At 38.4% G+C, this 57,671-nt stretch carries 50 protein-coding genes (2 of these 50 cut by a window edge); 16 read left to right on the forward strand and 34 right to left on the reverse strand.

Annotation, left to right across the window (positions count from 1 at the left end):
- From IX38_RS07305 to recG, 4 genes are all read left to right on the forward strand, one after another.
- Positions 1–271, forward strand: partial view of a peptide MFS transporter gene (locus tag IX38_RS07305; protein WP_034703397.1) — the final stretch only. It extends 1,241 nt beyond the left edge of the window; the window shows 271 of its 1,512 coding nt (coding positions 1,242–1,512); its start codon lies off the left edge, out of view; its stop codon occupies positions 269–271.
- Between the two features lie 41 nt (positions 272–312).
- Complete coding sequence (locus IX38_RS07310) at positions 313–846, forward strand: thioredoxin family protein (protein ID WP_034703399.1); 534 nt, start codon at positions 313–315, stop codon at positions 844–846.
- 202 nt (positions 847–1,048) lie between these two features.
- Positions 1,049–1,666, forward strand: coding sequence for a hypothetical protein (locus IX38_RS07315; RefSeq protein ID WP_034703400.1), 618 nt, complete (start codon positions 1,049–1,051; stop codon positions 1,664–1,666).
- 115 nt (positions 1,667–1,781) lie between these two features.
- Entirely contained in the window at positions 1,782–3,866 is a 2,085-nt protein-coding gene (gene recG, locus IX38_RS07320) for an ATP-dependent DNA helicase RecG (protein ID WP_034703401.1), read from the forward strand.
- Between the two features lie 588 nt (positions 3,867–4,454).
- On the opposite strand, the gene IX38_RS07325 is transcribed toward recG, so the two are convergent.
- From IX38_RS07325 to dapA, 4 genes are all read right to left on the reverse strand, one after another.
- Complete coding sequence (locus tag IX38_RS07325) at positions 4,455–4,904, reverse strand: response regulator (protein ID WP_034703402.1); 450 nt, start codon at positions 4,902–4,904, stop codon at positions 4,455–4,457.
- On the reverse strand, positions 4,897–5,478 hold the full coding sequence (locus IX38_RS07330; RefSeq protein WP_034703403.1) for a helix-turn-helix domain-containing protein: 582 nt from the start codon (positions 5,476–5,478) through the stop codon (positions 4,897–4,899). The genes IX38_RS07325 and IX38_RS07330 overlap by 8 nt, the downstream gene beginning before the upstream one ends.
- Positions 5,479–5,770: 292 nt before the next feature.
- Entirely contained in the window at positions 5,771–6,274 is a 504-nt protein-coding gene (locus IX38_RS07335) for a GNAT family N-acetyltransferase (RefSeq protein WP_034703405.1), read from the reverse strand.
- 147 nt (positions 6,275–6,421) lie between these two features.
- Complete coding sequence (dapA, locus tag IX38_RS07340; protein WP_034703406.1) at positions 6,422–7,294, reverse strand: 4-hydroxy-tetrahydrodipicolinate synthase; 873 nt, start codon at positions 7,292–7,294, stop codon at positions 6,422–6,424.
- 192 nt (positions 7,295–7,486) lie between these two features.
- On the opposite strand from dapA, the gene IX38_RS07345 reads away from it, so the two are divergent.
- Genes IX38_RS07345 through recO form a run of 4 tightly spaced genes read left to right on the forward strand, consistent with a single transcriptional unit; the run spans position 7,487 to position 12,141 of the window.
- The gene (locus tag IX38_RS07345) at positions 7,487–8,245 is read left to right on the forward strand and encodes a 5'-nucleotidase C-terminal domain-containing protein (protein WP_034703408.1); all 759 of its coding nucleotides are present in this window, start codon (positions 7,487–7,489) and stop codon (positions 8,243–8,245) included.
- Positions 8,245–9,195, forward strand: coding sequence for a bifunctional metallophosphatase/5'-nucleotidase (locus tag IX38_RS07350; RefSeq protein ID WP_034703410.1), 951 nt, complete (start codon positions 8,245–8,247; stop codon positions 9,193–9,195). Before IX38_RS07345 ends, IX38_RS07350 begins: the two co-directional genes overlap by 1 nt.
- Position 9,196: 1 nt before the next feature.
- Positions 9,197–11,455, forward strand: coding sequence for a type IX secretion system anionic LPS delivery protein PorZ (porZ, locus tag IX38_RS07355; RefSeq protein ID WP_034703412.1), 2,259 nt, complete (start codon positions 9,197–9,199; stop codon positions 11,453–11,455).
- Positions 11,455–12,141, forward strand: coding sequence for a DNA repair protein RecO (gene recO, locus IX38_RS07360; RefSeq protein ID WP_034703414.1), 687 nt, complete (start codon positions 11,455–11,457; stop codon positions 12,139–12,141). The genes porZ and recO overlap by 1 nt, the downstream gene beginning before the upstream one ends.
- Positions 12,142–12,214: 73 nt before the next feature.
- On the opposite strand, the gene IX38_RS07365 is transcribed toward recO, so the two are convergent.
- From IX38_RS07365 to IX38_RS07380, 4 genes are all read right to left on the reverse strand, one after another.
- A complete protein-coding gene (locus IX38_RS07365) occupies positions 12,215–14,872 on the reverse strand; it encodes an MGH1-like glycoside hydrolase domain-containing protein (RefSeq protein ID WP_034703416.1) in 2,658 nt (885 codons plus the stop codon).
- Positions 14,873–15,320: 448 nt separating this feature from the next.
- Complete coding sequence (locus IX38_RS07370) at positions 15,321–16,130, reverse strand: glucose 1-dehydrogenase (protein ID WP_034703417.1); 810 nt, start codon at positions 16,128–16,130, stop codon at positions 15,321–15,323.
- A 74-nt stretch (positions 16,131–16,204) separates the two neighbouring features.
- Positions 16,205–16,678 carry a GNAT family N-acetyltransferase gene (locus IX38_RS07375; protein WP_034703420.1) on the reverse strand — a complete coding sequence of 158 codons (474 nt, stop codon included), beginning with the start codon at positions 16,676–16,678 and terminating at the stop codon, positions 16,205–16,207.
- Between the two features lie 4 nt (positions 16,679–16,682).
- On the reverse strand, positions 16,683–17,243 hold the full coding sequence (locus IX38_RS07380) for a DUF1684 domain-containing protein (protein WP_449384744.1): 561 nt from the start codon (positions 17,241–17,243) through the stop codon (positions 16,683–16,685).
- Between the two features lie 192 nt (positions 17,244–17,435).
- Between IX38_RS07380 and IX38_RS07385 the strand changes: the two genes are divergently transcribed.
- Positions 17,436–19,019, forward strand: a complete 1,584-nt coding sequence (locus tag IX38_RS07385; protein WP_034703424.1) for a GMC family oxidoreductase N-terminal domain-containing protein — start codon at positions 17,436–17,438, stop codon at positions 19,017–19,019.
- 9 nt (positions 19,020–19,028) lie between these two features.
- On the opposite strand, the gene IX38_RS07390 is transcribed toward IX38_RS07385, so the two are convergent.
- From IX38_RS07390 to IX38_RS07405, 4 genes are all read right to left on the reverse strand, one after another.
- Positions 19,029–19,895 (reverse strand): AadS family aminoglycoside 6-adenylyltransferase, encoded by an 867-nt coding sequence (locus IX38_RS07390; RefSeq protein WP_034703427.1) that lies wholly within the window; start codon positions 19,893–19,895, stop codon positions 19,029–19,031.
- 10 nt (positions 19,896–19,905) lie between these two features.
- Complete coding sequence (locus IX38_RS07395) at positions 19,906–20,307, reverse strand: hypothetical protein (RefSeq protein WP_034703429.1); 402 nt, start codon at positions 20,305–20,307, stop codon at positions 19,906–19,908.
- Between the two features lie 116 nt (positions 20,308–20,423).
- The gene (gene mqo / locus IX38_RS07400; protein ID WP_034703430.1) at positions 20,424–21,929 is read right to left on the reverse strand and encodes a malate dehydrogenase (quinone); all 1,506 of its coding nucleotides are present in this window, start codon (positions 21,927–21,929) and stop codon (positions 20,424–20,426) included.
- A 270-nt stretch (positions 21,930–22,199) separates the two neighbouring features.
- Entirely contained in the window at positions 22,200–23,240 is a 1,041-nt protein-coding gene (locus IX38_RS07405) for an NAD(P)H-dependent glycerol-3-phosphate dehydrogenase (RefSeq protein ID WP_051884551.1), read from the reverse strand.
- A gap of 226 nt (positions 23,241–23,466) precedes the next feature.
- On the opposite strand from IX38_RS07405, the gene IX38_RS07410 reads away from it, so the two are divergent.
- Positions 23,467–24,498: a M23 family metallopeptidase gene (locus tag IX38_RS07410; protein WP_034703432.1), complete on the forward strand. Its 1,032-nt coding sequence runs from the start codon at positions 23,467–23,469 to the stop codon at positions 24,496–24,498.
- Positions 24,499–24,922: 424 nt separating this feature from the next.
- On the opposite strand, the gene IX38_RS07415 is transcribed toward IX38_RS07410, so the two are convergent.
- The 5 genes from IX38_RS07415 to IX38_RS07435 all read right to left on the reverse strand — a co-directional run bounded on the left by IX38_RS07415 (position 24,923) and on the right by IX38_RS07435 (position 28,937).
- Positions 24,923–26,098 carry an MBL fold metallo-hydrolase gene (locus tag IX38_RS07415; RefSeq protein ID WP_034703434.1) on the reverse strand — a complete coding sequence of 392 codons (1,176 nt, stop codon included), beginning with the start codon at positions 26,096–26,098 and terminating at the stop codon, positions 24,923–24,925.
- A 9-nt stretch (positions 26,099–26,107) separates the two neighbouring features.
- On the reverse strand, positions 26,108–26,761 hold the full coding sequence (locus IX38_RS07420) for an NAD(P)-dependent oxidoreductase (RefSeq protein WP_034703436.1): 654 nt from the start codon (positions 26,759–26,761) through the stop codon (positions 26,108–26,110).
- Between the two features lie 58 nt (positions 26,762–26,819).
- On the reverse strand, positions 26,820–27,230 hold the full coding sequence (locus tag IX38_RS07425) for an Rrf2 family transcriptional regulator (protein WP_034703437.1): 411 nt from the start codon (positions 27,228–27,230) through the stop codon (positions 26,820–26,822).
- Positions 27,231–27,296: 66 nt separating this feature from the next.
- Complete coding sequence (locus tag IX38_RS07430) at positions 27,297–28,247, reverse strand: hypothetical protein (RefSeq protein ID WP_034703439.1); 951 nt, start codon at positions 28,245–28,247, stop codon at positions 27,297–27,299.
- Between the two features lie 255 nt (positions 28,248–28,502).
- On the reverse strand, positions 28,503–28,937 hold the full coding sequence (locus IX38_RS07435; RefSeq protein ID WP_084680226.1) for an FKBP-type peptidyl-prolyl cis-trans isomerase: 435 nt from the start codon (positions 28,935–28,937) through the stop codon (positions 28,503–28,505).
- Between the two features lie 371 nt (positions 28,938–29,308).
- Between IX38_RS07435 and IX38_RS07440 the strand changes: the two genes are divergently transcribed.
- The gene (locus IX38_RS07440) at positions 29,309–30,307 is read left to right on the forward strand and encodes a catalase family protein (RefSeq protein WP_034703441.1); all 999 of its coding nucleotides are present in this window, start codon (positions 29,309–29,311) and stop codon (positions 30,305–30,307) included.
- A 147-nt stretch (positions 30,308–30,454) separates the two neighbouring features.
- Here IX38_RS07440 and IX38_RS07445 read toward each other — a convergent pair whose 3' ends face one another.
- The 7 genes from IX38_RS07445 to IX38_RS07475 all read right to left on the reverse strand — a co-directional run bounded on the left by IX38_RS07445 (position 30,455) and on the right by IX38_RS07475 (position 36,518).
- On the reverse strand, positions 30,455–31,492 hold the full coding sequence (locus IX38_RS07445; RefSeq protein ID WP_034703443.1) for a TerC/Alx family metal homeostasis membrane protein: 1,038 nt from the start codon (positions 31,490–31,492) through the stop codon (positions 30,455–30,457).
- A gap of 174 nt (positions 31,493–31,666) precedes the next feature.
- Positions 31,667–32,275 (reverse strand): TerD family protein, encoded by a 609-nt coding sequence (locus IX38_RS07450; protein WP_034703446.1) that lies wholly within the window; start codon positions 32,273–32,275, stop codon positions 31,667–31,669.
- Between the two features lie 60 nt (positions 32,276–32,335).
- Positions 32,336–33,238 (reverse strand): hypothetical protein, encoded by a 903-nt coding sequence (locus IX38_RS07455; protein ID WP_131368645.1) that lies wholly within the window; start codon positions 33,236–33,238, stop codon positions 32,336–32,338.
- 61 nt (positions 33,239–33,299) lie between these two features.
- Entirely contained in the window at positions 33,300–34,469 is a 1,170-nt protein-coding gene (locus IX38_RS07460; protein WP_185097675.1) for a toxic anion resistance protein, read from the reverse strand.
- 2 nt (positions 34,470–34,471) lie between these two features.
- Positions 34,472–35,029, reverse strand: coding sequence for a TerD family protein (locus IX38_RS07465; protein ID WP_034703448.1), 558 nt, complete (start codon positions 35,027–35,029; stop codon positions 34,472–34,474).
- Positions 35,019–35,843 carry a phosphoribosyltransferase family protein gene (locus IX38_RS07470; RefSeq protein ID WP_034703450.1) on the reverse strand — a complete coding sequence of 275 codons (825 nt, stop codon included), beginning with the start codon at positions 35,841–35,843 and terminating at the stop codon, positions 35,019–35,021. Before IX38_RS07470 ends, IX38_RS07465 begins: the two co-directional genes overlap by 11 nt.
- Before the next feature lie 6 nt (positions 35,844–35,849).
- Positions 35,850–36,518 (reverse strand): HAD family hydrolase, encoded by a 669-nt coding sequence (locus tag IX38_RS07475; protein WP_034703452.1) that lies wholly within the window; start codon positions 36,516–36,518, stop codon positions 35,850–35,852.
- A 778-nt stretch (positions 36,519–37,296) separates the two neighbouring features.
- Between IX38_RS07475 and fusA the strand changes: the two genes are divergently transcribed.
- Positions 37,297–39,363: an elongation factor G gene (gene fusA, locus IX38_RS07480; protein WP_034703453.1), complete on the forward strand. Its 2,067-nt coding sequence runs from the start codon at positions 37,297–37,299 to the stop codon at positions 39,361–39,363.
- Between the two features lie 458 nt (positions 39,364–39,821).
- Here the strand turns inward: fusA and IX38_RS07485 are convergent, their stop codons facing one another.
- Complete coding sequence (locus tag IX38_RS07485) at positions 39,822–41,360, reverse strand: SulP family inorganic anion transporter (protein WP_034703455.1); 1,539 nt, start codon at positions 41,358–41,360, stop codon at positions 39,822–39,824.
- A gap of 597 nt (positions 41,361–41,957) precedes the next feature.
- A complete protein-coding gene (locus IX38_RS07490) occupies positions 41,958–42,155 on the reverse strand; it encodes a hypothetical protein (RefSeq protein WP_034703457.1) in 198 nt (65 codons plus the stop codon).
- A gap of 85 nt (positions 42,156–42,240) precedes the next feature.
- Here IX38_RS07490 and IX38_RS07495 point away from each other — a divergent pair, with 85 nt between their 5' ends.
- The 3 genes from IX38_RS07495 (at position 42,241) to IX38_RS22905 (ending at position 43,873) form a co-directional block, all read left to right on the forward strand.
- Entirely contained in the window at positions 42,241–42,672 is a 432-nt protein-coding gene (locus IX38_RS07495) for a transposase (RefSeq protein WP_034703460.1), read from the forward strand.
- A gap of 12 nt (positions 42,673–42,684) precedes the next feature.
- Complete coding sequence (locus IX38_RS07500; protein WP_034703462.1) at positions 42,685–43,035, forward strand: hypothetical protein; 351 nt, start codon at positions 42,685–42,687, stop codon at positions 43,033–43,035.
- 661 nt (positions 43,036–43,696) lie between these two features.
- Positions 43,697–43,873: a hypothetical protein gene (locus tag IX38_RS22905; protein WP_165570712.1), complete on the forward strand. Its 177-nt coding sequence runs from the start codon at positions 43,697–43,699 to the stop codon at positions 43,871–43,873.
- Between the two features lie 72 nt (positions 43,874–43,945).
- On the opposite strand, the gene IX38_RS07505 is transcribed toward IX38_RS22905, so the two are convergent.
- From IX38_RS07505 to IX38_RS07515, 3 genes are all read right to left on the reverse strand, one after another.
- On the reverse strand, positions 43,946–44,185 hold the full coding sequence (locus IX38_RS07505; protein ID WP_034703464.1) for a hypothetical protein: 240 nt from the start codon (positions 44,183–44,185) through the stop codon (positions 43,946–43,948).
- 327 nt (positions 44,186–44,512) lie between these two features.
- On the reverse strand, positions 44,513–44,968 hold the full coding sequence (locus tag IX38_RS07510; protein ID WP_131368646.1) for a uroporphyrinogen decarboxylase/cobalamine-independent methonine synthase family protein: 456 nt from the start codon (positions 44,966–44,968) through the stop codon (positions 44,513–44,515).
- A 450-nt stretch (positions 44,969–45,418) separates the two neighbouring features.
- Positions 45,419–46,936, reverse strand: a complete 1,518-nt coding sequence (locus IX38_RS07515; protein WP_034703468.1) for a TROVE domain-containing protein — start codon at positions 46,934–46,936, stop codon at positions 45,419–45,421.
- 498 nt (positions 46,937–47,434) lie between these two features.
- Between IX38_RS07515 and IX38_RS07520 the strand changes: the two genes are divergently transcribed.
- Complete coding sequence (locus tag IX38_RS07520) at positions 47,435–47,881, forward strand: VOC family protein (RefSeq protein ID WP_034703470.1); 447 nt, start codon at positions 47,435–47,437, stop codon at positions 47,879–47,881.
- 41 nt (positions 47,882–47,922) lie between these two features.
- Here the strand turns inward: IX38_RS07520 and IX38_RS07525 are convergent, their stop codons facing one another.
- The 5 genes from IX38_RS07525 to IX38_RS07545 form a co-directional block, all read right to left on the reverse strand.
- The gene (locus tag IX38_RS07525; RefSeq protein WP_034703472.1) at positions 47,923–49,266 is read right to left on the reverse strand and encodes an SWIM zinc finger family protein; all 1,344 of its coding nucleotides are present in this window, start codon (positions 49,264–49,266) and stop codon (positions 47,923–47,925) included.
- Positions 49,267–49,268: 2 nt separating this feature from the next.
- Positions 49,269–51,965, reverse strand: a complete 2,697-nt coding sequence (locus IX38_RS07530) for a DUF6493 family protein (RefSeq protein ID WP_034703474.1) — start codon at positions 51,963–51,965, stop codon at positions 49,269–49,271.
- Positions 51,946–54,492 (reverse strand): DUF6493 family protein, encoded by a 2,547-nt coding sequence (locus IX38_RS07535; protein ID WP_034703475.1) that lies wholly within the window; start codon positions 54,490–54,492, stop codon positions 51,946–51,948. The genes IX38_RS07530 and IX38_RS07535 overlap by 20 nt, the downstream gene beginning before the upstream one ends.
- Positions 54,493–54,577: 85 nt before the next feature.
- On the reverse strand, positions 54,578–56,836 hold the full coding sequence (locus tag IX38_RS07540) for a hypothetical protein (protein WP_034703477.1): 2,259 nt from the start codon (positions 56,834–56,836) through the stop codon (positions 54,578–54,580).
- A 167-nt stretch (positions 56,837–57,003) separates the two neighbouring features.
- A protein-coding gene (locus tag IX38_RS07545) for a slipin family protein (RefSeq protein WP_228377921.1) crosses the window boundary here: on the reverse strand, positions 57,004–57,671 show its 3' end. It continues 844 nt past the right edge of the window; 668 of the gene's 1,512 nt are visible here — the last part of the coding sequence; its start codon lies off the right edge, out of view; the stop codon is at positions 57,004–57,006.

A 57,671-nucleotide genomic window follows, 5' to 3' on the forward strand; every position in this document is an offset into this window, starting at 1 on the left:
TATCGGGTTATCCATCATGACGAAGCTTTCAACAAAGAATCTCCAGGGAATGATGATGGGAATGTGGTTTCTGGCTTCCGCTTATGGGCAGTACGTTGCAGGGATTATCGGTGCAGGGCTTGCCACTGCAAAAGAGGGTTCTACAAATTATGATGCTTTGATCACTTATACCGATGGATATAAACAATTGGGATTATACGCGGTAATTGCCGGTGTGGTATTAATTTTGATATCTCCGTTTGTGAAAAAACTAATGCAGGAGGTAAAATAAAGTAAGCAGGATTATGCTTATTTTTACATAAATATCAAATTATGAAAAAAATTATAAGCATCATACTTTTACTTTTAATAAACTTCAGCTTTGCCCAGATAAAATGGATGACCATTGAAGAGGCTTTAAAAGCCCAGAAAGAAAATCCAAAAAAAATCCTGATTGATTTTTATGCAGACTGGTGCGGCCCATGCAAAATCATGGATAAAAAAACATACGGACACGCGGTAATTGCGCAGATTTTAAATGAAAATTATTATCCCGTAAAATTTAATGCCGAAGAAAAAAAGCCTGTTGATGCTTTTGGAAGAACATTTTCCAATGAAAATACTGAACATAAAAAAGGAAGAAATTCTCTGCACGAGTTCACTCAGTATATGAATGTAGGTGCTGTTCCAAGTACCGTATTTCTTGATGAAAAAGGCGGCCCGATCACTATTCTTCAGGGAGAACTGTCTGCCAAAGAGCTGGAACCTTATTTAGAATTTATTTCAAAAGATCTATTCAAAAAGATACGTTCCAGGGAACAGTGGGAAGATTATCAGAAGAAATTCAAATCTAAAATCAAAGAGTAATACTTTAAATCTCATAGATTTTTTAAATAGCAAGGCTTTCAGGATCATCTGAAAGCCTTTTTTCTTTTCCTTCCAGATACAGTGTTTTCACCCTTCAAATTCAATGGAAATCCTGTAATTAATGGTTTGAGAAATCCTAACCTTTGTTAAGAGTTAAAAAATACTCCAAATAATATCCATTTAACTAAAAAACAAAGACATCATGAAAAACTCAAACATCCTGAAATTGATTCTATTTATTTTTCTGTATCAATTTTCTATCGCACAAAAAGTAGAAACAGTTTCTTTTGTTAGCAGCCCGAATGCTATGAAACTATCAAAAAAACAAATGACAGACGTTCCTATTGCAAAATATACGGGAGGGAGCATGACATTTTCAGTACCCAAAGAAACACTTCAAAATGCGGTACAGGAAGCTGTACACGGGTTCAATCCCAATATTACGGTAGAAAATATTAAGATTGTAAAATCCAATATTGACACATTCTATTTAGGGATCGTAGCACTTAACAATTCTATGGAAAAAGCCACCATATTCCTACCGTTAGGTAATACCGGAAATTCTCCTGATTATTATTTTGTCCCTGGTCCGGGGCATGTGGTTACCTGTGTTAATATCATAGGCTGCCCCAATGACTGCTCTATTGTAAAATACGGTTTCCAGAATCAATCTACAGGCTGTAATTGCGGAGGCTTTGATCCCGGCAATTTACCTGGAAACGGAAATAACTCTACGGTAGGGTGTAATTTCAAGGTCAACAGATATATTTCAGAAAAAGAATTATCTCTGGCTATAAAAATAAAAATAACAGCTTTTTAAAAATATTGTTCAGATTAAAAACCTCTTATTTTAACAAAAAAACCTCTTAAAAAAAATTTAGGAGGTTTTTATTTATACTAAGTTTTAACGATATTCGCATTTGTAAAATGATCATCTGGAACTTAGCACATCCATAGAATACGTGAAAGGAATTGGTCCTGAAAGAGCCAAGCTCATCAAGAGTGTGTTGGGCATTTCTACCGTGGATGATCTTCTGAACTTCTACCCTATCCGTTATCTGGATAAAAGTAAAGTGTTTAAAATTTCCCAGCTTGAGGAAAGCAGCATTGAGGTCCAGCTCAAAGGGAGAATCACACAGGTACAGGAGATCCAGAACGGAAAAATAAAAAGGCTTTCTGCAAAATTCAATGATGATACCGGGACGATGGATCTGGTTTGGTTCCAGTATTCAAAGTGGCTGAAAGAACAGATTCCGGTCAACCGTGAAGTTTATATTTTCGGAAAGATCAATGTTTTCAACCGTCAGTTCTCCATGCCGCATCCGGAAATTGAAGCGGAGGAAAATAAGGAAAGCGACACCCGCCTGAAGCCTATTTATCCCAGTTCTGAAAAGCTGACCAAAAGAGGCCTCAATCAACGGTTTTTCCAGGTTGTTTTAAGAAATATATGCAGAGAGATTCCCAACCTTATTGAAGAAAACTTTCCTGATTATATGATGAAAGCATTTAAGTTTTTATCAAGACAGCATACTTTTTTGAACATTCATTTTCCAAAGGACATGAAGCATTTTGAAAAGGCTGATAACAGGCTGAAGTTTGAAGAATCTTTCTTTTTCCAGCTGGGATACGCCCTGAAAAAGATTCACCATAAAACCCATTCTCCGGGAAATCCTTTTCCTGTTGTGGGAGATCATTTTAACGGCTTTTACAATCATCATATTCCGTTTGATCTTACCAATGCACAGAAGAGGGTTTTAAAAGAGATCCGCCTGGATATGAAGAGACCCGTTCAGATGAACAGGCTTCTTCAGGGAGATGTAGGATCGGGGAAAACTATGGTCGCATTGCTTACCATGCTGATTGCTATGGATAATGGGTTTCAGAGCTGCATGATGGCTCCTACAGAAATTCTGGCACAACAGCATTTCAATGGTATTAAGGAACTTTTAGAGGCTACTGATATCAATGTGCGTCTCCTGACGGGTTCTACCAAGACTTCGGAAAGAAAGATCATCCATGAAGAGCTGGAAAACGGAACGCTTTCTATATTGGTGGGGACACACGCAGTTCTGGAAGATAAGGTGAAATTTAAAAATCTTGGACTTGCTATCATTGATGAGCAGCATAGATTCGGGGTAGCACAGCGGGCAAAACTATGGGCTAAAAATAAAATTCCGCCACATATTTTGGTGATGACCGCAACTCCCATTCCGAGAACGCTTGCTATGAGTTTTTACTCTGATCTGGATGTTTCCGTGATTGACGAAATGCCGGTGGGAAGAAAACCTATCATTACTGCCCACAGGCGTGAGAAGGACAGAACGTATGTGTATAATTTCTGCAGGGACGAGATCAGAAAAGGAAGACAGGTCTATTTTGTGTATCCTTTGATCGAGGAATCGGAAACTTTGGATTATAAAAATTTAATGGAAGGGCTTGATCATGTGATGGATGCATTCCAGGATTACAATGTCACGATGCTTCACGGGAAAATGAAACCTGCTGAAAAAGATGCTGCGATGAATTATTTCGCCTCGGGAAAAGCAGAGATCATGGTAGCTACCACTGTGATAGAAGTAGGCGTGAATGTTCCGAATGCTTCCGTAATGGTAATTGAAAGTTCAGAAAGGTTCGGACTTTCCCAGCTTCACCAGCTGCGTGGGCGTGTAGGAAGGGGAGCGGAACAGAGCTACTGTATTCTGATGACTTCTGATAAATTATCAAAGGAAAGCAGAACCCGTATCAAAACTATGACGGAAACGAATGACGGATTCAAGATTTCTGAGGTGGATATGCAGCTCAGAGGTCCCGGAGATATTTTAGGAACGCAGCAGAGCGGTGTTGTTGATTTTAAAAGGCTTGATCTTGTGAATGATTCTGCAATCATTAAAACGACAAAAAATACGGTTGATAAAATTCTGGAAGCAGACCCACATCTGGCAAGACCGGACAACCTGATCATCAAAAACTATTATTTGAAATACTACAAGGGTAAGAATAAATGGAGTAAGATTTCATAAAAAAACCGCGAAAAGAAAATCTTTCCGCGGCCCCCTTATAAAACTGTTATTTAGAAGAAATTACTTTTGGTCTGTTTAAAAAATTTATTTTAATAGCAAGAACTAATATCCTGTGATTTGGTTTGAAAATATTTATATATTATTTGAATCATCAGCCCTGGCTATTAAAATAAAAAAAACAAAATGAATTATTTTTTCCAGCTTGTTTATTATAAAAACTAACTGTTCAAGTTAAAGGGATGGTAAATGAAACGAATAATTACCCCCAACTCTCTCAAGTTTTCATGATTGTACCGTTTTGTTTAAAGAACTTCTATGCTTTATAGCCGGAAATAAACATAATTCATTTTGTTAAAAACTAACATTGTGACTTATATCTTGATTCTAAAATAATCTGTTCTCTATCATCCATTGCTTTTATATATAGCTAATTTGTGTTGCAATGTTTGCATTTACAAAATTGATGATATTACACGGATTCCTTCTTATATTATTTTAATTATTAATTATACAATTTTCACTTTTATGTGAATAGTATGTATTAAATATTAATTTTTGATTAAAAATCTGAACATAAAAAATCTTTATTCATCCTATTTTCATAATAAAATTATCTTTGTTCAATCCGGAGGAATGATACTGCCAGTTTATGGTAATAATTTCTGTAAGCGACTTTTTCAGGCCGTCATAAGTCTCCGGCTTTCTCATAAAAATATTGGCTCCGTTAACGAAGATTTCTTCTATTTCGTTTTCGGAAATCTGCTGGGCGTAAACCGCAAGTACAATGTTGCTGAATCTGGGATTTATTTTAATTTCTCTCAGGCATTTCATGCAGCTTTTACCTGGAATATCATATTTAATGAAGATTACTTCCGGAATAATTACGTCACTGCTGCTCAAATATTTCATAAGATCATCTCCGTTGGAGAAACACTGGGACTTTACCCCTACCTTTAAATCTCTGAAAATATTTTTAAAGAATATAATGTTACCCTCGTCATCATCTGCTGCTATTACATTAAGGTATTCTCTATTCATACAACACTTTTGAATTTATGATAATGTTTTGGTGTTTTCTTCTTTTTGTAATGATCTTATAAAACTGGGAAGGCGTAATGCCGGTTGTATTTTTGAACTGAGTACTCAAATGGGCTACACTGGAATAATTCAGCTTATGGGCAATCTCTGTAAGACTCTGTTTATTATTCAGAATCAGTTCTTTGGCATACTCAATTTTCTGAAGGATAATGAAATTTTCTATGGACGTAAGTGCCACCTCCGAAAAAAGATTGGAAAGATATCCATAACTGTGGTTCAGTTTTTCAGCAATGTAAATAGAGGCTTTTACCGGAACTGCATTTTCAGAGAAAACAAGCTCTACAATGGTATCCTTTATTTTCTGTACCAAAGCCGTCTTCTGGCTTTCAATAATCTCTATGCCGTAATCTTTAAGATTTTTCTTAAAAAGATTGTGCTGCTCCTGGTTAATGGGTTCATAGAATTCCACTTCACCGAGATTCAGCAGGCGGTATTTCAGCCCGTGCTCCTTTAGCTTTTCATCCAAAACTTTCTTACAGAGAGTATTGAAATCAAATTTTACATACATTTTCATCCTGGTATAAGTGTATCAGATTTCGAAGTAAATATAATAATTATTTCATTAAAAAGTGAAATAGGCATGAATTTTTTAACTTTATACATGAAAGGAAAAATTCCTGCATTATTGAATACAGGAATTTAAACACTAAGGATGAAAAAAATATACTGATAAAAAGCTGCAAAGCTCAAAACCAAGCATATGAAATGTATTATTGAAAGTGATTTGGTTCTGATACAAAGATGAGGTAAAAAGAAACATCACTTGTTATAGAATTAAAATCAAATGTTACAAAATTTTAAGTCAATTATTTGTGAATTAAAAATTCCATGAGATAATCGTCCATTACATAGCCTTGCCCAATATCAAACACACCTTCATCATAAACCCTGTATCCCTGGGATTCATAGAATTTTCGGGCATCGTTATGTTTATTGACATTCAGGATAATTCTCTGGTCTCCGCTTTCATATACTTTCCCATTCAGAAATTGAAGCGCTTCTTTCCCAAAACCTTTCCCCTTGCTTTCAGGAACAAGATAAATGCGGTGCAGCTTTGTTGTCCCTTCTTCATAATGATGCTGGTATCCGATAAAACCTTCGTAAGAGCCACTACTTTCATCCTGAATCATATAATAATGATAATCCGGATTCTGCAAATGACTGCTGATTTCAGCTTCGGAATACATCTCCGAAAGCATATACTCCATCTGCTCACCAGAAAGTATGTCTGAATAAGCGTTTTCCCAGGATCTTCTCGCCAGGTCCCGGATCAGGGGAATATTTTTTTCTGTTGCTTCTGTTAATTTCATAGTTTTTCTGATTAAAAAAAGTGAAAAGCCGGAACTTTTCACCTTTGGTATTGTACTGTGAATGATCAGTTTTGCTTCACAAGTGAATGGTTAATGTCCGGGTGTGTATTTAAAAAAAATCACAAATCACAATTCACAATTCACTTATTAAATTTTCGCCATTTCAGCTTTAATTTTCGCGTAAAGTCCTTCTGAAGCAGGAACTAAAGGAAGTCTTAAATGGTTTTTAATGATCCCTTTTTCTGCCAGAATCACCTTAATTCCGCAAGGATTTCCTTCTGCAAAAATAAGTCTTGTGATCTCCACCAGTTTATTGTGTATTTCATAAGCTTCTTTCACCTTTCCTTCAAAAGCCAGCTGAACCATCGTGGAAAATTCTTTAGGATACCCCTGCCCTATTACAGAGATCACCCCGTTTCCACCGGCTAAAGTTACAGGAAGTGTATATTCATCATCTCCTGAAACCAATGAAAATCCTTCAGGCTTCTTTCTCAAAATATCAAAATACTGAAGAATATTCGGTGCCGCTTCTTTGATCATGAATAAATTCGGGAATTCTTTTGCAAGACGGATCGTAGTATCAGCTTCAACATTCTGGCCTGTTCTGGAAGGAACGTTGTAAATAATGATATTTTTACCGGTAGCAGCCAACATTTTATAATGCTGATAAAGCCCTTCCTGATTAGGTTTATTGTAATATGGAGACACGGAAAGTACTGCATCAAAGGCAGAAAGATCCGCTTCTTCTATCTGTTTCTTTACTTCAAGAGTATTATTACCGCCGATTCCTAACACCAATGGAAGACGTTTATTATTAACCTTAATGATGTGTTCAATCACCTGTTTCTTCTCCTCACCAGAAAGCGTTGCCGCTTCTGCTGTAGTTCCCAAAACAACTAAATAATTGGTTCCGTTTTCGATATTATAGTCAACAAGTTTTGTTAAGCTGTCGAAGTCAACGGATAAATCTTCATTAAAGGGTGTCACCAACGCAACACCTACTCCTTTTAAAATGCTCATCTGTTAGAATTATTTTTTTCAAATTTAATAATTTACCATAAGAATTTGTAATAAATAATAATGTTTTATTATACATATAATTATATTTGCATATACTAAAAGATATTATGGCATCGCTATGACCGAAGTTATTTACAAAAACACTATAAGTACCGGCGATTACATATGACCTTAAAAAATAATTTGCAACCTATGAAAAATAAATTCTTGTTACTAGGAATTGCTCTGGCTACACTTACTGCCTGTAAAACTGCTTCTACACTGCAGTTGGCGGAAGTTCAGCCTCAGAAAAACATTTCTATTAATAATGAGCTGAAGAATGAGGAGGAGTTTGTAAAAGTTATTGAACCTTATAAGCAGAAACTGGACAAGGAAATGAGCCAAAAGATTTCCCACACCAGTGTAGATCTTACTAAGGAGGGTGATAACAGCAATCTGGGCAATCTTTTGGCCGATTATACCTTAGAAGGCGCTGATGCATGGACGAAAAAGAATCTTAACAAAAACGTAGATGCTGCTCTGATCAATATCGGAGGAATACGCACTACCATTGGAAAAGGGGATATTCTCCTGAAAAGTGTTTTTGAAGTAATGCCTTTCGAAAACGAAGTGATTATTGTAAAAATGAAAGGATCTGATCTTCAGGGACTTTTTGATTATTATGCAAAAACTCAGGTCAACAATCCTGTTTCTCATTTATATATTGAAACCAATAAAGGACAGCTTGTCAAGTCACTGATCAATGGCAAGCCTGTAAATCCTGCTCAGGATTATTATATCGCTACTTCAGATTATCTGGCCCTGGGCGGAGACAATATGAAATTCTTTTCCAAAGGGGAATCAATTTCTACAGGTATCAAATTGAGAGATCTTTTCATTGAATATTTCAGGAAAACTTCCAACGTGGTCCCCAATACAGATATTCGTTTAAATTTTACCGGTAAGAAATAATGGATAGAAAAAGTTTTTTAAAAGTAATAGGTAGCGGATCTTTAGCAGCAGCTTTAGCTCCCAATATGATGATGGCGGAAGAATTGAAATTCAATCCTTTTAAATCCGCAAACAAACTGACCATTCTTCATACCAATGACCAGCACAGCAGAATAGAGCCTTTTGATGCAAGCTATACCAAGAATCCCAATCAGGGAGGATTTGCAAGAAGGGCAAGCCTGATACAGGAGATCAGAAGCCAGGAAAGCAATGTTCTTCTTCTGGATTCCGGTGATATTTTTCAGGGAACTCCGTATTTTAATTTCTTCGGAGGTGAACTGGAATTTAAGCTGATGTCTATGATGAAGTATGATGCCTCTACCATGGGAAACCATGATTTTGACAACAGCCTGGCCGGTTTTCTGAAGGTTCTTCCCAATGCGAAATTTCCATTCATCTGTTCAAACTATGATTTTAAAAATACTGTTCTGGATGGAAAGACTTCACAATATAAGATCTTTGATAAAAACGGGATAAAAGTCGGGATTTTCGGAGTAGGTATCCAGCTGGATGGCCTTGTGGGCAAAAAGCAGTATGGTGAAACCGTATACTCAGATCCTGTAGAGGTAGCCCAGCATTATTCCAACTTCCTGAAAAACGAACAAAAATGTGATCTTGTAATCTGCCTTTCCCATGTCGGCTATGATTACAAAGATGAACCCAATAAAATAAGCGACAAAATTCTGGCTGCCCAAACAGAAAATATTGATATCATCTTAGGCGGACATACCCATACTTTTTTACCCGAACCGCAGAATTTTACCAACAGACAGGGTAAAAACGTTCTGGTGAATCAGGTAGGATGGGCCGGTCTTCTTCTCGGCAGAATAGATTTTTACTTTGACGCAAATAAAAACGTAAAGCATATTTCCTGGAACAACCAGGCAATAGACAGCAGCATAACCGTATAATATGAAAAAACTCTCTTTAATCTCTCTTGGTATTTTAACCTCCCTGCAATGTATGAATGCGCAGGTAATTTCATCAAAAAAATGGACTGATCTTTTTTCCTACAATAATGTCTTAGCCATGAAGGAGGACAACGGAAAGATAATTGCCGCTACTGAAAACGGGATATTCTACTATACCATTTCAACCGGAGAGATTACAAAGCTGTCAAAAGCCAACGGTCTCCATGATGTTAATATATCGGCCTTCGACTATAACCCACAGACCAAAATAGGCGTAATAGGGTATGCAAACGGTTCCATGGACGTTATTACTCCACAGGAGATTAAATATATTGTGGATATTCCTATCGCAACAGGATATAACGGAAGCAAAAAGATCAATCATATTTCGATTACAGGGGATCAGGCTGTAGTGTCTGTAGGTTATGGAGTTTCTATATTTAACATCAACAAAAAAGAATTCGGAGATTCGGCATTCTTTGTAAGCGGTGGTGTATATGAAGCCAGCAACGAAGCAACCCTATTTGGAAACAAGGTATATTCTGTAACAAATACCGGACTTAAAAGCCATGAAATGAATACTACATTTCCTGTATTTTCTACCTGGTCGACAGAAATCCCCGGATCATATAAACATATTGACGCGGAATCGTCACTTATATTTTCGTCTGCCACATCTGCATTTATCTACAATAACGGTACGGGTACTCCGCTTCCGGCAAGTTTTGGAAATATCCAGGATATTGTTATCAATTCAACCAATATTATAGTAACGGACAGCAGAATATACACTTTCGGACTAAACGGAGTTTCTTTAAGCGCTGTAAGTATAGGAGAAGACTGTAATACAGCCATAACAGCCAACGGAAAAGTATACGCTGGAACCATACTGTCCGGAATCAAGGAAGAAAGTGGTACTGCCTATAAGCCATCAGGCCCATATTCAAACTCTTCATATAAGATCAATCTGTATGATAACAACCAGATGCTGGTATCATCAGGTGGCAGACTGAACAGGTTTAATCAGCCTGTGGAGAATTCTAAAAAGCCCGGATTCTATTATTTTAACGGAACAGAATGGCTGCGATCTTCTTTTTTTTCAACAACTCCTGCACCCATCAATGTATTGGATGCCGTATTCAATCCGGCAGATAACAGTGAGGTATTTTTCACAAACTATACAACCACTGCGCAAGGGGTCTATAAAATGAAATATAATGCCAGCAGTAAAGATTTTGATTTCGTAAAGCGCTATGACCTGGGATCTCCAGGCGATTATTCACACCGTCCTGTAGGTTTTGCCAATGATCCCCAAAACAATCTTTTTGTTTCTTTCGGTTTCAATTTTGGCAGTCCTTCTATAGGAATTTACGATAGAAGTGCTGATGATTTTGTTATAAAAAAGTTCGGAATAACAAGTGATGGTACTCAAAAGCCTGTATATTATGAGAATATGCTTTGGATCCCACTTCCAAGATCCAACAATTTCATTGTATACGACTATAAAAACCCGACCAATCTTTCTGATGATACAGACTATATATTAAAAGATTCCAATGGGTTCGCAGGAAACTCAAAAGGAACCTTATCTGTAGCTTTTAGTAAATCGGGAGACGCCTGGATCGGTACCGACAGCGGCTTAAGAATATTACCTAATGCTGCTGCAGAAATAAAAAACCCTGATCCTGAAGTAGAACCCATTATTATAGAACAGGGAGGACTTGGGGAAGAACTTTTCAGAGACGGACAGATACTCCAGATAGAAGCAGATGCAGGAGATTATAAATGGATTTCTGTAGACGGCGGAGGTGTATACTACCTTTCTTCTGATGGGCAGCAGACTATAAAGCATTTCACAAAAGAAAATTCTCCTCTTCCTACCAATTCCGTTACCGATATAAAGGTAGACAGAAAAACCGGCAAGGTATATTTTGTAACGTTCAATGGGATTGTAGCTTATCAGGGAGATGTGGCAGATGTAACTGCCAATTTCGGAAATGTGGTGGTTTACCCTAATCCGGTAGTCTATTCCAATTTTAAAGGAAAAGTGACCATTAAAGGGCTTGCAGAAAAAACCAATATCAGAATCACAGATGCAGCAGGAAATGTAATACACTCTGCAGTGGCCAGAGGTGGCTATTATGAATGGGACCTTAACAATATGAAAGGAAACAGGGTAGCTTCAGGTATTTATTTTGTATTGATGACCAACGAGGACGCATCAGATAAAGCTACTGCAAAAATAGCCGTGGTTAATTAATGAATTCACAAAACGGATTTTTATTATCATTCATAAAATACGGCGAAAATGATGCAGTTCTGCATTGTTTTACAGAAGAGGACGGCTTTCAGACCTATTTCTTAAAAGGGATCTATTCCAAAAGAAATAAAAAGAAAGCCCTGCTTCAGCCATTGAACCTGCTTAACTTTACTGTTAACCCTGCTAAAGGAAATGGAATACCATTAGTTTCGGGATTTGAGCTGGTGAAGGACCATGATATGTATATGGATATCAAAGCCAATACCGTTATATTCTTCATTTCAGATTTCCTTAACCAGGTTTTAAGACACGAAAATAAAAATTCAGGTCTTTTCTTCAGTATCGATGAGTTCGTTAATGAACTGGCAAACAAGAACTACCAGTGTCACCTGCTTTTCTTAATTACTGTATTGAAAATTCAGGGAGTTGCACCATTGATCCATACCGGGAAATATTTAGATCCCGAGACAGGAACATTCTCCGAAGTTCCTGCTCACCAGCTGTTCAGTGATGAAATCTCACATATCTGGAAAACAGCCCTCAGCTCAGAAAACCTCTACACAACCAGAATTCATTCTTCACAACGGAAGGATTTTCTGGACAGTATTTTAGTCTATTACCATTATCATATTACAGATTTTAAAATCCCTGCATCACTGGAGGTTATTCAGCAGATCTTTGAATAATCTGAAGGTAAGGAAGTTTTGAAGCTGGAAGTTATTGAGGTACGAAACAGAATTAAAGCACAGCTCCCAAACATTAGCCCTTCACCTCTCCGGGCATTTCCGTTTCAGATTCTGCCATTTCTTTTTTTGAGAATCTTGGCTGCAGAATTTTTGCAATCAGGCCTGTCCACCCGGTTTGATGGGAAGCTCCTACCCCTCTTCCATTATCACCGTGAAAATATTCGTAGAATAAAATATAGTCTTTAAAATCCGGATCAGTCTGAAATCTTTCATACTGGCCATTCACAGGACGTTTTTCGTTTTCGTCCTTTAAGAAGATTTTAGACAGTCTTTTACTTAAAGAATCCGCAATCTGATCCAGGTTGGAGTAATTTCCGCTGCCTGAAGGATATTCCACCAAAAAATCAGGGCTGTAATAGAAGAAAAACCTCTGGAGGCTCTCAATAATCAGAAAATTGATCGGAAACCAGATCGGTCCGCGCCAATTGCTGTTACCGCCGAAAAGGCCACTGTCACTTTCTGCCGGAGTATATTTTACACTATAATCTGCTCCGTTCAAATTTAATGTATATGGATTCTTCTCGTATTCTTTAGATAAAGCCCGTATTCCATATTCGCTTAAAAATTCCTCAGGATTCAGCATTCTCTTCAACAACCTCTTTAGACGGTGCCCGCGAAGCAAAGACAGAAGGTGCTTGGAATCCTGCCCTTTCACTTCCCATCTTGATACGAGGGAAGCCAGCTCCGGCTTATTTTCAAGAACCCATTTCATTCTTTTTTTAAAATTGGGGAGTTTTTCGATCATCTCATCATCAATGACCTCAACAGCAAACATAGGGATCAGGCCTACGATAGTCCTTAATCTTAAATACATATGATTCCCGTCACTGGAAGAAATAGCATCATAGAAAAATTCATCTTCCTGGTCCCAAAGGCTGAAATTCTCATCCCCCATATTATCGAGTGAATTGGCAATAGAAAGGAAATGTTCAAAAAACTTCATCGCCATTTCCTCGTACACCTTGTTGTAAAGGGCCAGCTCAAGGGCAATTCTCATCATATTGAGGGCAAACATGGCCATCCAGCTTGTTCCATCCGACTGTTCCAGCTGCTCGCCATTCGGCAGCCTTATGTTCCGGTCAAAAACCCCAATATTATCAAGTCCTAAAAAACCTCCTTCAAAAATATTATTACCATTGCTGTCTTTTTTATTCACCCACCATGTGAAATTCATGAGCAGCTTTTGGAACGCACTTTCCAGAAATTCCAGGTCAGGTTTTCCTTTGATATATTCATCAATTTTAAAAACCCTGAAAACAGCCCACGCATGAACCGGCGGATTCACATCACTGAAATTCCACTCATAAGCGGGAAGCTGGCCGTTGGGATGCATATACCATTCGAAGAGAAAAAGCTTCAGTTGATATTTGGCAAAATCCGGATCAATTAATGAAAAACTGATCGTATGAAACGCAAGATCCCAGGTCGCATACCACGGATACTCCCATTTATCGGGCATAGAAATAATATGTTCATTGTTGAGATGCTTCCATTCAAAATTTCTGATTTTTTCACGGGATTTTGGAGGGGGAACTTCTGCAGGGTCTCCTTTCAGCCATTTTTCGACATTATAATGGTAAAACATTTTGTTCCAGAGCATTCCTGCAAAAGCCTGCCTTTGTACCAGCTTCTCATCTTCCGATTCTATTCCTTTCTGAATTTCGGCATAAAACTCATCTGCTTCTTTTTTCCTCAGTTCAAAAACAGTTTCAAAATCAGCAAATGGCTCTTCTGATTCCTTATCCGTCATTCTGAATTCAAAAACCCTGGATTCCCCGGCTTTCAGCATCTCATCAATAAAAAATGAAGCTTTAGTTCCGTTACCTTGTGGATTTACGGCCTGGGAATTTCCGTTAATAACAAAATCATTGATTCCGTCTTTACAATATCTTGATTCGTTAGGTGAATGATAAAGTTTTTCGCAATTAGTCTCATTATCACAAAACAGTGTCTTCAAAGACTGCTTTGCATACAGATGTTTGATTTCAATACTTTTGTGGTTAATAACGATATGCTGTGCATCTTCACTGTTCAGTTCCGGTTTATAATTATCATAGCCCCATTTCCAGGTATTCCTGAACCATAGTGCCGGCAGTATGACGATAGGGGCTTCATTTTGGGATTTATTGACAATTGTAAGTTTAACCAGAATATCAGACTCACTTTCTTTGGCATATTCAATAAAGAGATCAAAATATTCATTCTGATCAAAAATTCCTGTATCAATCAGCTCATATTCGGGCTCTTCTTTACTTCTTTCTGCATTGGTTTTTAAAAGATCTTCATAAGGAAAGGCATTCTGCGGATATTTGTACAACATCTTCATATAGGAATGAGTAGGTGTAGAATCCAGGTAGTAAAAATATTCCTTGACATCTTCCCCATGGTTTCCCTGTCCGTTGGTAAGGCCAAAGAAGCGCTCTTTCACCATTTTGTCTTTTTTATTCCAGAATCCTATAGAAAAAACCAGCTGCTGAAGATCATCACAGATCCCGCAAATACCTTCTTCACCCCAGCGGTAAGCTTTGGATTCTGCAGTGTCGTGAGTGGTATATTTCCAGGCATCTCCATTTTCGCTGTAATCTTCACGGACAAGCCCCCATTCGCGGTTGCTGACGTAAGGTCCCCATTTTTTCCATGAGATTTCTGAAAGACGTTGTTTTTCGGACATATATTGATTTTTTGTACTGTGTAATGTTTTATGAAATAAGAGCTCAGAGCCGGGAATCAAGATTTTACATATTAGATTTCAGATTCTTACAATGAATTTTTTTAAACTTTTTATTGGAAAATCGAAGGCGCAAAGCTTTTTTAACTGTATGGATGTTTTAAGGTGCAGGAAAATCAAAGATTCTCAGCAAAAAATTCTATAGTAAAAAGGTTAGAGTCTGTTTAAATTGTATTCAATAAAATTATTGTATAAAAATAATTACTAAAGAAAAATATTCCTCTCGCTGATTTGGCAGATTACACAGATTTTTATAGTTGAAATAAATCTGGTATCCGCGAGATTTTAAAAATTTAAACAGCCTCTTAGAAATTTTATCGCAGATAAAATAATTTTCAGCTAAATCTATCCACTCTAAGACACTATTACTCTCAAACCCTCAAACCCATATCTACCCTCCCGTTGAAAAGCTCTCAAAAGTTGTCATTCCTCCGTCTACAAAAATGCTGGTTCCTGTGATATAATCAGCCAGATCACTTGCTAAGAAAGCCGCCAAATTTCCGATATCCTGCGGCTGCCCTATTCTGTTGTACGGAATAAGATCCAGTAATGAGCTCAAAGCTTCGGGTGTACTCCATGCATCTTTATTGATCGGTGTTTGGATGGCACCCGGGCAGATAGAATTAACACGGATCTTATCAGCTCCATATTCCTGTGCAAGGGTCTGCATCAGCATTTTGATGGCACCTTTGCTGGATGCATAGTTAGCATGGCCTGCCCAGGGGATTATTTCGTGAACGGAGCTGATGTGGATAATTTTTCCACAGGCAATGGAGCGGGAAGGGTCTATACCTCTGCGCAGAAATTCTTTTATAGCTTCTCTAGCACAGAGAAACTGCCCGGTAAGATTCACCCCGATTACTGCATTCCATTGATCGAGGGTCATTTCCGTAAATTTGGCATCTTTCTGAATCCCCGCATTATTGATCAGGATATCTACAGTCCCGAATTGTGAAACGGTATCCTGAAACATTTTCACAACCTGGTCTTCTTTTGAAACATCACATGCGTAGGTGATCCCATTTCCGCCAGCATCTGTAATTTCCTTCAAAACAGCCTGCGCTTCATCTGTTGATCTTTCTGAGGAATGATTTACGATAACGGTAGCACCTGCGGAAGCCAGAGATTTTGCGATTCCGGAACCTATTCCGCTGGAGGCTCCCGTAACGACAGCCACCTGATTTTTAAGTGAAATTTCCATATTTTTATTATTTGATGTTACTCAAAGTTATGGAAAGAATTCAGCAGGATGGAATTTTTAAATTTAAAATTTTCTTAAAATTTCTTATGCATCAGATATTGGGGACCGCTTCTTCCTATTCTGGTTTTACCATCATACAGATAACCTGCTTTCAGATAGATATGATACGCTGAAATATTTTTCTGGTTCACAACAAGAACAATTTCATCGCAATCCGGAAAATGTTTCCTGACAAAGCCATCCACTTTATGCATGGCAGATTTTCCGATTCCTTTTCCCTGCAAGCCTGGATTTATGGATAAAGATCTCAGCAAAACTGATTTTTCATTGTCCGTAAGGTCCCGTTTATCTTCTCCAAAATCCAGCACAAAAAATCCTGCGGGCTTTTTATCTTCAAAAATGGTAACAGCAAATGCTTTACCATCATTTCTCTCCTGGATTCTATCCAAAGCTTTTTCTACCGTCGAAGTAAATTGCTGCTGACTTTCATCCAAAGCGTAATTAAGCTCCGCAAAATCTTGTTCTTTAAAAAACTCTAAACTTGTCATATTCTTAATGGTGATAAATATCCTGATACATCACACCTGCCCTGATCTCTACCGGAAGCTTATTTTCTTCAGGAACGATGGGACAGTTGTAATCGTAAGCGTTATATGCACAGTAAGGCTGATAGGATTGGTTGAAATCCAGAACAATGGTATTTCCTTTCGGAATTTTCAGATCCATGTATTTTCCGCCACCGTAGGTTTCTTTTTCGTTAGTCGCATCACGGAAGGGAAGAAATAAATAATCTTTGTATTTTTTCTGCTTGATCAGGTCAAGACTTTGATATAAGGTTAGCGTATAGGATTTTCCATCCAGCTGAAATGTTGCTTTGCCATATTCCTTATAAGACTTGGTTTTGCCGGAAGAGGTAGGAAGATCAAAAGGTTGGGCATTTTTTGTTTTGCTGAATTGAGCAGTGACTCTATATTTGAGCTCTACCGGAAAGAATGGATGCACTTTAAAGTGGGCTAAATTGTCCCCGCGTAAAGGTGTTTCCTTTGGGTTGAGGTATTCTGCATTGAGCTCTTCCTGAAATTTTCTGATCTCCATGATTTCCTTTGAAATCATTTTCTGAGAAAAGATAAAAAGTGGAAAAAACAGAAGTATGATCAAATATTTTTTCATGAATGATTCAAATTATAAGTAAAACTATGAATTTTTCATGGCTTGAAAAGTTAAAATAGTGATAAAAAAGCACAATCTGTTTTAAATAATCCGTGGCCCATTTTCTTTAGCATATTTTTTGACCATACAGAGCACATGGACAGAAAGAAATTTATTAAAACAGGCATTCTTGCAGTATCAGGTTTTTATTTCCTTAATTCCAATCTGTTCCCGGCCATGCAGTCCGGAGTTGATAAAGGAGAAAAAGAGATCATAGATGCCCCCATACTTATTGTTGGCAGCGGGTATGGAGGTGCTGTTTCTGCCCTGCGTCTCTGTGAATCCGGAAAAAAGGTCGTTATGCTGGAAATGGGCCTTAACTGGCAGAAATCGGGGATTCCCTTTTCAAATATGCTGAAACCGGGGAAAAGTGCCGCATGGCTGAAAAAGAAGACGATTGCGCCTTTTATGAATATTTTTTCTTTAACTCCTTTTACAGGAACACTGGACAGAATGGATTTTGAGCACATCAATATCTGGGTAGGCCGAGGTGTTGGCGGAGGCTCTCTTGTGAATGGCGGAATGGCTGTTACTCCTAAGAAAAGTTACTTTAAAGAAATTTTCCCTGATCTGGATACCGAAAAATTTTACAACATCTATTTTCCGTTAGTACACAAAGAATTGAAAGTGAATGTTATCGGGGAACAGTTTTTAAAGGACTGTCCTTATTATAAATTTACAAGAGTAGGTGAAGCAGAAGCCCATAAAGCAGGCTTTAAAACCATACGGGTTCCTAATGTTTATGACTTTCAGTACATGGAAAAGGAATACAGAAATGAAGTTCCCCGCTCTGCTTTTAACACGGAAGTGATCTACGGAAATAATCACGGTAAGAACAGCCTGGATAAAACGTATCTGAAAAAAGCCCTGGAAACCGGGAATCTTGAGATCCTGGATCTCCACTGTGTTGAACATATTAAGCTTAATGATGATAAGACCTATACTTTACAGGTTCAGCAAACCGATATATCAGGAGGTGTAGTTACTGATAAAGTCTTTAACTGTAAAAAACTGATCCTCGCTGCAGGAACAATGGGAACTTTAAAACTGCTGTTACATTCCAATGTGGTCAATAATTTCCCAATTCATAAACAGATCGGGAAGAACTGGGGAAATAATGGTAATTTCATGACCGGTAGAAACTGGGTAAAACCTCTTTCAGGCGGAACCGGGGCGAAACAGTCTACGATTCCGGTAGGCGGTATAGACAACTGGGATGATAAGGAACATCCTTTTTTCACAGAAATCGCTCCGCTTCCGATGGGCATGGATGTGGCAACAGCCCTGTACCTGCTTATTAACAGGGTTGATAAAAAAGGTGAGGTTTCTTATGATCGTAACGCCAAAAAAATCATCCTGAACTGGGACCAAAGCAATACCTTCAAAATGAGGGAAAATGCCGGTTATTTTATAAAAAAAATGAACAGGGCCAATGGCGGAACGAGAAGCCATTTCTTATTTAACAACGGTTTCGGGGCCAATGTGTGTTACCATCCGCTGGGCGGCTGTGTATTGGGCAAAGTGACTGATGAATACGGAAAATTGAAGGATCATGAGAATCTTTATGTTTTGGATGGGTCTCTGATTCCGGGAACAATTGGTGTCAATCCGTTTGTCACCATCACGGCCATTGCAGAATACTGTATTGAAAATCTGATCCGACAGAATGAATTTTCCTAGGATTTGAAACTACGGCATAGACTTTACCTCATCCAGATAATTTCTTATATCGTCCTCCAGCTTCTGGGGATACCTGAAATTAAGCTTCTTTGCCAGAGCTGTTCCAAGTTCATGCACCAAATCTGCTGCTGCGTATAAAGCATTCCAGTTATCTTCGATACTGCTTCCTGCGAAGGTGGCTTCTGCTTTTATCCAAAGTTCGGCAGACAGGTATTTTTTGAAAAGGCGGCCATGCTTATTGGCTGTGATGTCTTTCCAATCGGAATTGGCGGCAATATACCATTCGATGAGAGGAACGAGATAATCGGTTCTAATCACGTTTTCGGACATGAATTTAGCATAAAACAGGTCACCGCGTTTTAGACATTTCGCCACATAGGTGGTATCCCACCAGAAATCATTCATTAATTGTTGGAATCCCTGTTCTGTCGGTTTCCGGATCATGATAGACTGATAGGTCGGCGGTTTCATGTTTTTAGTCAGATCATCTTTATCAACTAAAACTTTATAACCTACGTCCCAATCTTCAGGAAGAGTTTCTTCCGCGATTTCTTTTAAAAACTCTAATTTATGATAAAGCTTAAAATCAACTTTCACATGATCGGTATATAAAACCATTTTCATGGCGTGTTTTCCATCAAAATAAGTTTCATTTTCTTCTATCATGGAAATAGGCTTACCAAAAAGATCAATCCATTTTTTATCATTCTCATATTCATTCATGTTTTCAAAGACAAGCTCTATATCAAGGTCGCTGAAATCATCAACGGGCGCATAAGGATTCACCAGTGAACTGGTAAGCAGTACAGCGCGGAGGTCAGGATTGCCTTCTGCCCAACTGATGATCTGTTTCAGTTTTTCCTCCCGTGCTTTCATCTTGTTAATTTTAATAGGATTCTGAAATTTTCACCCGGTAGACATCCAGGGAATTTCTTTTGATAGATCCCACAAAAAAACCTCCTTCTTCCGGAATAACTTCTTTCAGATCAAAACTTTTACAGTCTCTCGGTAAACCGGAAAACACTAAGGTAAACCAGAAATCCCGCATAAACGGTACCGGTGTCCAGTTGGGATATATGCTAATATTCTCTGCGTGGATCAGTTTGCTTTTATGCTCGGACTGATTGTCAAGAAGGTAAGTGGAATTCCAGATTCTGATCAGGTTGCCTAAAAACGGTGATGCCGGAAAACAGCAGTGTACAATGACCTGCTTCTCCTCTTCTATTTTGGTCTGAAGAGATTCCAGGAGTTCTTTGGCAATAACGGGCTTGATGATTATTTCTTCCACCTTTTAAATAATGAGTAATGTGAAAAGTGAATGGTGAATTTTGCTTCGCAAGTGAATAGTGAATTTTTTAATTCTGTCTAAAAGATTCACTATTGACCATTCACTTTTCACTTTTTTTAATATTCTAATTCTAATTTTTCTTTAGTATAGTTTCTTACTTTCTCTGTAAGCTCAGGATTCTGGGCTAATTTCTGGCCGTATGAAGGAACCATTTCCAAAAGCTTTTCTTTCCATTCTCCCTGCATCTTTTCAGGAAAGCATTTTTCGAGAACGTTCAGCATTGCATAGACTGCTGTGGAAGCTCCCGGAGAAGCTCCGAGCAATGAAGCAATGGTTCCGCTCTTATTCACAACCACTTCGGTTCCGAACTCTAATTTTCCACCATCTTTTTCATCTTTTTTGATGATCTGTACCCGCTGTCCGGCGATCTTCAGTTCCCAGTCCTCTTCATTGGCATCTTTAATAAATTCTCTCAGGTGCTGCATTCTTTGGGACTTCGTCATAGCCACCTGCTGAATAAGGTATTTGGTAAGGGGAAGGTTATGCCACCATGCTCCAAACAATGATTTTATATTTTTAGTATTAACGCTTTCAGGCAGATCCAAATAGCTTCCCTCTTTCAGAAATTTTGTGGAAAATCCTGCGAAAGGCCCGAAAAGAAGGGCTTTTTTACCGTCAATAATTCTAAGGTCCAGGTGAGGAACAGACATTGGCGGGGCATCTACTGTCGCCTGGGTGTATACTTTTGCATGATGCTTTTCTACCAGCTCCTGGTTATGGCTCACTAACCATTCTCCGGAAACGGGGAAACCTCCATATCCTTCACTTTCTTTAATATCTGAACTCTCCAGCAACGGCAATGCATAACCTCCGGCCCCGATAAATACGAAATCGGCGACTATTTCCTGCTTGTGACTGTGGATTCTGTCTTTTATTTTCATTTCCCATTTCCCGTCTTCTCTCGGATCAATATCTTTTACTTCATGGTATAGGAATACTTCTACATTAGAATCTTCCAGCAGGTGTCTTCCCATTTTCCGGGTTAAAGTCCCAAAGTTAACGTCTGTTCCCAGATCCATTTTGGTAGCTGCCATTACTTCGGACTGATTTCTTTTACTCATCACCAAAGGAATCCATTCTCTGAGCTGTTCATGGTCTGTAGAATATTCCATACCGGAAAACAATACAGATCCTTCCATTTTTTCATGGCGTTTTCTAAGATATTCAGCATCTTTTTCACCAAATACCAGGCTCATGTGCGGACAGGAGTTGATAAATTCTTTAGGATTTTTAACGTATCCACGGGTAACGAGATAAGACCAGAACTGCTTTGACATTTCAAACTGTTCTGCAATACTTTCTGCTTTGGAGATATCAATACTTCCATCCGGCTTTTCGGGAGTATAATTCAGTTCACAAAAAGCGGAATGTCCAGTTCCTGCGTTGTTCCATGCTGCCGTACTTTCCTTTGCAAATCTTCCGAGCCTTTCAAATATAGCGATCTCAAGATCTGGATTAAATTCGTGAAGCAGCGTTGCTAGAGTGGCACTCATGATTCCGCCGCCTACCAGTACAACGTCATATTTCGGTTTTGGTGTTCTGCTTGTAAGTGATTGTGGCATAATTCTAAATTTTACTTCAAATTTCGGTAAAAGTTTTATAAGTAAGGACGCGTTTAAAGATTTTAACACGTTAATTTTTATGGTAAAAACAGTTTCGGAACCGGCAAAAAAATTGATTGATACCACCGAACTTTCCTATTGAAAGAAGTGACCGAAATCAGTGATTTACTGCCGTCAAAGAGGTATCAATAAAAAAACTTAAGCCCCAAAGGACTTAAGCTTATATTTGTGAACATTCAACAAGGTCTATTCATTTAAAACCTTATGTTCTTAATTTAATTTTGCTGTTAACTTTTTGAACTGTTTTTCTGCATTTTTTCCTTCGTAAAGAATGGCATAGATTGTATCTATGATCGGCAGCTTAAGATTTTTCTGCTTTGCTGTTTTATAGATTGAATCTGCGGCATAATATCCTTCTGCCACCATATTCATGGACTGGATTGCAGATTTTACGGTATATCCTTTTCCGATAAGATTCCCTAAGCTTCGGTTTCTTGAGAAAAGAGAATATGCTGTTACCAGAAGGTCTCCCAGATAAGCACTTTCATTCACATCTCTTGGAACTTCATAGATGGCATCCAGGAAGATTTCCATTTCGCGGATTGCATTGGAAACAAAAACAGCAGTGAAGTTATCTCCATATCCCAGCCCGCTTGCGATTCCTGCTCCGATCGCAAAAATATTTTTAAGGATCGCACTGTATTCATTTCCTAAGATGTCTTTGCTGGAATGTACTTTGATAAAATCTGAACTGAAAAGCTTTTCCAGTTTTTCAGCCGTTTCATCTTCTACTGCAGCAAGCGTAAGGTAGGAAAGTCTTTCCATAGCAACTTCTTCAGCATGACAAGGTCCCGCAATAACGGCCTGATTTCTGAAACCGATCTTAAATTCATCTCTCAGATAATGGGCCACCACATCGTTTACTTTAGGAATGATTCCTTTAATGGCGGAAACAAAGATCTTGTCACCATACTCACAGGTCATTTTATCCATGGTATCCGAAAGGTAAATGGAAGGTGTCGCCAATACGACGACATCACAGGCAGTCACCAGCTCGTTAATATCTGTTGTAAGTTTCAGACTTTTAAGATTAAAATTAACGGCCGTAAGATAAGAAGGATTGTGTCCGCGGAGTTCAATAGCCCCCTTTACAAATTCACTTCTTACACACCAGTGTACTGTTTTACAGTTTTCAACAAGCATTTTTACGATAGCGGTTGCAAAACTTCCGCTTCCTACTACTCCTACAGAAATGTCTTTCTTATTCTTTTTTGGATTGGAAGATTCTGAAATTATTTTCTTTTTAACCATAATTGGAATGTGAACTGCAAATATATTAAAACAAAGACGGAACGCAGACTTTGGGGCTATGATAAAAGCCACTTTCTGAAAAAATTAACACTTGAATACAATTAAATATCTAATCTGGCGTTAAATACAGAAAAAACTAAGTTTTCTTTAAAAATATCCCTGAAAGAGTATTTTTAATTAAATTTGCACGCTTAAAACCGTTTTGTAATATACTAAGAGAAGAAAAATGAAGAAATTTCTAAACAGCAAAAAAAACGTGAACATTCTCCTGGGAGGGCTTTTGCTGGTAGTTTTTGCACAGGCTGTCTTTATCGCCAGGTTATTTTCTGAAAAGGATGACAGGATGTATGAAGTGAACCTTGTTAAAATAAACACTGAAAAAGACAGTGTAGATTATTTAAAAATGAAAACAGACCTTACTTTGGTGGATCAGACCGTAGCCGAACTTAATTCATTCCTGAGGTCCAAAGACATCGCCAACGAAAAAGTGATGATCCTGAATAAAGACAGCATTTCGAATTCTGTATACCTGGCAAAACAGTCCAACCGCTACAGCCAGTATCTGATGAATCTTCAAAAAAAGCTGATGGAAGTTCCGCTTGGAATGCCTACCGACGGATATATTTCCTCTAATTTCGGCATCAGAAAGAATCCAATTCCGTTTAAAACCGTATTTGCTTCTGTAAAATCAAGTGCTTCTGCTGAATCTAAACCAGTAGCCGCTGCCGCTCCAAAACCGGAAGTAAAAGCTGAGCCTGTTGAGAGAATCATTGAATTAACAGATAGCTATGGCAATAAAAGGGAAGTAAAAGTTATGGTGACTCCAAAAGCTGCTCCTTCTGCTCCGGCACCATCTCCTGCTGCTCCATCAACAAAAGCTGTTGCCGGCAATACCTCATCGAAAGCTCCTATGGAAAGGAACAATCCTCCTGCTGAAGCGGATCAGATGCAGTTTCACAAAGGACTGGACATTGCGGTCGCATTTGGTTCAGATGTAAGAGCCGCCGCTGCTGGAACAGTTATTTTTTCCGGTCAGAAAGGCGGGTATGGAAACTGCGTTATTGTTTCTCACGGAAACGGGCTTGCTACACTTTACGGCCACTTATCACAGCTGGTTTCCAAAGTAAATGATAAGGTAAAGGTGGGACAGGTTATTGCCAAATCCGGAAATTCAGGGCGTTCTACAGGACCTCACCTTCATTACGAAGTACATAAGAACAACACACCGGTTAATCCGAAATTGTTTATGAATTTATAAAAAAATGGCTGTCTGTATGACGGCCATTTTTTATTGATATCCTTCAAAAGCTAAAAAACTGTGTAATCTGATGAATCTGTGGGAGATTTTTACAGAAAACGGATGTTTTTAAACCATTAAGTATTGTTAATTTTTTAAGAATATTAAGGGGAGCTTCGCTTTAGGCAGAACGTCTTAAAAATCCTTGATTTTCTTAACAACTTAACTTCTTCAATCATCTTAATGGTTCAGAAAAAATTTGAGATCATTTTATTTTACGCAAAGTTTTTATCATATGAACTGTAGATTTTAGGAGGCAAAGGCTGAATCAATACATTGATTCGATGAAGCGGATGGTTTTTATTCTGTTGATATATACCTGGCGAACAATTTATAACAAAACCTGCCGTCTTTTGACAGCAGGTTTTCTTTATTAGGTATTATTTTATTTCAGAATTTTCAGGGTTCCTTTCAGGTGAGTGAATGATCCGTTGGGTTCTGCAATATTGGTATAGATTATATTTTGATTATAATCCTGAATGTGGGTGATATTGGAACCCAGTTTTGGTTCATGCCAATATACCATAAATACGTTCTTTGCAACTTCTACAGCGGTGTACTGTATGGTATCCGTATTCCCTTTTACGTTTCCGGAAATGCCTGTAAAGGACATTTCTTTATTGTTTTTGAAATCAAGAACGTACTTAAATGTTCCGAAATCAGCTTCTATTTTGTTTCCAATTGCCGGATAAGGTGATTTCAGGTCCCAGTTGATTTCTCCAAAGAAAACTTTCGCTCCCATTTCCAGTTCATCTTTTCCATGAAGATCGGGATATTTTTTAACCATAAAGTCTACAACAGCAGAAGACGATTTGTTTTCTGTGACTGCTTTTTTATAGTTTTCCAGATAATTTTTAACGAAATCAAGAGACTGAGGAGACATGGATAGCTTTGCAAAATGGGAAGGAACAACCTGTTCAGGCTGTAATGCTTTCATGGCATCAATCTGGGCGATCCACTGATCAATCGCTTTTAGATTCTGTGTATCTGCCATCCAGAGATGGGAATCAACGGAAACAGAAATGCCGCCTGCCACTGTTTTTAAAGATGGGATCCACACAAAACTGTGAGCCGGATCTTGCGCATTCTGTTTTATCTCGATCCTTTCTCCTTCCAGATCAGGAATAGCATTAACCGCTTCCGGAATAATGATCTCTGAGGGAGCATCTTCTTTCAGCTGGGGTTTCCATACAGCCATTTTATCGTCCTTAGACGCGGCTATAAGATAGGCAGTCTGTGCTGTTGAAATGATCTTTACATTGGGAAATGCTTTTTTGATGACATCCAGACCAAAATAAAAATCCGGGTCACTGTGGGAGATAAAAACCGTTTTCAGATTTTTTCCTATCGCCTTGATTTCTTTTACCAGCTGTTCCGCATACTGTTTCTGAAACTGGGCATCGATAAGCACAGCATCTTTATCTCCATAAACAATAGTGGAAGTAATAGGAAATATGGCTTTGGAGCCGGGATTATAGACTTTGATCTTCAGGTTTCCTGCGAACAGAATGCTTACAAAACCCAGCACTGCTACCAGCGATAATAATTTCTTTTTTAGCATTGTATATTTTTAATAAGCTGCTGTAAAACGCTCACGGATGTGGTTATTCTGTTCCAGTTCATCCACCAAAACGGCAGCTACATCTTCCACGGAAAGACGGCTTCTTCCGTTTTCGTCAAAAACAGGAGTTTCCAAAGAGGTTCTGTATTGTCCTGTTCTCTCTCCTACATTAGCCTGGTTCATTTCAATAGCAGGGCTGAAGAAGGTCCAGTCCAGGGTATTATTTTCTTTGATCTTGTTCAAATAATCTCTTGCTGCTGTTGCACCCGGTTTGTAAGCTTCTGGAAAATCCGGAGTATCTACAATCTGTACATTGTCCGGAGTATAAAGACTTCCTGCTCCACCCACTACGATAAGCCTTTTTACGCCTGATTTTTCTACTGCTTTTTCAATATTGACAGAACCGTTCAGAAAATCGTTGTAAAGATTTGGATTGGTCCACCCTGCATTGAAAGCGCTGATCACAGCATCACTTCCTTTCAGAGCTTCTGCCAGTTCATCCGTATTATTTACGTCAACACTTTTTGCTGTTACATTTTCTTTTGATTCTACTTTGGAAGCATCTCTTACTAAGGCTTCCACTGCGTATCCTCTTGCTGCCAATTCATCCACTACTTTTTTTCCTACAAAACCGGTTGCACCGATTACTGCTACTTTTTTCATAATATTTATTTTAAAATTAAATTGTAATAAAATTTGTTACATTTATAGTTAAAAATTTTTACTCAAACTGCTCCGAAAATTCTTTCAGAGATTTATTGCCTAAAAATTGAGTAACCAAATGATCTGTTTCTTCAAATAATGTGTTTAGATGGGTATTGATCTCTTTCCCTACACTGCATACAGGATTGGGATTTTGATTTTTCTTTCCTAAAACTTCAGAGTTCTTCACCGCTCTGTAAATCTCCGAAATACTGATCTGTTCTGCATTTTTGGCTAGTTGGCTCCCACCGTCTTTTCCCTGTCTGCTGGCAATCAGGCCTGCTTCTCTCAATACGCTGAGCTCCTTCCGGATAATCACCGGATTAACGTTAATGCTGCCGGCAACCCATTCAGAAGTGAGCCACTCCTGAGGACTTTTCGCCAATAAGGTCATGATATGTATTGCCGTAGCAAATCTTGTATTATTCATTGTAATTACAGGGCAAAGATAGGTAAAAATTTAACTGTAACAAATTTTATTACAGTTAAATTTTTCTTAAAGGATTAATTTATCCAGATCCAGAAGCAGGTAGTTGATATTCTGGTTAATGGTTCTTGTTGCGGACTGCATCTGGTTCAGCATAGCAGCACGGTTATGGAGGTCATCTGCCCTGTAGAAACCTCCGTCACTGAAAATCACTGACTGGTCTGCTGCTGCTTTAACATCATCAAACTGGTAATGAAGCCATCTCTCTTTCATACTGCTGATAATGGAATGCTCTTCTTTATTGGAAAACTTTTTCTCTGTATACATATACCAGATGAACGGCGGAAAATTCGGGGATTCCAGTTTTTCTCTCCAGATATCTCTCAAGAGGTTTCTCTGGTGGATAAATTCCACTTTTTTACCTTTGGGATTAAGTGTTGCAAGACCGAAGCCTGCACCTACAACTCCCCCACTGATATCAATGGCATTGCTCCAACCTCCATCACTGACTATTCCGCCGGCAATGGATGCGGCCGCACCTGTTACGATGGAAAACAGGATCAGCTTGTTATTTTTGGAATCATTGAGGTTATCCACATAATTTCCAATTTGTGCCACTCTTTCCCCTTCACAATCGAATTCGGCAGCTACGGCATCGAGTTCCGTAAGGGCAATTGTAATTTTACTGTTGATCCTGGTTTTAAGCTGCAATACCTTAACCTGGGAAGCAATGGATGAGTCTTTTTTAAGCTCAATAATTTCATGAACTTCATCAAGATTATCCAGGGCATTCAGAATAAGAATGCTCTGATCGGAAAATTTCCCCTGCAGTTCCTTATTGGCTGCCAGAATAGAATCTGCATTATAGGATGGGATTCTGTTGGTGTAATTGTATTTGAAAGGTGCTTTGCAGTAACTGTCCTTCAGGGTAAGAATATTCTGTTTAATCACCTGATTCTTTTTGGAAACACAAGAAGTCAGGAGACTGAATGCGGCCAGAAGGTAAAAAAGTTTTTTCATTCAGTTTATATTTTTGCTTTGCGATATTGTTGGGAAGGCGCAAAGGCGCAAGATTATTTTAAACCATTGTTTTAAGGCGTAAAGATTTTATCTCCGATAAAATTTAAAACTGCATATCTTGTATAACATTTTGGACTCACGAATCCTTAAAAATTCTAACGATCTTTAGCCTTTGAAATTGATCAATACGAATATAATACAAATAAAAAAAATTACCTGAATTCAGGTAATTTTTTAAGCTATTTTTAAGCAGAATTATTTTATATCCAACAGTTCCACTTCGAATACAAGCGTAGAATTCGGTCCTATTTCTTTGCTGATCTGCTGATCTCCATATGCCAAATGCGGAGGCAGGATCAGTCTCCACTTACTTCCGACAGACATTAGCTGAAGTGCTTCCGTCCATCCTTTGATCACTTTGTTTAAAGGAAAAGATGCAGGTGTTCCTCTTTTTACAGAGCTGTCGAAAACTTTACCGGAAATTGTCGTTCCGTGGTAATGGCATTTCACCGTGGATTTCGGTCCTGGCTTTGCGCCATCTCCTTCTGTGATGATTTCATACTGTAAACCGCTTGGCAACTGTACAACGCTTTCTCTCTTACCGTATTCCTCCATGTATTCCTTACCGTCGTTAAGGTTCTTTTCTGCAAGTTCTTTTTTCTTTTTAAATAACATATCTGCTACTCCCATTGTTGATATTTTTTACAAAGATAGGGGTTTTTGAGAAGATGGAGAGGGAAGCCGGAGGATGGAAGTTATGGAGGTGAGGTGGAGATATTATGAGTTGCGGGGTACGGGGTATCAGTTGCGGGTTTAAAGTATAATGTATAATGTATAATGTATAATGTATAATGTATAATTAAGAAAATAAATTTATATCACAGCCAGCTAAAGGGTAAACTAAGAGCTCTTTCAACTTCAACCTCCCTTCCTTCAGCCAAATCACAGACTAGCAATAACTTCTGCCCGAATCTCCGTGTCTGCCACAAAATTCAAATACTTTTAATATTGTGTTAACGCAGTTTCGGAAACTTGGCGTTATAATTGGATTTAAAAACTAAATGCCACAACCACTAAAATATAATAAGAAATTCGACGAGCTTAATGAAGAGGAGAAAAAACTTCTTGAAATCAATAAAAAGTCGATTGCAGACTTTGTTGAACAGTCTTCTTCTATAAGCGATGTCAACTATGCCACCAGAAATGCCCATGCAAAAGCCTATGCTGTAGCTGATGGTACATTCATTATTGATAAAGATATTCCTGAAGAGTTTTTTCTGTTTTTCAACAGTGAAAAATTCGATCTTACGATAAGACTTTCAAATGCCAATCTGAAAATTAATACGTCTAAAAAAGATATTCCCGCTTATGGATTTGCTGTAAAGGTAAAGGATGAGAACGGTGGACTGATCGCCAATTTCCCACTCGTTAATTTTCCTTTATTTCCTACGAATTCTGTTTCCCATTTCCTGAAACTATTTACGGCAGTGAACCGATTTTATATTAAAAAATGGAGCAGTTTTTTTTCACTGGTGGCTCAGGCTGTTAAGATGATTCCTTATTTTTTTACGCTGTCTTTTTTCAAAAATATTTTAAAACTTCTGGGTAAAAGGAATGATTTTATTCTTTCTTTCGATTATCATTCTGTAGGCGCTTACCGTCTTGGTGAGCATATGATCAAGATCAAACTGGTCCCAAAGTCTGTCAATAAAAAATTCGGGCGGAAATTGAAAATGAAAGAGGCTTTGAAAAACTATTTCCAGGATAACAATTATACAGCAGATGTTTTGATACAGTTTTGTTATGATCTGAAGGACCAGCCGATCAACCGACTGAATGTAGAGTGGAAAAATTCACCTTATATAAAGATCGGGGAAGTGTTCATAGATAAAGGAGGGCTGCTTGATCCTCTGGACTGTACCAATGAGCTGCTTTCATTCAACCCGTTTGAAAGCAAGCCGTTTTTCCAGCCGGTTGGAAAGATACAGAAACTGCGTGATGAAGCGTATAAGGTTTCTGTACAGACGAGAAGGAAGATTAATAAGTTGCTGCATGGATGATGAGGGATAGGAACGGTGATGGTCAATCAATGGTGAATAGTCAGTCGTGAATAGATTGCTGACTGTGAATTTTTGATACGGATCATTTTAAAAATAAAAAAGGCTTTACAGATTTGTAAAGCCTTTGTATATTATAGTTTGTTATTCTTATTCTTCTGATTTTTCCTTTGCTTCCTCTTTATCAGGGAAAATAATAGAAACAAGAACGGAAAGCACCAATACTCCTCCTACAATTCCTAATGAAACCGGAGACGGGATATGAATCCACGGTGCAATCAGCATTTTCACCCCGATAAATGACAGGATGATAGCCAATCCGTACGGAAGCTTGCTGAACATGTGGATAAAATTCGCTAACAGGAAATATAATGATCTCAATCCTAAGATCGCGAAAATATTGGATGTATACAGGATGAACGGGTCATTGGAGATCGCAAAGATCGCCGGAATAGAGTCTACCGCAAAAAGAACGTCGGTAAATTCAATAACCCCTACCACTACTAAAAGTGGTGTTGCCATCTTGATTCCGTTTTGGATCGTGAAGAATTTATCACCATCATAGTTATCAGAAACTTTCCAGAAGCTTTTGATCAATCTTGCACCAGCCGTATTGCTGTAGTCTTCATCATCATCGTCGCCTCCGTCACCCCAGGATTTGATCCCGGCATACACAAGGAACAGACCGAAGAGCGCCATTACCACGTTGATCTGTACCGCTTTTCCAAAAATATTCATTTCAGGAAGATACGTCAGGTTGATCAATCCTACCCCTGCAAAGATAAATATCGCTCTGAATACCAATGCCCCAATGATTCCCCAGAAGAGAACTTTATGGTGAAGGTATTTCGGAACTTTAAAGAACCCGAAAACAAGGATGAATACGAATAAATTATCCACAGAAAGGGCTTTTTCAATCCAGTAGGCTGCCTGATACTGCGTAAATTTCTCTACGGCTACAGCATGACTTCCAGCAGTTCCGTCTGTATTGAAAACCCAATACACTACTCCGGAAAATATCATGGATAATGAAATCCATACGATAGACCAGATGGTAGCTTCTTTGGACGATACTTCATGGCTTTTTTTGTTGAATACTCCTAAATCCAGGAGCAGCATGATAACCACCGTTACCGCAAATCCCCACACCAAGCCCGGGTGCAATTCTAAAATACTTTGATGTTCCACTTCAGTTTATGTTATTATATGATAAAAGCAATAGATGTACGGTATGCACAAATATTGCTAATTTTTAATGTTTTTATTTTGATATCAATATATAAATAAATTTTGGCCAAAGCCAGTAAAATTATTTATTTTTCCCGAATGTACCTCAGTCCATTCTTATTGAATATCTATGATTTACAAGTAATTGGCCTGAACCGTCTGGATCGTCTGCTCCAGTTTCCTGTCTGAAGTAGGATCTCCGATTGCGTTGAACTTCCATTCTCCGTTTCTTTTGTAGAAAACACCCATTACCATGGCAACGTGTCCTTTGAAAGAAGCATCATTGGCGATATCATATTTAGCGAAAACTTCTCTTACATTGGTAGGAGTTCCTTCATAGATACGGATAGAAGCGAAAGGAATCGTTCCGAAATCCTGTCCCTGGTAGCTGTTCAACACCAGTGCAACATGTTCTACATTTGGTTCCAGCTGGCTGAAATCTACCGTGATCACTTCATTATCCAGTCCGTCGTCTCCGTTTACATCACCGGTAAGGTCGTCACCACTGTGTTTTACAGAACCGTTTCTCGACTTCAGGTTTCCGAAATAAATTACTTCCGTAAGCGTTTTGTTTGAATCAAATAAGATGCAGCTTCCGTCTAAGTCTACTGCCTCTTTTTTTGTTCCGAAAAGCCCTTTTTTCTCAATTGCTCCCCAGTTGATTCCCACACAGGCTTGGGTAAGCTCGGCACCGTTTTCCTTTTTCAGGTTGATTCTTTGACCTTTTTGTAAGTTAATAGCCATCTTTTTATGGTTTAGTGTTATTATTTTATTGTTGGGCGAAATGATACGTTTTCTTTCGCTTTAATTATTATTCAAATTCAGATTAAGCATTGCACGCAAAATATTCGTTTCTTCATCAAAATCGAATATTTTGCTCATAATATCTATATTTTCCAGGTTTTTGAGATAATCCTTCAGCACGTTTTCCACTTCTGCAGGCAGCGTCCGTTTCCTTTCACCGATGGAATTTTCCAACAGCTCATTTTTTCTTTTCAGCTGATTGATGATCGTGGTCTGGTTCGACTGGTTCTCGGAAATATCAAGCTTTTCAAGATCCCCATCGAACAGGTAGAGCTTTTTATCATCGATACCGAAAATAAAATAGTCATCAGACTGAAATACCTTAAAGAGCTCATACTCATAGGTCCCGATCAGGTAACCGCAGACAAAACGCACTTTAAAGCTCTGAATATTCAGTCTCCCCAAAAGCTTCCTTTCTATCGCATAATCTTTATACTGATACGCTGGAAAAGACTTAGGCTTCAGCTGCTCTTCATCTGCATTGGTCCTGTAGAATTCCTGCCCGTATTTTTTATGGAAATACAGTACATTGTTCCAGTCTGCCGTAAAAACATCTTCGGTAAGGTCTTTATAAAGCATTTTCAGATGCTGGGAAAATATACCGCTGTACATCTTCCGGTCGGTCTGAAAGCTGTCTACGCGCCTTTCCTCAAAACCTTCAATATATTTATTATTAACGTCAATTTCATTAATTACAGCCAGCATATCATTTTCCTTCTGCCTTTTTATTTTGGTGAGAAGTTCTATGAGACTGTCGGTATACTGCAGGTGGAAAAGTTCCAGCTTATTATAGTCCAGAGCGGTATTTTCCTGAAACAAATTGTGGATGATATCTGTTTTAATGTAAATAGATATGATGTCAATATGTTCAAAAAAATTAGCGAGAAGTTTAAGCTTTGTCAATCTTCTTTTGCTCTGAGACATTATGGTTGCTGCATCATCCCCCACCTTGGTATCCTGTTAATTAACCTCTGACGTTTGCTTTTAATTCATGTTCCAGTGTCTGAAGGTCCTGGTCCAGTTTTCTTCTTCCCTCAGCACCCTGTTTCTGGATCTGCTTCACTTCATTCAATGTATTGATCAGCATTGAAGTGGTTTCTCTCAATGTTTCTACAGAAACGATGGTCTGTTCGTTCGCTCTGGCTACATTCACTGAGTTCTGACCCAGACGTTCTGCATTTTTCTTCAGAATAGCTTCTGTAGTGGAAGATACTTTCTGCTGGATCTCGATATTCTGCTGCTGTCTGTACATCGCTACTGCCAGTGAAAGCTGGTTTTTCCAAACCGGAAGTGTCGTGGTAAGGATCGTCTGTGCTTTTTCAGCAATAGAAACGTTGTTATTCTGTACCAGTCTGATCTGCGGAAGTGACTGCATCATAATGATACGCACCACTTTAAGATCAGCCATTCTTCTGTCTAATCTCGCGATGAAATCTCTCTTATCAGCGATCTGATAATCCTGGTAAGTCTGCGGATCCGCTTCCATTTGGGCCAATTCTGCAGCAGCTCTTTCCATTCTTACATTTCCGGCGATGACCAATTCTTCGATTGCCTTAATGGAATTCACGTTGCTTTCAAAGATTGTCTGAAGTACAGCGTTGTCTTTGGTAGAGGTGATGATTCCTGCATTTACTTTATGAGCGATCTGTTCGATATTGTTGATAATTTTATCATATTTCGCAAACAGATTTTCCACCTGTGTCATGACCTTTTTCATGAAAGGGATCTTGCTCAGGAAGCTTTTCACTTTATTTTGCTGAAGTTCTTCAACATCCACATAGTTAAGCTCTACCAACAGGTCATTGATAAGCACTCCCACTTCTCCTGAATTGGATCTTCTTACATTTCCTAAAAAGCTGTCACTCTGGTTGGATAAGGTTTTCTGAAGCTCTGCTCCGTAATTCACGATGGAGCCCGGATTGGTCTCATCGATGGAATTGGCAAGAACCTCGTATTTTTTACGTTCTTCTACCTGTAACTGAGTCAGATTTACATTTCCTTCTTTATCCACAAGAACTGCCGGGGCCGTATTTTGTACAGGCTGGCTCGGTGGAGCCATCGGTGCAGGTTCAAATGTTTTAAGAGGTTCAATAGACCCCATTGGATCTGTTGGCTGATTTTCCTGATTATCCATAATTATTTTTGATAAATTGATACGAATTTGTCAAGACCGTCTCTCTGACCCGCCCCAACAGCTTCAAATTTCCATTCTCCGTTTCTGTTGTAGATTCTTCCGAATTCTACGGCAGTTTCAATAGAGAAATCCTCATCCAGTTCATATTTCAGGATTTCTTCGTTCGTGTCTGTATTGAAAATTCTGATGAAAGAATTTCTTACCTGTCCGAAGTTCTGCTTTCTCGCATCAGCATCATGGATGGTTACAACAACCGTAATTTCCTGAATCGCCGGATCAATCTTTGTAAGATCAATCTTGATCTGCTCATCATCTCCTGAACCTTCACCGGTAAGGTTGTCTCCTGTGTGGATCACAGCTTTGTCCGGAGATTCCAAATTATTATAGAAAATAAAGTGACTGTCTGACACCAATTTTTTATCCTCGCCCAGCAAAAATAAAGAGGCATCAAGGTCAAATCCCGTTCCTGTAGAGGTATTATTGATATCCCATCCTAAACCTACAGTGAATTTAGGTGCGTTAATGTTTTCTCTCTGTCCTTTTTGTAAGTTAATAGCCATAATATAGTTCCGTTTGTGTTAAAGTGTTGATGTTATTTTCGTATTCTTTTATTAAATGATAATTATTGCTGATGGCCAGCTCCAGAAGCATCTCCATCTGCTCCTTTTTTACTTTAGACGTAAGATAGTCAAAATTACTTGAATCCAGGCCTAAAATATATTTTACGATCCTTGTATTGAATTCAAAACTTGGCTTTGCCATTACTTCTGCGACGTGCTGGATATTTTTCACCGCATAATAATTAAAATGGTTTTCAATTTTCGGATCAATGTCAAAATTCATCAGTTCCGCATAATAGAGGAACATAAAATCTGCTTCTACATCATATTCGTTCAAAATCCTGTTCACCGTATATTCGTGGCTTCCCGTGATTTTTATATCGTCTATAAAAATACAAAGTTTTCCGCGTAAAAAATCCTTATCAATATAATAAGTATCATTGGCGATCAGATTTTTACGGTCTTCAAAATTAAGATTCCCATAATCCGTGATATATGTGTGGTTACGGTTGATCTTGGATATAATACTGGATTTCATTCCTTTCTGAAACAGGTACAGATCCAGATGCTTTTTAAAGAAAAAACATAAAAAATTAGAGGCCGTAGGAATAGCCATATATGGACTCGGAAGAACCACGATCTCTTTTTCTGTTTTTAAAAGCTCTGCATATTCCGTAATAAATCCGCTGAATAATTCTTTAGCAAACTTTTCAGCATACGACTTATCGCCATACTTGAAATAGCTGTATTCTGCGGGTGAAAAAGTAAATTCATCCGCCGAATGAATGTGGTGTAAACTGTATCTTTTATTCATATTAGTCTAGTGTTTAAGTAGGTGTGCACTGAAACCGAAATCTTTTGCCCCTTTAAAATCTGCTACCGGATTGTCTCCAATATGCAGGATACGGTGCATGGGAAGATCCCGGTCTTTAAGATTATTTTTCACTTCCTGAAAAATCAGAGGATTCGGTTTGGATATATTGATCTCATCCGAATAAATATGAAAGTCTATATACTGGTCCAGCTCTTCCTGGATCAAAAATTTCCTCATTGTTCTCCCTTTGATAAATCCTGTATTGCTCAGAATATTCACCGTCTTGCCCTGATTTTTGATCTGATCAAAAAATTCTTTTATGTTTTCGAAAATGACAACGGGCTTGTATTCTAAAAACAGTTCTTCACTTTTCAGGTAAAATCCGTTTAACTTTTCTTTATCCAATTGTCTTACATCAATATCCAATGCACCCAATATCAGTAAATACATTTCAAAAGTATCCATATTGCCCCCCGTCACTTCATTGATCGTATTGCACAGATCATCGTAATATTTTACGGTTTTCGCAACTTCCGAAACCGGTTTGTCAATATCAAAAAACGAGGTGAAGAGCTCAACTCTTTTTGTTTTAAATTCAGGGTGAGATTTTATTAAAGTAAGCCACAGATCAAAAGAAAAATGACAGTGGTTGTGAATGTCGATATCTGTTTTCAATAGTTTTAAGTTAAAAGTTTTATTTAGCTTTCTTGAAAAAGATTTAAAATTATTTAATCATCTACAAGTGTTTAACCGGGGTATTCTTTCCAAAGATAAAATTTTTCTTAGAAAAGCATTACGTACTTCTCTGTTTTAAGAAATTTTTATGAATTTTCACAGATTTTACGACCAGTTGCGTTTGGGCTTAACCATTTGTTTAAATTCTTTTAACTATTTTTTTCCTTAAAAAACTTTGGATAATTAAAAAAATTATTTAATTTCTCAACCGATTAAAAATCAACAATGTCAACAACAATGATAAATATAATAACTTTAAGTAACCCTGTGAGAGCTGTGTACTCTGGCAGCATTCAATATTTATCTGAATAGTTCCTTAGATCTTTTATTACTAAAAATATATTGAAGACCTATCTGTTCAGATGGGTCTTTTTTGCTGCCTTATTTTCAGACCTCAAACCGGGGGAAATACGATCACGTAACAAACTTGTGGAACAGATAAAGTTTATTTTCTAATGCAAAGAAAATAATTGTCATGTTTCTAAAGGAAAGCAAAGATGGAATCAATTTCATTGATTCTGATGGAGGGAATGGATATATAAAAATTAAAAAAATTCACGCTGATTAATCAGATGATGCAGATTTTTATTTTTGTTAATCTGTTCTATCCGCATAATCTGCGAGAGCATATAATTTTTGCCTACTCCACAACTTTTAAGACTGATCCAGGGAGAATACCTACCCGTATTCTCAAAATCAACAATTTAAATTCAGCAAAATGAAATATAACACAAGAAATATAGGAATCATAGCGCACGTAGATGCAGGAAAAACCACTTTAACGGAAAGGCTTCTTTATTACACAGGCCTTATTCATAAGATTGGAAATGTAGACGATGGAAATACCACCATGGATAAAGATATTCAGGAGAAAAACAGAGGAATCACCATTTCATCCGCGGCGGTTTCTACGCAGTGGAAAAAAGGAGAAACGGTTTATAACATCAATATTATTGACACGCCCGGGCACATTGATTTCGCAGTGGAAGTTGAGCGTTCTTTAAGAGTACTGGATAGTGTCGTTGCTGTTTTCTGCGCTTCGTCAGGCGTTCAGCCACAAACCGAAAATGTTTGGTTCCAGGCTGAAAAGCACGGAATTTCAAAGATATGCTTCATCAATAAAATGGACAGGATCGGAGCCGATTTTTTCGCAGCTCTCAAGGAAATTGAAACAAAACTGCATGCAGTTCCTATGGCACTTCAGATCCCGATCGGAGCTGAGGACCAATTTGAAGGAGTGATTGATTTAATCAGCCAGAAAGCCTTATACTGGACGGACGAAAACGGGGAAACGATTATTGAAAAGGAAATTCCTGCAGATCACAAAGCTGATGCCGATGAATACAGGATGAAATTGATGGAAACCCTGGCCGAATATGATGAAAAGTTCTTTGAGATTTTCATGGATTCCGACAACAGGATTACCGGGGAAATGATCACGGAAGCTTTACAAAAGGTCTGCAGATCAGGAGCTGCGGTTCCTGTTCTCTGTGGTTCTGCCTTTAAGAACAAAGGAGTACAGCCTCTTTTGGATGCGGTAGTCACGTATTTTCCGGCACCGGACCAACTTCCTGCTGTTCAGGGAAAAGATCCTGAGACGGAAGAACCTGTGGAACTGGTAAGAAATGAAACGGAATCTTTTTCAGGCCTTGTTTTTAAAGTCGTGATCGATAAGCATATGGGCAGGCTTGCGATGCTCCGCGTGTATTCCGGAAAGATAAAATCCGGTGATACGGTTCTGAATGTAAGAACAGGTGAAAGTTTCAGGATATCGAGGATTCTGAAGATGCAGTCTGACAAAACGTTATCAATAGAGGAAGGAAAAGCAGGTGATATTGTAGCTTTAACAGGCATAAAGGATGCCAAAACGGGAGATTCTTTATCATCCGTTGAGAAGCCTGTGCTTCTGGAAGCGATTACCATTCCTGCTCCTGTGATCAGGGTTTCTATAGAGCCTAAAACGAACAGTGACGAGAAATCTTTCGGTTTGGTTCTGGCTAAGATCCAGGAAGAGGATCCTTCTTTGGTGGTGGAAAGAGACCGGCAGACGGGGGAAACTTTATTAAGCGGTCTGGGCGAGCTTCACCTGGAGGTTACTCTGGAAAAGATCCGTCTGAATCATGGTATTGAAGTCAACCAGGGGAAACCTAAAGTCTCTTACCGTGAGATTTTAACGGAAACCAGAACCCACAGGGAAAAGCTTTCGAAACAGAATGGCGGAAACGGACAGTTTGCCGATATCACTTTTGAAATCGGTCCCAGAGAGAATAATGAACCGGGACTGGAATTCATTAACCTGATCAAAGGAGGTGTTATTCCGGGCGAGTTTATTCCTCCTGTGGAAAAAGGGTTCAGGGAAGCCATGGAAAACGGACCACTGAGAGGCTATCCTCTGGAAAGTATGAAGATCAGACTTCTGGACGGTTCTTTCCATGTTCAGGATTCGGCCGCGTTTGATTTTGAAAATGCTGCGAGAGACGGATTCAGGTCGGCTGCTTTATCATGCAGTCCTAAGCTTCTGGAACCAATCATGCAGGTTGAAATTCAGAGTATTGAAGAATACACGGGTGCTGTAACAGCCGATATCAACCGAAGAAGGGGAATTATTTCGTCCATTGATGAAAGATCAGGAAGGAAGATTTTCACGGCGGAAGTTCCGCTAGCTTCTACGTTCGGATATATTTCCGATCTGAGGACTCTGACGAGCGGAAGGGCTTCGACCAGCATGAAATTATCGCACTACGCTTTGGTGCCTGATTTCATTGCCAATACATTAGTAACTTAAAAAACGAGGGCTGTAAATTTATTTTACAGTCCTTGTTTGGTTACTATAGGTGAATGTGAATGGTTAATTGTGAATTTCTTTGCTGTAGATTTCTTTTGCGATTGCTTCCTTTTTCTAATATATGAATGTTTTTTTACTTCTCGCTGATTGAGCAGATAACGCTGATTTCTTTTGCACTGCTTTCTTCTTGCTTTCTCTAAAGGAATGCTTTTATTTCTCGCTTATTGAGCGGATAATACTGATTTCTTTTTGCGACTGTTTCCTTCTTGCTTTCTCTAATAAAGGAATGCTTTTATTTCTCGCTGATTGAGCAAATAACGCTGATTTCTTTTTGTGACTGTTTCCTTGTTGCTGTCTATAATAAATGAATGTTATTCTTATATCCCACAGATTTCTCAGATGACAGACTGTAAATCTTTTAATATTTAAATTTTTTAAATCTTTCAATCTTAAATCCCCTACTTCTCCGGCATCACTTTATAAGTGGGATCTTCCTGGATATTAACTTCTATAACGGCTTCTGCATTTTTCAGCATTTTACGGCAGTCTTCACTAAGATGACGCAGGTACAGCTTTTTGTCATGCTGGCTGTAGCGTTTAGACAGTTTATCCAGAGCATCAATGGCACTCATATCTACGATACGGCTTTCTTTGAAATCTACAATCACCTCATCAGGATCTTCCATGAGATCGAATTTATCCATAAATGTGGTGACTGATCCGAAAAATAGGGGGCCATATATTTTATAATGCTTCACGCCATTTTCATCAATGTATTTTCTTGCCCGGATTCTTTTTGCGTTATCCCAGGCAAAAACCAGAGCTGCTATCACAACACCTACCAGAACAGCCAATGCCAGATTGTGAAGGATTACGGTTATTAAGGCAACTGTAATTCCTACCACTATATCAGACTTCGGCATTTTGTTGACAATCCGGATGGAAACCCACTGGAATGTCCCTATGGCAACCATCATCATGACACCTACCAATGCGGCCATTGGTATTTTTTCAATAAACGGGGCTCCGAATAAAATGATGAGGAGGATCATTACTGAACCTATAATTCCTGACAGCCTGGCCCTTGAACCTGCATTGAGATTAACCAGTGTCTGAGCCACCATTGCACAGCCTCCCATTCCTCCGAAAAATCCATTGGTGATATTCGCTATTCCCTGCGCTACGGACTCCTTGTTGGTATTTCCTTTTGAATTGGTGATCTCATCCACCATTGACAGTGTCAGAAGGGATTCAATAAGACCTACTCCTGCCATCACCAATGCATACGGGAAAATGACCTGCAGGGTTTCCAAAGTGAAAGGAATCTTCGGAATATGAAAACTTGGGAGATTTCCGCTGATGTGTGCAATATCCGCCACTGTTTTTGTCGGGATATTAAATCCTACCACCACGGCAAAAACCACAATAATAGCGACTAAAGATGCAGGAACCACTTTTGTTATCTTTGGGAAAAAGTATACAATGGCAATGGTCAAAGCTGTCAATCCGGCCATGATATACAATGGCATTCCCTGGAGCCAGCCGGAAACTCCGGCGCTGTCTGTTATTTTAAACTGTTCGACCTGGGCCATAAAAATAATGATCGCGAGACCATTCAAAAACCCATACATTACGGGCTGCGGAATAAGCCTGACAAATTTCCCCAGCTTAAAAATTCCTACCAGCATCTGAAAGGTTCCCGCCAGGGCAACGGCGGCAAACAGGTATTCTATCCCGTGAGATTTTATCAGAGCGATCAATACGACAATGGTAGCTCCTGCCCCTCCTGAAACCATTCCGGGACGGCCACCCAAAACAGCGGTGACAATTCCCATCATAAAAGCTGCATAAAGCCCGGTGAGCGGAGAGATTCCGGCCAGGATTGCAAAGGAAAGCGACTCAGGAATCATGGTCATCGCTACTGTAAAACCAGCCAGAAGTTCGTTTTTGTAGTTTATTTTTTTCGAAAAATCGAATAAGCTTGTTGTATTCTTCATTGAGCTGCAAAGGTATATACTTGCAAGATGCAATACAATTACTGTGCTTTATCTTTTTCAAATATCATTTTTTTTAAATTATACCTGTTTAAACTTATATCTTATACAGTTGGCCAATCGCAAAGGCGCAAATTATATTATAAAATAACGTTTTAAGGCGCAAAGATTTTATCTGCGATAAAATTTCTAACTTTTTATTATATAATTTTTGCTGAAAATCTTTTGATTTTCTTGCGCCTAAAAACATCCATACAGTTTAAAACTTTGCGCCTTTGCGATTTTCCAACACAGAAGGTTAAACAAATTATATAAAATCTGCGTAACCTGCCAAATCTGAGAGATTTTAAAAATTTAAACAGCCTTATTAAAATAATTCACACGAATGTTCATTTAATTTGTTAATTTTAATTAAAGTTGACCTTAATGGATATTTTTTATACATTTTTGAGAGTTAACTTCCATTTTTTATTTAAATTTGGAAATGAACAAACAGATTATTTACTGTTAATTAAAAAAAACAGGTAAATGATTTGTCAATACTAAGGTCAATAGTTAAAAATATTACGAATAACTGTACGAAAAAACTTAACAGGATTTTTATACAGAAAGAAAATCTGAGCATAACGAAGTCTTATCCGGATCAGCTGCAGAAGGAAATGGGAGATATAAAGTATTTTTAAGATTAAATAACCTGAAAACAATTAACGGCTGGTGATATTCCAGACTGCCGGCTGTACATCCAAGTATGGTACTGAGTTTACATTTCCCTTTTTGCTGCTGGGATTTTCTTGGCATATTTTATTGGTAAGCAGTTATTCTGTAGTAATATATTATCTATTTTCTTTAATTAATGAGTTTAATAAAAAATAGTACTTAATACATGTTATATAAAGAAATTCATATAGGAAAGTTAATCAAGGAGATGGTGAATGAATATGAGATTCCTATGGACAGGATCTGTAATTTCCTGGATAAGGACGTACAATTTGTTGAAAATCTATACGAAAGCAGATCAATAGATACTGACCTACTTTTAAGATGGAGTAAACTGCTGGAGTATGATTTTTTCAGGCTTTACAGTTCGCATCTGATCCTCTATGCACCACCGTCTGCCGTCAACAAAAACCAGAAGAAATCGGATAAAATTCCTTATTTCAGGAAAAATATTTACACCCAGGAGATTAAAGATTTTATCATGAAGAGAATTCTTTCCGGCGAGATGACCTATGGCGAGGTGATCAAAGAATATTCTATCCCAAAAAGCACTCTTCACCGCTGGCTTCAGAAAAATGATGATACTACTAACGGATAAAAAGAATCTATTATGCGTCCCAATTACAAAAAGATATATTACGATATGCTGAGGCTGGAACATCCGGAAAAGCTGAAGGACCCAAAGATCAAAGAGATGTTGGGAAAACTGAATACAACGGAAGATATATTAAATTTCAACGAAAAGATTTTTGAACAGTCGAAAGAAAGCCAGATCAATAACCAGAAGCTTAAGACTTATGATAAAAAAACCATGTTCAAGCTTTTACAGTATCAAAGTAAGCATGGCTTTTCTACCAGCTATATGTCCAGGAAGTATAAGATCAGCAGAACAACCATTCTGAACTGGAAAAAAACTTTCGAAGCAGAAATAGAACAAGTAATAAATGCCGGCGAAAATTAATTCACCGGCATTTTTTTAAAGGTAATGATCAGGAAAAAAAGGGGCAGTCATTGTGCCGGATTCGAACCGGATAGCCTTGCCGGAGTTACCGACTTCGCTATTCCTCCCCAAATGTGTGACGATGTAGTTTTTCCTTTACGACACTTTTATTTAAAAAACAAGGCAACACCTGAAAGTGTATAAGCGTGCTCTAACCAACTGAGCTACTCTTCCTATTGAGACTGTGTTTTTTTGTGGAAGAGACGGGACTCGAACCCGTGACCCCGTCGTGATGAGCGAAGTAACACTGTTCTACGGCACTTGTTTATTTTTTCTAATAAAAAAGAGGCTAAAGGCGGGAAAACTGCTATATATAAACCATGAGGTTTATTCTGGAGTCGAACCAATTGTAACCGAAGTAAGTTTTCTCTAACGGCACTCTTTTTATAAATCAAGGTAATTTTCGCACAGACACTTTTATGCTTACGTCTTACTATTTGGACAACTGCTTTCACAGACAGGATTTGCACCTGTATCTTAAGCCTGGAACGAAGTATTTCTATGCTACGACACTTGAATTTTTATTTTAAATTGAATAAGTTTTTTTTACTATTGCATTTGTTTAAATTTCTTTATTGGAAAATCGTAAAGGCGCAAAGTTTTTTTATAAATCAAGGTAATAATGAAAGGATCTTCCGTGCATTTGCTCTACCTGCTGAGCTACCTCTCCTCTTCGAGGGAAAAGGCAGGAATCGAACCTGCGGCCCAATGTTTCAAAATCCCGAAGTATGATCCTAAAACGACACTTGATTATTTTACAGCAGGGCATTCAGCCAAACAGAAACTTATGACAGAGTGATACCATTACACCATCTGTTTCCAGAACAGGATTCGAACCTGTATTGCTGCCTCCCAACGAAGCAATTCTGTTTTACGGCACCTGCTTGATATTTTTATAACGGGTCTTTCTGTATTTTTTCCAGTTTCTCTGGTATTTTTCCTGATGGGAATTTACCGTTTCAAAACCATGATGCGGAAAGCAATACGAACAACCCATTTCATTTCCGTATATTAATCTTGAGATCTGTATTCCGGAAATTTTCTTTGGAAAATCAATGAGTCCGTATTCATTGATTCCGAAAGTTTGTTTTAATGTCTTGTATTTTTTCATGTCTATTGAGAATTAACCTCAATACACTGCTTCTTTAAGACATGGTTTATGAATTTTCATGGTTATTGGTTTTACTATTTTATCTTTTCATTGTATAAAAAACCAAGCAATGGATCATAAGAGTTTTTGAATGTATTCAAATTGGAAGTTTGACGATGAAACTCTTACTGTACGGCATTGGTCTGTAGTTACCGGGCATCTTGCGGAAAGACTCTGTTCAAATGAAAAGTCGAAGAAACTCTTTCCTTATGGCACCGGATGAATAACAATGCAAAGTTATTCCGGAGGTGCGCATTCTTTTTACGCAGTTAATTTATTTTTATTTTTTTAAATACTGATATACAGTTTTTGTCCTTTTCTCATGACCTCTTCTGCAAATTTTTTAAAAACGGGATAATAGTAGTTTTCAAAATCATCGTACAGGTATTTTTTACAGCTGTCATTTTTTATGGATTCTAAAGTCAGAAGAAAATCATCTGCATCTATCCCGGTACATTCAGCACTGATATCCTGCCAGCCGTTGCATTCATTATTCTGTCTCACAAACTCCGGTAATCTGCTGTATTCTTCCGGAGTAATCCCTTCATAGAACCAATAGTTCAGATATCCTCTAAAAGTTCCGCCACCAAAAAGCACAGCTTCCTGCCTGCCTTGAGATTCCGTAAGAAGCATATATTCTTCACCGCAATCGGGTGCTCCGCAGCAGGGACAAAGGCAGAGATGCGTGAGATCTTCTCTGATAAAAGGATTTCCGGTTATTTGATGTTGATAGGTTTCGGACATTGTATTATTGTTTTTTGTCATTGCGAGGAACGAAAGTGACGAAGCAATCTCAAAATCTTATTCTTCGTTTTGCCTTGAAGCAAAAGAACCAAAAATTCAAGACTTGGAAACTCCGGCTAAAAATAATCTATACTCTCTAAAAATTCTAAAACTCGCGCGAATTATATGTTGCTGTTTTAGTTCAAAATGGGTCTCGCGCTCAAACAGTAGAATTTTCTTAACGTTCGCATAGTTTATTTTCTTAACGCCTTCGTTTCCTAGGTCGTTTTATTTCATTTTAAGTTTTCCTAACTTATCAAGCTTTAGGTTTAACTCTTGCTTTCTCTTTTCCAATTTTTTTGGTTGAATGAACACAAAATCAAAAAGTTGTTCAATAACTTATATTAGCCGCAGGATTAAGCTTCTAACTGAGTTTATGGTATTAGTTTTTATTTTTAAAAGCAGTGCCTTTTAAAGCACTACTTTTTTAATGATTTGAACAGCAGACTTTCTGTCTTCCAGAGCATTCAGTACATCGAAAACCTTGTCTGACCAGCCTGCAATAAGATATACGTCGTTTTTTCTGATATCCAACGGCTGTTTTCCGTAACCTGCCAGGTCAAAAATATATAATTTCGCATCCGGAGCCATACTTTTGTACCGGTTCCAGGAGTCTTCAAAAGAATTTTTGGTTCCATTGCTGTTCCACAACTGAGTATCGGTAAACAACATTACTTTGTCCGTTTTTTCTCTTTTTTTGATCAGATCTTCGATCACCAGATAACCGTTGGTAGAATAACCTACTTCACCTTCACGCTTGTAAAACTCATTAACGTTTCTCAGAATACCGTTTTTAGGCATGGGAACTCTTTTCCATCTGTCACCAAACATACCTGTAATCACATTTTTACACCGGGACTGCAAAATCATAGACATCAGTAATCCAATATCATAAAGCAATACTTTACTTTTAGGTGAAACCGGCTGCTGCATAGAACCTGAAACATCCGCCGCAATCACCACTGAAGTATCAAAACCAAAACCTTTAATATTTTTAGCACTCACCATAACAGCATCTTCCAATGCTTCCAAAATGGATGACAGCCAGGGCGAATCCATAGTCTTCAGTTCCCTGTAGGCCGACAAAAATCTGAACGGAAGCTGTTTTGAATTCGTTACAGCTTTTTCATTGGATAAATAATTACAAATCTTATCCATCGCATCAGAAGAAACACCTGCTTCTATAATATTTCTCAGGTTTCTCAAAGTTGCCATATAACCGAGCTTATTGCTGAAGATCAATTCTTCCCATTTATTTTTAAAAGCCTGCTTTTTTTCTGTTTCACCGGCAAATTTCGTCTGACCCAAAACGGAAAGTTCAACTTCCCATGTGTAAGGAGTTTCCAGTTTATCACCTACAATTTTGTTAAAAACTGCCTGCTGATTTTCATCTTTTGCTTTCGGGTGAACCAGGAACAGTGCATCTCTCAATGTTACTTCTGCTTTTCTGTTGTATTTTGCAAACTGGTATTCATCAAATTTATTGAAAGACTTTGCAAGACCTTTCTGGATCTGTTTTGAAAGCCTGTTCAGTTTTTTGGTTTCCGTTCTTTCATTAGCAGTCTGATAGTAAGCCAAAAGTTCAGTGATTTCATCTGCTCTCTGTACAACTCCATCTACCGTTCTGCTTACTAAGTCTGTACCGGAAGCCTGTTTGGCCAGTTCTGCAGTCAGAACTAACGGAATAGAACGCAGGTACATATCTTTTCTTGCATACACAGCCAGTTTAGCTACAAATTCAGGGTCATTTTTTCTGATCAGAGACTGAATTCTTTCCAATCTGTCATTTCCCTTTTCATAGGATGTATTGGATAATCCTGTTGTAACAACAGCACTATATAGTTCTTCAGCAGGTGTCATGGTAAATGCCTTTGCACCTTCGTAGTTGAATACGGTATTTTTCTCTTTCTTTAAAAAATTAAATTTCATGAGTTACTGTTTTTGTTAAACATTTTGGAGGATCATCTTCCCCTCTGATTTCTGATGCAAAGTAAAAACAGTATTACGCAGTCTTTTTGCGTAGTGAATATTTATACGATTTTTTTTTTTCAAAACTTTATAAGCTTAATCAAAATTGGTGAGCTTATTTTATCTCCCGCAGATTTCTAAGATGCACTCAGATCATTGTGTTACCGATATAAAATAGTTGTAATATTCATGTTATGAATTTATGTTTTGGCTAAAGCCCGATGGCTGGCAACCTTTTTTACAAGCGGGTTAAAACCCGCTCCTATTGAATTTTAACAACAATATCTTTTATCTTTTATCTTTTATCTTTTATCTTTTATCTTTTATCTTTTATCTTTTATCTTTTATCCAATCTTTTCCACATACAAAATGTCTATCATTCATTTCCAGTAAAGGAATCAGCATTCTCTGCTTTTCCCGACGGCATTGCCTAGATTTGTGTATATTAAAATTCAGGCTATGATTCAAGGATTATATGAAACACACATTCAGGTAAACAATTTAGAAAATTCTGTACGTTTTTATACTGAGGTGCTGGGACTGAAACTGGCCCATATGGATGAGACTCGTCCTATTGCATTTTTGTGGATAGGTGAAGGCAAGAGCTTTATGCTGGGGTTGTGGGAGCAAAAGGAAAACCTGCAGCCAAGGCACTTTGCATTTTCCAGCAGTAAAGAGGATATTTTAAACTATTCAGTAGACTTTCTGAAGAAGAAAGACCTGAAACCCTATAATTTTTTAAAGGATGGGATTGATGAGCCTATGGTTTTTGCGTGGATGCCTGCACTGGCCATCTATTTCAATGATCCGGATGGCAACCAGCTTGAGTTTATATCGGTTCTTGAAGGTGAAGGGAAACCTGAGCTGGGCGTAATCTCCTATGAAGAATGGATGAAGCATCAATAAATAAAAAAGGACAGACTTATTTTCAGAAGCTGTCCTTTTTGTTAAATATTCACTAATTTCTTTACGGCAAGAACATGTTTACATGGTCCCCTTTCCCCCTGGTATTTACTGAACCATTCACAGGTGCACCGTTCTTTATCACTCTCTATAATGACCGTATGATGCACACCGGTTCCTTCCACTCTTGCTTCGGTTCTGGCTGTGGTTTTATTTAAAATCTCAACTTTGCCCTCTGCGATAAGTTTTTCTGCATTTTTCATCCGTGGATTCAGGCCGATTATGCGATTGAGCTTAAACGGCAGCCTCCGGTAGAAAAAGCCGTTGTCATCCAGATCATATCCCAAAAGTCCCATAGCAGCCAGTCTTCCTGTGAGGTTATTTGTTTTTTTAAGATGGATATTTTCATCCAGAGCAAACGCTGAAGGATTAAAAGACTGATTGGCATAAGCATATTTATCCAGGGCATCGATCCATTCATCAGAAATATCATCGATCAGGCTGTCCAGTACCGCACCTTCTCCGGAAAATCCCCGCCAGGTTTCTCTTGACAATGAAAAACTGAACCTTATATTTCCCATATACAGCTGCCATGTGGTAGACTGCATATCTGCATGAGGAAATACCTGCATCTGGTCTATATAAGGAAGAAGCGGCTCCAGCAGGCGTAATCTGTGAAGTCCTCCGATACAGACCGCATCCGCAGATTTTACCGGCGAAAACATGGGTTTGTTTCCTCTGATGATCAGGTAATAATCTGATTTTACAGGTCCTTTCGGTATTCCTCTGAACAGCTGCTGGGTCTGGACTTTATTGAAACAGTGGAGCTTTTCGGATTCAGAAAGATAAATCTGAACGGTACTCAGCCCTTTGATCCATTTTACAGGCAGCGGGACTTTTCGTTCCACTACTTTTCCCTCTTCTTTATGAAGTCCGACTTCTTTTTCACCTACGGAAAGCATTATTTTTTCATTGAGCCGGATGCTTCCCAACGCAGTAATCATCGGCTGGTTAAAGTCGACATTGGTGGTTCCGTTTTCCAGAAACTCTCCGTGAAGTCCGTCTGGCAGCACATCTAGCCTGGCATAAACACCTGCACAGTGTGAAAATCCTTCAAACCGCAGCCTGCTGTTTCCGGCAGTAACGATAGGGTCTTTAAGCAGTGCCATCTGAAACGGCGAGAGGTTAAAGCTTGATTTCACAATATTGGAAAGTGTAATGAGACCTCTCGCCAATATAAACGGCTGGCTGACTTCTCCCCAAAAAAAGCAGGGAGCATCCGTATTTTTCTGAATTTCGCTGTATTTGGACAGGAACAATTCTTCAGATGCAGATTTTTTTATCAAAGACGATGGTCTCTGATAGTTGTAAATTAGCGTATCTTCCATATCTATTTTTTTAGAAGAAGATTGCAGATTTTTTTCAGGCTGGAATTTTCTTTCCAGGCATTCAGTTTTTCTTTTAAGTTTTTATCGGCTTCAGATTGGTTTAAAGCCAAAACCTCGTGGTAAATATCCAATATTTTTCTAAGATTGGTAACAGGCGTTTCCATCTGCAGCAAAATGTGGGTGAAAAGCTGTTCCAGTGCCAGATTGTGATCTTTGCTGACATTGAGCATGTGATGCTGTACAAGATCTGTAAATCTCTTCACAGGAGCCCATTCCAGTTTTTCATGAAGCCCTATTACCTGCCCAAGACGGGCATTGTCCATTACTTTATGGGAGACATGCTCCAACCAGATCTCGGCAGCAGTTCCGCGGATCACTTTGTCTCCGTCCAGGAAAATGGTTCCCAGAAAAAGATATCCCATAGCATCCAGAGGTTTTTTCATCTGATGGAGCGCCTGAGCGGTATTCAGAACAAGTCCTCTTTCGTAAACTTCTGCAATTCCCGAATAAAACAGGCAGTCTTTAATGATCCTGGCAAAAACGTTCCCAAGTGTATTCGGGAAACTCCAGATAAATGAAGGAATTTCTGAGAAATTTTTCTGCTCTGCAATAAAGTATTCTAAGAAAAGCTGATGCTGTCTTTTTTTCAGGTGATATTTCGGAACACGGATATTAAGCTCAACGGGATAGTAGGAATTCTTCTTGCTGTCAATCGTTTTCCATTCATGTATTCCGGTAAGGAATTCTTTAGGAATATCCTCATATCCGAAGTCTTTGAATTCTTCAAAAGTCATTTCAGGAGAGCGTGTAATTCCTGCTGTCATCCACCATGAAGGATGTTCAAATTTCCCTTTCGGAACTGCATTTTTATCAAAAAAGAAAAGCAGAAGTTCTTTATATTCTCCTTTTAATTTCTTGCCGGCCAGCTGTAATGCCTCTGAGGTTTTTTCAAGCGAACAATGCTGCAGGGCAAGCTGTACATCCAGATCATCAGGCTTTATATTTTTGTTCTGGTAAATTTCAAATCTTTCTACCAATGCTTCAGGGCTTATCCAGCATGGCTCATGGGTTACTGTAGAGAGCAACGGGGTTTTATCTCCTGATGTTATTTTATTAAAAACACCGACTGCTATATGTTTAAACGGTTCCATCGCCAACCCTCCGGCATAGATATCTTTAATAGACTTCAGCTTTTTATGATAAGTGGAATAAGCTTCTCTTGTGGCTTCGTCCTCACGGGTTTTCTTATATATTTTTTCCAGGTTCTTAAGCTGAAACGGAAATTTCTCCAACAGTAAAAGCCCGTAATTAATGATCAGATTGCACAGTAATACATTAAAATGGTTTACTTCCCATTTGGCAATGGTTTTACAGGCTTTTTGAAACACAGGCTCAAAAAGTTTTACAGATCCGGCATCAGCTTCATCTGCAAACCGTACAAGCCCCGCCAGCGCGAGATCGTAATAATAAGTCCCGGGATTTTCTATGGCCTGGGGAAGCAGAAACATCAGGTCTTCAAAGCTATGCAATTCCTGAACTCTGCATTCTTCATTGATGAGCTCTAACTTTTCGGGATCAACGGCATCCAGCTCCAACTGCCTGTTGTCTATATATTGTGCCAATACAGGCCTTACATTGGCTAATATGTTATCCGCATAATGAGACAAGGCCTGCTTCATCTTTTCTGAAACAGGAATATATTTGATAATGATTTTTGATGCTTTGGTCTGTATGCTTTCGTCTTTGCTTACAAATGCTGCACTCAGAGCGGTTTCCAGGTTTTCCGTATCCGATTTCTTTTTCTGAAAAATTTTTTCTGTAACAGCCAGACCGGCTGCCACTACTGTTTTAACTTCTGAACTCAGCAAGTTGGGGAGAAAATGTGAAAATTCACCCGTTCTGAATGCCGGGTCCTGAACTATTTTCTTCAAATGGTCAAGCATGGTATTAACTGCTTTCGACTGTACGGAAGCCAGCCCTGACATCAGTTCATCCTGAAGCATGATCAATTCTTCGTCAGAAGGTGCCAGGACATTGAATGCATCCATGAACCATCCTGTAACGTTTTTATTAAAGTTCCTGTTTGCTGCCAGAAGGCATTCTCTGAGAAATCTTTTTCTTTCAATTTTATTTTCAGCAATAAGCTTCCGGATCAGCGGAAGCCATTCTTTTTTAAAAGGCAGTGATTTTGAAGGAAATTCGCACAGATACCAGAAATGGGTTTCCAGCGTTTCCGGGAATTTTTCCAGATCATACGGATGAAGGCTTAAATGGTATCCCAAGAGTTCAGGTCTGGGCTGTACATAGCCTTTTTCTGCCCATCCCAAGATGTCCTGATAATTAAATGCCGTGAATTCCGCATCTATGGAATCATTAATAAAATCCGAAAACCAAGCCGGGCATCCCCACTCAAGTATTTTTCCGGTCTGCTCTTTATCTCTGAAAAGGCTCCAGTAGTTTTTCCCGTACCGTTTCTGATCCATGCAGACAAACGATGCTATATCAATAATAGAATGCTGATCTGCAGAACCGGAAGTATGGTAGGAGTTTTTCGTCATTACAATTTTACTGATCTCCCTGTGCAGTTTTTTTATAGTAGGAACCAGCGCTTTTCTTTCTTCTGTTGTGAGCTGCTTCAGAAACGGAATAATCTCATGTGCTTTTTCCTTATTAAGAATCTCATAAAGTCTTTCTTTCATTTGTTTTTAATTTGATAATAATTTTTTTCAGGTTATTTTCATTTTGCCATTCTTTTAACTTTGCTGCTACAGCATGATCAGTTTCGGACTGATTAAGGTGTAACAGTTCGTAATACATCTCCAGTATTTTTTTAAGGTTAAAAACCGGATGATCTATTGCTGTGAGAATGGATATCATTAGTTTTTCAAATGCCCGGTTGTGTCCGGGACTCAGGCCAATGAAGCCGGCAAGCCCATCTGTAAGCCGCTTAGCCGGAGCCAGTCCTAAACTGATCTTTTCACCTATCATGATCCCTAGTGACGGGATATCAAAATCAACCGAAACTATTTTATACATAACTGCTTCAAAAGCCGTACCAGAGAAGGTTTTATCCTTATTCAACATAGCCGCGGACAGGAATAGATAATGTACCGGCTGGAATGGGAGGTCCAGGCTCATCCATGCATCCAAAAATCCGGTATTGGTTCTGATATCGTATTGATATACAGCACTGGACAGTGTTTCGTTATATTTTTTTGCAAAAACAGCCCCCGAAAAGCAGGGTGCTGTGTATAAAATACGGATCAGATCATGATCATAAGCTGCGTGATATGAATTAAATAAATGATCCAGAAGGGATGCTTCCGGGGAGATTTCTTTATTTTCAATGGTTACTGTAAGCTGCGTAATTTCTTCTGCATCATTTCGTTGATAAACTTTTCTGGTTCCCTGCTTCCTGCTGAAGCTGCCATCCAGATAAGCTCTTTCATACCTGTTTTTATAATATTCCGGATCAAAAACGGGTTCCAGCCATTTGAAACAGTCCCCGGGAAGCTGTTTCCGGGCATATTTTTCTGATTCCTCCAGATTGTTTTTTCTTACGCGAAGCAATGCTCTCTGAAGATCGAAAGGAACAGGAACTGTTTTCTGGTCTATGTATATTTTTAATTTATCCACAAGCATCCGGAGATCGACCCAGCAAGGTGTATGATCAGGAACTGAAAGCAACGGAAGGTTTTTTCCCTGCCTTAAAATTTCAAAAGCCCCGAGAAGCAGTTGATGATATGCCTTAAGAATCAAAGGGGTCCGTTTTTCCGGCCAGTTCTGAAGCCCGGGAAATTGTCTCTTTGCTTCATGGAGTACCGGAGAGCCTTTTTCCTGCTTCATCAGGCCATATTCAATAAAAAATGTGGCGTATAAGTGATGCATTCCGGTACTTTCCTTTACTTTAAGAGCGGCTTTAAAAGCCGGTTCCAGCTGTACAATATGGTCTGCATTAATCTCTGTATTGAACCTCATCAGGGCATCCAGAAAGAGATCAAAATCGTTGGGATCATTTTTAGTGAAAACCCGGGGTGCAAAAAATATAAAATCATTTAGTGTCTGAATAGCCGAAATGGGTTGGGGTAAGTGCCACACAGCAGGCTCTTCACTTCTACCGGTTGGAAGCTCTTCATTATTTCCGTTTTCAGGGAGAAATTTTTCAAGCAAGACTGCGGTATCCGAAAGGAGAAATGCTTTGTAGAACTTTAATTGCTCCATAATTCCATGAGAGTCCGGATCACCGTATTTCGTAATGATCCTGGCTGTCTTTACTTGTAATGCGGCATCATTATTCAGGAAAACGGGCAGTAAAAAAAGGCAGATTTTTTCGCTGTGCTTTGGGTCATTCTTCAAAATTTTCTCAACGGTCTGAAGCAGTGTATTTAAAATATTTTTAACCCGGAGATCGGCTAAGGGTGTTACTGCATTAAGAAAATCATCTGTTTTGAAATCCGTTTCTGTAATAACAGGGCTTAAAATTTTAAGTACCGGAACGAAAAGCGAATGCTGTGCAGCGTGGAATACTGAGAACAGGCTGTCCTGAAACATCAGAATTTCGTGACTGCCTGGTTCAAGGTAAGAAAACATTTCCAGAAACCATATATTGTGTTCTTTTGAAAAGTTAAGGCTTACTGCATCCAGGCATGACTGCAATATCCGTAAACGTTCAATTTTATTTTCACTGGTCAGGCTTTTAAAGATATCTTTCCAGTTTTTCCCGTTGTAAAGGGTTGTAATATCAGAATTGTACCGGAACAGCATCCAAATATGGGAATCCAGTGTTTGTGGGTATGTAAAAAGGATTTCTTCTGAGGTAGATCCTGAACCCGGCGATTCTGAAAGAAGACCGGCACAGACTTCGTCATTCAGTATGAGATAACCTTTGTGTTCCCATTCCAAAACTTTGAGGTAATTGATATTTCTTAAAAATGAATAGCTGTTTCCCAACCATTGGGGAGTGTAAAATTGAAATAATTGATCGACAAGATCTACCGGCACTGTGTAGTATCCCGGTACCAGGCTTTCATACTGATCCTGAGTATTGCTGCAGGCCAGAGCTGTAAGCATAGAAATGCTGTTGTGACCCCAGTCTTTATCTAAGAATTTCTTTAAAACGGCTCCAGCTTCTTTCTTTTCTTTCGGGGTCAGTTTGATAAGAAAGGGAAGAACTTCCTTTATTTTATAGTTTAAATAAATGGCCTTCAATTCATCTTCAATAAGCATAATTCCAGTCTTGAGGACTAAAATAATAAAAAATGTCTGACAGACACTGAATTATCCCCGTAAAGTGACTTTTTTTAACAAAAAATTATGCTTTCAGCAGCAGTTCAGCAAGCATTTCTGAATAAAAGTTAAAGGGAATTCTTCTTTCCTCTTTGAAAAAACCGTAGATATCCGTTTTATAGTTGGATGTTGTTTTTCTGAAGCTCAAATTATCTCCGTGATGGCCGTGAATCTGACAGCTGATTTCTTTATCCCTGAGATCTATTGAAAAACGGGCATTGATTCCGAATCCAAAAAAATCTGATTCTATTTTTTGTTCGTCTTTCTTTATATTATGGAAATAAATGTTAAAAAAACCTTCGGAAAATACTTTCAGATAATCGCTCAAGGATTGGTTTCTACCTAAGAAATAATAGGTGTGAAAGTTATTGGAAGCGATGGTAACTCCTGAATCCCCTGTAATAACTGTCATTTCACTTTCTGACTCGATTTCATCTCCAAATTTTAATTTTCTGCTTGTAAAATTCATGAACGGGAACGCAGGATTTTCCGGAACCAAGCTGTCCAAGCTTCTATAGTAATTCAGAAAAAACGGATTTTTTTCAGGGTTTTTAGCTTCAAATTTTTCTTTGGAATCTGTGTGCGGGATCGCATAACGGTTGTCCGTATAGCTTTCCACTTCTCCATCCCTGTTAAAATTCACGGTGACAAAATTCTGTCCCAGTAAAGGAGAAACCTGCATGTAGATTGTTTTAAAAGCTTCTGTTAGTTTCTGCGAAAGACGGTTATATGTAACTCTGGAAACAACTCTGTAATACCTGTCATACACCACCGTTCCGGATAATTCCGCTGTTTTTACGATCCAGTCATTCCGGATGAAAAAATCATAAACTATATAATTATTGATCACTCTTTTGTTATAGTATACTTCCTCATCATAGTTTTTTAAATTTTCCAGATCAGAAGTTTCTTTAATATCATCATGATAGGATGCATTGGTTATGGAATATTTTCTTTTTCTAAAATCTTCTTTTGAATAGGCTTTGTACCTTTTTCGCTTAACGAGCTTGCTGTTTTGATAGATTTCCCCGGAATATTCGTAAAGTGATTGGGTATCTTTTTTAGAAATAACTTCATCCAGATGATTTTTATAAACGATCTTATAGGTTTTTACAGGATCTGACACTTCAGGAATCGCGGGAAATGCGGACAGGAAATATTTCCCGTATCCGGAGTTAAAAAATCCGTTCTCATGCATTTCTTCGACGGTATACGATTCATTATCCCAATCGTCATATACGATCCTACAAGTCGGGTCCAGTTGCCCGTCTTCGTTATAACTGAAACCTTCGAGGTTTGAATATCCCGAATCATAATAATAGGCATCTTTTTCAAGGCCAACCGTTTTTCCGGTAGTGACGTCAATGTATTGTGAAAAGATTTCTTTTTCCAGTACATCAGTTACCCGTATTTTCTTTTCGCACAGTATATTTTCATGGTAAAAATCAGCTTCCCATTTGGTAAAACCATCTCTTTCTTCTCTTAAATACTGTACTTCAACTTCCAGGGAGAAGTCTTCCTCTTTCGGTTCAAAGACGGTATCCTCATATATGATGCAGGTCTTTTTGATCCGCTGCAGATTTTCATAATGTTCAATACGGATAAGCTTCTGATCTTTGTATACTTTTTTATCAAAATTCCGTTTAAAGAAAGCTTCTCTAAGCGTTATCTCCAGGTCTTCATAATATGTGGAAAAATAACGGACGGTTTCCTGCTCTAAGGCTTCATCTGAAAAAGGAAACGGGAAAAACTGAAGATAATGATTCCATGATGTTTCAGCAGTGCTGATCCCGGATGCATCCATAAGAGACTGCAGAATCTCTTTCCTTTTTAAATAGGGTCTTCCGTCGTCGAAATATTTAAATTCCATTGAATCTCCGTTGTTCAGATAAAAATATTTCTTCAGGTAGACTTCATCGTCTGTATGATGAATGCTATATGAGGCCACAACCCTATCCCACTGGTCATAAACGGAAAAACATTCTATGGAAAGCTCAAAACTGCTGTACGTTTTCTCGTGGACGAATTTACCTTCCCGATGATTTTTGGTTCTTATTATTTTTACTTTGCCAACCACTGCATACTCCATCAGAATATCTTCATCAGAGATTTCTTCATGGGTAAAATAAATCTTAACAGAGTTGATCTTCTGAAAATAGAACTGTTCGGTCTTTTTCAAAACGTCACCAATATAGGTATGCTTTAAGTATGCTTTTTGCTCATGAAGACTGTTTTCTTCAAGTACCGTTCTATCTCTCTTTGTGTATACTATTCTTCTTTCCATGATCTTTCAAAATAATAAAATCCTTATCCTCAGCCTGTGCTAAAAATATGGATTTATCTTTTTTCTTTAGGTGTATTTCTATCTTTTTTCTTCTTTTCATCATTAGGATTTAAAAAGGGCAGACCGTTTTTACACAAGCCCACCCATATAGTAACGGTTATTAGTTTTTATTTTGTGAAGATTTCTTTCAGCTGGGAAACGATGTTGCTGTTTCCTGAAACGGTAATATCACCAATCTTTTCTGCGATTTTTTCCATATACTCCATTTCTTTCAGCTTCCATAAAACTTCATTTTCTTCCATCAGTTTTGCGGTGTTCAGCAAACTTCTTGTGGAAGCCGTTTCTTCACGGCGCATGATGCCGTTGGCCTGAGCTTTTTTCTCAGCGATTAAAACCTGGTTCATGATTTCCTTCATTTCACCCGTTAAGATCACATCACGGATACCCGCATCAAAAGCTCTGATTCCTAAATCACCGGCTTTTTCACCCAGATTTTCAAGAATTTCTTTTCCAACCGAATCTTTTTTCAGCAACAGTTCATCCAATGTTAAAGCTCCTACAAACTCACGCAATGCCAGCTGCATCAGAATATATAATTGCTTATCATATTCTTTATTTTCCATCAATGCTTTCTCGATACTCTGTACCTGAAAACTCACATAAAAATTGATCCTTAGCATCGCTTTATCCTTAGTCAAAAGCTCCTGACCTGCAATTTCCATTTGCTGCATTCGCGTATCAACCGTATTAACGTCGATGGAAATTCCATTATTCCAAAAGCTGTAGGTTCCGGCTTCCAGAGTGTTCACCAGTTTACCGTCAATGATCAATAGTC

This window comes from Chryseobacterium luteum (assembly GCF_000737785.1).
Classification (GTDB): Bacteria; Bacteroidota; Bacteroidia; order Flavobacteriales; family Weeksellaceae; genus Chryseobacterium; species Chryseobacterium luteum.

Coding starts and splice junctions, on each gene's coding strand:
- IX38_RS07365 (WP_034703416.1), bottom strand. CDS start 14,872: ATGTCCGAAAAACAACGTCTTTCAGAAATCTCATGGAAAAAATGGGGA.
- IX38_RS07405 (WP_051884551.1), bottom strand. CDS start 23,240: ATGGTTAAAAAGAAAATAATTTCAGAATCTTCCAATCCAAAAAAGAAT.
- IX38_RS07450 (WP_034703446.1), bottom strand. CDS start 32,275: ATGGCTATTAACTTACAAAAAGGTCAAAGAATCAACCTGAAAAAGGAA.
- IX38_RS07435 (WP_084680226.1), bottom strand. CDS start 28,937: ATGGGAGTAGCAGATATGTTATTTAAAAAGAAAAAAGAACTTGCAGAA.
- IX38_RS07375 (WP_034703420.1), bottom strand. CDS start 16,678: ATGACAAGTTTAGAGTTTTTTAAAGAACAAGATTTTGCGGAGCTTAAT.
- IX38_RS07515 (WP_034703468.1), bottom strand. CDS start 46,936: ATGAAATTTAATTTTTTAAAGAAAGAGAAAAATACCGTATTCAACTAC.
- IX38_RS07540 (WP_034703477.1), bottom strand. CDS start 56,836: ATGGAAAGAAGAATAGTATACACAAAGAGAGATAGAACGGTACTTGAA.
- dapA (WP_034703406.1), bottom strand. CDS start 7,294: ATGAGCATTTTAAAAGGAGTAGGTGTTGCGTTGGTGACACCCTTTAAT.
- recO (WP_034703414.1), top strand. CDS start 11,455: ATGAATTCACAAAACGGATTTTTATTATCATTCATAAAATACGGCGAA.
- IX38_RS07440 (WP_034703441.1), top strand. CDS start 29,309: ATGCCACAACCACTAAAATATAATAAGAAATTCGACGAGCTTAATGAA.
- IX38_RS07505 (WP_034703464.1), bottom strand. CDS start 44,185: ATGAAAAAATACAAGACATTAAAACAAACTTTCGGAATCAATGAATAC.
- IX38_RS07345 (WP_034703408.1), top strand. CDS start 7,487: ATGAAAAATAAATTCTTGTTACTAGGAATTGCTCTGGCTACACTTACT.
- IX38_RS07485 (WP_034703455.1), bottom strand. CDS start 41,360: ATGAAGAATACAACAAGCTTATTCGATTTTTCGAAAAAAATAAACTAC.
- porZ (WP_034703412.1), top strand. CDS start 9,197: ATGAAAAAACTCTCTTTAATCTCTCTTGGTATTTTAACCTCCCTGCAA.
- IX38_RS07385 (WP_034703424.1), top strand. CDS start 17,436: ATGGACAGAAAGAAATTTATTAAAACAGGCATTCTTGCAGTATCAGGT.
- IX38_RS07330 (WP_034703403.1), bottom strand. CDS start 5,478: ATGAAAATGTATGTAAAATTTGATTTCAATACTCTCTGTAAGAAAGTT.
- IX38_RS07415 (WP_034703434.1), bottom strand. CDS start 26,098: ATGCTAAAAAAGAAATTATTATCGCTGGTAGCAGTGCTGGGTTTTGTA.
- IX38_RS07335 (WP_034703405.1), bottom strand. CDS start 6,274: ATGAAATTAACAGAAGCAACAGAAAAAAATATTCCCCTGATCCGGGAC.
- IX38_RS07380 (WP_449384744.1), bottom strand. CDS start 17,243: ATGATTTCAAAGGAAATCATGGAGATCAGAAAATTTCAGGAAGAGCTC.
- IX38_RS22905 (WP_165570712.1), top strand. CDS start 43,697: ATGAAAGGATCTTCCGTGCATTTGCTCTACCTGCTGAGCTACCTCTCC.
- IX38_RS07465 (WP_034703448.1), bottom strand. CDS start 35,029: ATGGCTATTAACTTACAAAAAGGACAGAGAGAAAACATTAACGCACCT.
- IX38_RS07315 (WP_034703400.1), top strand. CDS start 1,049: ATGAAAAACTCAAACATCCTGAAATTGATTCTATTTATTTTTCTGTAT.
- IX38_RS07310 (WP_034703399.1), top strand. CDS start 313: ATGAAAAAAATTATAAGCATCATACTTTTACTTTTAATAAACTTCAGC.
- IX38_RS07430 (WP_034703439.1), bottom strand. CDS start 28,247: ATGAAAAAACTTTTTTACCTTCTGGCCGCATTCAGTCTCCTGACTTCT.
- IX38_RS07390 (WP_034703427.1), bottom strand. CDS start 19,895: ATGAAAGCACGGGAGGAAAAACTGAAACAGATCATCAGTTGGGCAGAA.
- IX38_RS07495 (WP_034703460.1), top strand. CDS start 42,241: ATGTTATATAAAGAAATTCATATAGGAAAGTTAATCAAGGAGATGGTG.
- IX38_RS07470 (WP_034703450.1), bottom strand. CDS start 35,843: ATGAATAAAAGATACAGTTTACACCACATTCATTCGGCGGATGAATTT.
- fusA (WP_034703453.1), top strand. CDS start 37,297: ATGAAATATAACACAAGAAATATAGGAATCATAGCGCACGTAGATGCA.
- IX38_RS07490 (WP_034703457.1), bottom strand. CDS start 42,155: ATGCCAAGAAAATCCCAGCAGCAAAAAGGGAAATGTAAACTCAGTACC.
- IX38_RS07525 (WP_034703472.1), bottom strand. CDS start 49,266: ATGGAAGATACGCTAATTTACAACTATCAGAGACCATCGTCTTTGATA.
- IX38_RS07370 (WP_034703417.1), bottom strand. CDS start 16,130: ATGGAAATTTCACTTAAAAATCAGGTGGCTGTCGTTACGGGAGCCTCC.
- IX38_RS07425 (WP_034703437.1), bottom strand. CDS start 27,230: ATGAATAATACAAGATTTGCTACGGCAATACATATCATGACCTTATTG.
- IX38_RS07460 (WP_185097675.1), bottom strand. CDS start 34,469: ATGGATAATCAGGAAAATCAGCCAACAGATCCAATGGGGTCTATTGAA.
- IX38_RS07520 (WP_034703470.1), top strand. CDS start 47,435: ATGATTCAAGGATTATATGAAACACACATTCAGGTAAACAATTTAGAA.
- IX38_RS07410 (WP_034703432.1), top strand. CDS start 23,467: ATGAAGAAATTTCTAAACAGCAAAAAAAACGTGAACATTCTCCTGGGA.
- IX38_RS07500 (WP_034703462.1), top strand. CDS start 42,685: ATGCGTCCCAATTACAAAAAGATATATTACGATATGCTGAGGCTGGAA.
- IX38_RS07530 (WP_034703474.1), bottom strand. CDS start 51,965: ATGAAAGAAAGACTTTATGAGATTCTTAATAAGGAAAAAGCACATGAG.
- IX38_RS07325 (WP_034703402.1), bottom strand. CDS start 4,904: ATGAATAGAGAATACCTTAATGTAATAGCAGCAGATGATGACGAGGGT.
- IX38_RS07420 (WP_034703436.1), bottom strand. CDS start 26,761: ATGAAAAAAGTAGCAGTAATCGGTGCAACCGGTTTTGTAGGAAAAAAA.
- IX38_RS07510 (WP_131368646.1), bottom strand. CDS start 44,968: ATGTCCGAAACCTATCAACATCAAATAACCGGAAATCCTTTTATCAGA.
- IX38_RS07350 (WP_034703410.1), top strand. CDS start 8,245: ATGGATAGAAAAAGTTTTTTAAAAGTAATAGGTAGCGGATCTTTAGCA.
- IX38_RS07535 (WP_034703475.1), bottom strand. CDS start 54,492: ATGCTTATTGAAGATGAATTGAAGGCCATTTATTTAAACTATAAAATA.
- mqo (WP_034703430.1), bottom strand. CDS start 21,929: ATGCCACAATCACTTACAAGCAGAACACCAAAACCGAAATATGACGTT.